This window comes from Microbacterium meiriae, from assembly GCF_040685015.1.
In the GTDB taxonomy this organism is placed as follows: Bacteria; Actinomycetota; Actinomycetes; order Actinomycetales; family Microbacteriaceae; genus Microbacterium; species Microbacterium meiriae.
The window spans coordinates 333,020-388,607 of sequence record NZ_JBFBHD010000001.1 but is presented as its reverse complement, the minus strand read 5'-3'; the positions used below and the strand labels follow the sequence as shown (position 1 = coordinate 388,607).

At 70.8% G+C, this 55,588-nt stretch carries 55 protein-coding genes and 2 tRNA genes (2 of these 57 cut by a window edge); 46 read left to right on the top strand and 11 right to left on the bottom strand.

Going from position 1 to position 55,588, the window contains the following annotated elements:
• Window positions 1-174, bottom strand: partial view of an amino acid deaminase gene (locus AB0N68_RS01945; RefSeq protein ID WP_292797539.1) — the start only. The gene continues 477 nt to the left of window position 1, outside the view; only the first 174 of its 651 coding nucleotides appear in the window; the start codon lies at window positions 172-174; the stop codon falls past the left edge of the window.
• Between the two features lie 118 nt (window positions 175-292).
• Between AB0N68_RS01945 and AB0N68_RS01940 the strand changes: the two genes are divergently transcribed.
• The 6 genes from AB0N68_RS01940 to AB0N68_RS01915 are packed head-to-tail and all read left to right on the top strand — an operon-like array spanning window position 293 to window position 5,277.
• Window positions 293-985, top strand: coding sequence for an HAD family hydrolase (locus AB0N68_RS01940; RefSeq protein WP_187662206.1), 693 nt, complete (start codon window positions 293-295; stop codon window positions 983-985).
• 2 nt (window positions 986-987) lie between these two features.
• On the top strand, window positions 988-1,977 hold the full coding sequence (gene phnD / locus AB0N68_RS01935) for a phosphate/phosphite/phosphonate ABC transporter substrate-binding protein (RefSeq protein ID WP_280564663.1): 990 nt from the start codon (window positions 988-990) through the stop codon (window positions 1,975-1,977).
• A 1-nt stretch (window position 1,978) separates the two neighbouring features.
• Window positions 1,979-2,803, top strand: coding sequence for a phosphonate ABC transporter ATP-binding protein (gene phnC / locus AB0N68_RS01930; protein WP_232089084.1), 825 nt, complete (start codon window positions 1,979-1,981; stop codon window positions 2,801-2,803).
• A 26-nt stretch (window positions 2,804-2,829) separates the two neighbouring features.
• Window positions 2,830-3,624, top strand: a complete 795-nt coding sequence (phnE, locus tag AB0N68_RS01925; protein WP_363590150.1) for a phosphonate ABC transporter, permease protein PhnE — start codon at window positions 2,830-2,832, stop codon at window positions 3,622-3,624.
• Entirely contained in the window at window positions 3,621-4,436 is an 816-nt protein-coding gene (gene phnE / locus AB0N68_RS01920) for a phosphonate ABC transporter, permease protein PhnE (RefSeq protein WP_280564668.1), read from the top strand. Before phnE (AB0N68_RS01925) ends, phnE (AB0N68_RS01920) begins: the two co-directional genes overlap by 4 nt.
• On the top strand, window positions 4,423-5,277 hold the full coding sequence (locus AB0N68_RS01915; protein WP_280564670.1) for a MurR/RpiR family transcriptional regulator: 855 nt from the start codon (window positions 4,423-4,425) through the stop codon (window positions 5,275-5,277). Before phnE (AB0N68_RS01920) ends, AB0N68_RS01915 begins: the two co-directional genes overlap by 14 nt.
• Window positions 5,278-5,407: 130 nt before the next feature.
• Here AB0N68_RS01915 and AB0N68_RS01910 read toward each other — a convergent pair whose 3' ends face one another.
• Window positions 5,408-6,916, bottom strand: coding sequence for a PucR family transcriptional regulator (locus AB0N68_RS01910; RefSeq protein WP_280564672.1), 1,509 nt, complete (start codon window positions 6,914-6,916; stop codon window positions 5,408-5,410).
• A 93-nt stretch (window positions 6,917-7,009) separates the two neighbouring features.
• Between AB0N68_RS01910 and gabT the strand changes: the two genes are divergently transcribed.
• From gabT to poxB, 8 genes are all read left to right on the top strand, one after another.
• Window positions 7,010-8,371 (top strand): 4-aminobutyrate--2-oxoglutarate transaminase, encoded by a 1,362-nt coding sequence (gene gabT / locus AB0N68_RS01905; RefSeq protein WP_268776686.1) that lies wholly within the window; start codon window positions 7,010-7,012, stop codon window positions 8,369-8,371.
• A 91-nt stretch (window positions 8,372-8,462) separates the two neighbouring features.
• Window positions 8,463-9,845 (top strand): flavin monoamine oxidase family protein, encoded by a 1,383-nt coding sequence (locus AB0N68_RS01900; RefSeq protein ID WP_280564674.1) that lies wholly within the window; start codon window positions 8,463-8,465, stop codon window positions 9,843-9,845.
• Window positions 9,845-10,729: a universal stress protein gene (locus AB0N68_RS01895; protein WP_280564676.1), complete on the top strand. Its 885-nt coding sequence runs from the start codon at window positions 9,845-9,847 to the stop codon at window positions 10,727-10,729. Before AB0N68_RS01900 ends, AB0N68_RS01895 begins: the two co-directional genes overlap by 1 nt.
• Window positions 10,729-12,285, top strand: a complete 1,557-nt coding sequence (locus AB0N68_RS01890; protein ID WP_025102346.1) for an APC family permease — start codon at window positions 10,729-10,731, stop codon at window positions 12,283-12,285. The genes AB0N68_RS01895 and AB0N68_RS01890 overlap by 1 nt, the downstream gene beginning before the upstream one ends.
• Before the next feature lie 14 nt (window positions 12,286-12,299).
• Window positions 12,300-13,766 carry an NAD-dependent succinate-semialdehyde dehydrogenase gene (locus AB0N68_RS01885; protein ID WP_187662198.1) on the top strand — a complete coding sequence of 489 codons (1,467 nt, stop codon included), beginning with the start codon at window positions 12,300-12,302 and terminating at the stop codon, window positions 13,764-13,766.
• Window positions 13,767-13,791: 25 nt separating this feature from the next.
• Complete coding sequence (locus AB0N68_RS01880; RefSeq protein WP_280564703.1) at window positions 13,792-15,156, top strand: NAD-dependent succinate-semialdehyde dehydrogenase; 1,365 nt, start codon at window positions 13,792-13,794, stop codon at window positions 15,154-15,156.
• Window positions 15,157-15,279: 123 nt separating this feature from the next.
• Window positions 15,280-15,717, top strand: coding sequence for a pyridoxamine 5'-phosphate oxidase family protein (locus tag AB0N68_RS01875; RefSeq protein ID WP_187662196.1), 438 nt, complete (start codon window positions 15,280-15,282; stop codon window positions 15,715-15,717).
• A gap of 40 nt (window positions 15,718-15,757) precedes the next feature.
• Window positions 15,758-17,482: a ubiquinone-dependent pyruvate dehydrogenase gene (gene poxB, locus AB0N68_RS01870; RefSeq protein ID WP_280564706.1), complete on the top strand. Its 1,725-nt coding sequence runs from the start codon at window positions 15,758-15,760 to the stop codon at window positions 17,480-17,482.
• 63 nt (window positions 17,483-17,545) lie between these two features.
• Here the strand turns inward: poxB and AB0N68_RS01865 are convergent, their stop codons facing one another.
• Window positions 17,546-20,338 carry a hypothetical protein gene (locus tag AB0N68_RS01865; protein WP_280564708.1) on the bottom strand — a complete coding sequence of 931 codons (2,793 nt, stop codon included), beginning with the start codon at window positions 20,336-20,338 and terminating at the stop codon, window positions 17,546-17,548.
• Window positions 20,339-20,366: 28 nt separating this feature from the next.
• Window positions 20,367-22,187, bottom strand: coding sequence for an HSP90 family protein (locus tag AB0N68_RS01860; protein WP_280564710.1), 1,821 nt, complete (start codon window positions 22,185-22,187; stop codon window positions 20,367-20,369).
• Between the two features lie 192 nt (window positions 22,188-22,379).
• On the opposite strand from AB0N68_RS01860, the gene AB0N68_RS01855 reads away from it, so the two are divergent.
• From AB0N68_RS01855 to AB0N68_RS01815, 9 genes are all read left to right on the top strand, one after another.
• A tRNA-Trp gene (locus tag AB0N68_RS01855) sits at window positions 22,380-22,452 on the top strand.
• A 39-nt stretch (window positions 22,453-22,491) separates the two neighbouring features.
• Window positions 22,492-22,764, top strand: coding sequence for a preprotein translocase subunit SecE (gene secE / locus AB0N68_RS01850; RefSeq protein ID WP_025102339.1), 273 nt, complete (start codon window positions 22,492-22,494; stop codon window positions 22,762-22,764).
• Between the two features lie 42 nt (window positions 22,765-22,806).
• Window positions 22,807-23,841: a transcription termination/antitermination protein NusG gene (gene nusG / locus AB0N68_RS01845; RefSeq protein WP_280564712.1), complete on the top strand. Its 1,035-nt coding sequence runs from the start codon at window positions 22,807-22,809 to the stop codon at window positions 23,839-23,841.
• A 302-nt stretch (window positions 23,842-24,143) separates the two neighbouring features.
• A complete protein-coding gene (rplK, locus tag AB0N68_RS01840) occupies window positions 24,144-24,575 on the top strand; it encodes a 50S ribosomal protein L11 (protein WP_025102337.1) in 432 nt (143 codons plus the stop codon).
• Between the two features lie 11 nt (window positions 24,576-24,586).
• Entirely contained in the window at window positions 24,587-25,276 is a 690-nt protein-coding gene (gene rplA / locus AB0N68_RS01835) for a 50S ribosomal protein L1 (RefSeq protein WP_025102336.1), read from the top strand.
• A gap of 190 nt (window positions 25,277-25,466) precedes the next feature.
• Entirely contained in the window at window positions 25,467-26,282 is an 816-nt protein-coding gene (locus AB0N68_RS01830) for an amino acid ABC transporter substrate-binding protein (protein WP_280564715.1), read from the top strand.
• A gap of 3 nt (window positions 26,283-26,285) precedes the next feature.
• A complete protein-coding gene (locus tag AB0N68_RS01825) occupies window positions 26,286-26,951 on the top strand; it encodes an amino acid ABC transporter permease (RefSeq protein ID WP_280564717.1) in 666 nt (221 codons plus the stop codon).
• Window positions 26,938-27,741 (top strand): amino acid ABC transporter ATP-binding protein, encoded by an 804-nt coding sequence (locus AB0N68_RS01820; protein ID WP_269474804.1) that lies wholly within the window; start codon window positions 26,938-26,940, stop codon window positions 27,739-27,741. Before AB0N68_RS01825 ends, AB0N68_RS01820 begins: the two co-directional genes overlap by 14 nt.
• A gap of 40 nt (window positions 27,742-27,781) precedes the next feature.
• Window positions 27,782-28,138: an iron chaperone gene (locus tag AB0N68_RS01815; protein WP_280564719.1), complete on the top strand. Its 357-nt coding sequence runs from the start codon at window positions 27,782-27,784 to the stop codon at window positions 28,136-28,138.
• Window positions 28,139-28,142: 4 nt separating this feature from the next.
• On the opposite strand, the gene lysE is transcribed toward AB0N68_RS01815, so the two are convergent.
• Window positions 28,143-28,796, bottom strand: a complete 654-nt coding sequence (gene lysE, locus AB0N68_RS01810; protein ID WP_280564720.1) for an L-lysine exporter — start codon at window positions 28,794-28,796, stop codon at window positions 28,143-28,145.
• Window positions 28,797-28,865: 69 nt separating this feature from the next.
• On the opposite strand from lysE, the gene AB0N68_RS01805 reads away from it, so the two are divergent.
• The gene (locus AB0N68_RS01805) at window positions 28,866-29,750 is read left to right on the top strand and encodes a LysR family transcriptional regulator ArgP (RefSeq protein ID WP_280564722.1); all 885 of its coding nucleotides are present in this window, start codon (window positions 28,866-28,868) and stop codon (window positions 29,748-29,750) included.
• Between the two features lie 34 nt (window positions 29,751-29,784).
• Here the strand turns inward: AB0N68_RS01805 and AB0N68_RS01800 are convergent, their stop codons facing one another.
• Window positions 29,785-30,465: a YqaJ viral recombinase family protein gene (locus tag AB0N68_RS01800; RefSeq protein ID WP_187662188.1), complete on the bottom strand. Its 681-nt coding sequence runs from the start codon at window positions 30,463-30,465 to the stop codon at window positions 29,785-29,787.
• Window positions 30,466-30,712: 247 nt separating this feature from the next.
• Between AB0N68_RS01800 and AB0N68_RS01795 the strand changes: the two genes are divergently transcribed.
• From AB0N68_RS01795 to rplL, 3 genes are all read left to right on the top strand, one after another.
• A complete protein-coding gene (locus AB0N68_RS01795; RefSeq protein ID WP_292797560.1) occupies window positions 30,713-31,687 on the top strand; it encodes a hypothetical protein in 975 nt (324 codons plus the stop codon).
• 338 nt (window positions 31,688-32,025) lie between these two features.
• Window positions 32,026-32,514: a 50S ribosomal protein L10 gene (gene rplJ, locus AB0N68_RS01790; RefSeq protein WP_025104226.1), complete on the top strand. Its 489-nt coding sequence runs from the start codon at window positions 32,026-32,028 to the stop codon at window positions 32,512-32,514.
• Window positions 32,515-32,562: 48 nt separating this feature from the next.
• Window positions 32,563-32,946 carry a 50S ribosomal protein L7/L12 gene (gene rplL / locus AB0N68_RS01785; RefSeq protein WP_025104227.1) on the top strand — a complete coding sequence of 128 codons (384 nt, stop codon included), beginning with the start codon at window positions 32,563-32,565 and terminating at the stop codon, window positions 32,944-32,946.
• A 67-nt stretch (window positions 32,947-33,013) separates the two neighbouring features.
• Here rplL and AB0N68_RS01780 read toward each other — a convergent pair whose 3' ends face one another.
• A complete protein-coding gene (locus AB0N68_RS01780) occupies window positions 33,014-34,018 on the bottom strand; it encodes a LacI family DNA-binding transcriptional regulator (RefSeq protein ID WP_280568622.1) in 1,005 nt (334 codons plus the stop codon).
• Window positions 34,019-34,301: 283 nt separating this feature from the next.
• Here AB0N68_RS01780 and AB0N68_RS01775 point away from each other — a divergent pair, with 283 nt between their 5' ends.
• The 7 genes from AB0N68_RS01775 to AB0N68_RS01745 all read left to right on the top strand — a co-directional run bounded on the left by AB0N68_RS01775 (window position 34,302) and on the right by AB0N68_RS01745 (window position 42,058).
• Window positions 34,302-35,624, top strand: a complete 1,323-nt coding sequence (locus AB0N68_RS01775; protein ID WP_187662185.1) for an ABC transporter substrate-binding protein — start codon at window positions 34,302-34,304, stop codon at window positions 35,622-35,624.
• 110 nt (window positions 35,625-35,734) lie between these two features.
• Window positions 35,735-37,072 carry a carbohydrate ABC transporter permease gene (locus AB0N68_RS01770; RefSeq protein ID WP_187662184.1) on the top strand — a complete coding sequence of 446 codons (1,338 nt, stop codon included), beginning with the start codon at window positions 35,735-35,737 and terminating at the stop codon, window positions 37,070-37,072.
• Window positions 37,072-38,040 (top strand): carbohydrate ABC transporter permease, encoded by a 969-nt coding sequence (locus AB0N68_RS01765; protein ID WP_187662183.1) that lies wholly within the window; start codon window positions 37,072-37,074, stop codon window positions 38,038-38,040. The genes AB0N68_RS01770 and AB0N68_RS01765 overlap by 1 nt, the downstream gene beginning before the upstream one ends.
• Window positions 38,041-38,162: 122 nt before the next feature.
• Window positions 38,163-39,533, top strand: a complete 1,371-nt coding sequence (locus tag AB0N68_RS01760) for a cystathionine beta-synthase (protein WP_280568618.1) — start codon at window positions 38,163-38,165, stop codon at window positions 39,531-39,533.
• Window positions 39,534-39,587: 54 nt separating this feature from the next.
• Window positions 39,588-40,748, top strand: coding sequence for a cystathionine gamma-synthase (locus tag AB0N68_RS01755; protein WP_280568614.1), 1,161 nt, complete (start codon window positions 39,588-39,590; stop codon window positions 40,746-40,748).
• Between the two features lie 47 nt (window positions 40,749-40,795).
• The gene (locus AB0N68_RS01750) at window positions 40,796-41,437 is read left to right on the top strand and encodes a phosphatase PAP2 family protein (RefSeq protein WP_232089083.1); all 642 of its coding nucleotides are present in this window, start codon (window positions 40,796-40,798) and stop codon (window positions 41,435-41,437) included.
• 18 nt (window positions 41,438-41,455) lie between these two features.
• Window positions 41,456-42,058, top strand: coding sequence for a GNAT family N-acetyltransferase (locus AB0N68_RS01745; protein WP_187662180.1), 603 nt, complete (start codon window positions 41,456-41,458; stop codon window positions 42,056-42,058).
• Between the two features lie 52 nt (window positions 42,059-42,110).
• Here the strand turns inward: AB0N68_RS01745 and AB0N68_RS01740 are convergent.
• Window positions 42,111-42,198 (bottom strand) — tRNA-Ser (locus AB0N68_RS01740).
• 165 nt (window positions 42,199-42,363) lie between these two features.
• On the opposite strand from AB0N68_RS01740, the gene mpaB reads away from it, so the two are divergent.
• From mpaB to trhO, 12 genes are all read left to right on the top strand, one after another.
• Window positions 42,364-43,431, top strand: a complete 1,068-nt coding sequence (mpaB, locus tag AB0N68_RS01735) for a daptide biosynthesis RiPP recognition protein (protein WP_280568608.1) — start codon at window positions 42,364-42,366, stop codon at window positions 43,429-43,431.
• Window positions 43,428-44,687 carry a daptide-type RiPP biosynthesis aminotransferase gene (mpaD, locus tag AB0N68_RS01730; protein WP_280568605.1) on the top strand — a complete coding sequence of 420 codons (1,260 nt, stop codon included), beginning with the start codon at window positions 43,428-43,430 and terminating at the stop codon, window positions 44,685-44,687. The genes mpaB and mpaD overlap by 4 nt, the downstream gene beginning before the upstream one ends.
• A complete protein-coding gene (mpaC, locus tag AB0N68_RS01725; RefSeq protein ID WP_280568602.1) occupies window positions 44,684-45,856 on the top strand; it encodes a daptide-type RiPP biosynthesis dehydogenase in 1,173 nt (390 codons plus the stop codon). The genes mpaD and mpaC overlap by 4 nt, the downstream gene beginning before the upstream one ends.
• A 5-nt stretch (window positions 45,857-45,861) precedes the next feature.
• Complete coding sequence (gene mpaA1, locus AB0N68_RS01720; protein ID WP_259951368.1) at window positions 45,862-45,996, top strand: MpaA1 family daptide-type RiPP; 135 nt, start codon at window positions 45,862-45,864, stop codon at window positions 45,994-45,996.
• Window positions 45,997-46,040: 44 nt separating this feature from the next.
• Window positions 46,041-46,166, top strand: coding sequence for an MpaA2 family daptide-type RiPP (gene mpaA2 / locus AB0N68_RS01715; protein ID WP_257721411.1), 126 nt, complete (start codon window positions 46,041-46,043; stop codon window positions 46,164-46,166).
• A 10-nt stretch (window positions 46,167-46,176) separates the two neighbouring features.
• Window positions 46,177-46,296: an MpaA3 family daptide-type RiPP gene (mpaA3, locus tag AB0N68_RS01710; protein ID WP_292788270.1), complete on the top strand. Its 120-nt coding sequence runs from the start codon at window positions 46,177-46,179 to the stop codon at window positions 46,294-46,296.
• A gap of 68 nt (window positions 46,297-46,364) precedes the next feature.
• On the top strand, window positions 46,365-47,177 hold the full coding sequence (gene mpaM, locus AB0N68_RS01705; protein WP_292797574.1) for a daptide-type RiPP biosynthesis methyltransferase: 813 nt from the start codon (window positions 46,365-46,367) through the stop codon (window positions 47,175-47,177).
• Complete coding sequence (gene mpaP / locus AB0N68_RS01700) at window positions 47,174-48,859, top strand: daptide biosynthesis intramembrane metalloprotease (RefSeq protein ID WP_292797577.1); 1,686 nt, start codon at window positions 47,174-47,176, stop codon at window positions 48,857-48,859. The genes mpaM and mpaP overlap by 4 nt, the downstream gene beginning before the upstream one ends.
• Window positions 48,856-49,578: an ATP-binding cassette domain-containing protein gene (locus AB0N68_RS01695; protein ID WP_259951371.1), complete on the top strand. Its 723-nt coding sequence runs from the start codon at window positions 48,856-48,858 to the stop codon at window positions 49,576-49,578. The genes mpaP and AB0N68_RS01695 overlap by 4 nt, the downstream gene beginning before the upstream one ends.
• Entirely contained in the window at window positions 49,575-50,303 is a 729-nt protein-coding gene (locus AB0N68_RS01690) for an ABC transporter permease (protein ID WP_259951372.1), read from the top strand. The genes AB0N68_RS01695 and AB0N68_RS01690 overlap by 4 nt, the downstream gene beginning before the upstream one ends.
• The gene (locus tag AB0N68_RS01685; protein ID WP_187662174.1) at window positions 50,300-51,031 is read left to right on the top strand and encodes a hypothetical protein; all 732 of its coding nucleotides are present in this window, start codon (window positions 50,300-50,302) and stop codon (window positions 51,029-51,031) included. Before AB0N68_RS01690 ends, AB0N68_RS01685 begins: the two co-directional genes overlap by 4 nt.
• Before the next feature lie 29 nt (window positions 51,032-51,060).
• A complete protein-coding gene (gene trhO, locus AB0N68_RS01680) occupies window positions 51,061-51,969 on the top strand; it encodes an oxygen-dependent tRNA uridine(34) hydroxylase TrhO (protein ID WP_292797584.1) in 909 nt (302 codons plus the stop codon).
• Window positions 51,970-51,987: 18 nt separating this feature from the next.
• Here trhO and AB0N68_RS01675 read toward each other — a convergent pair whose 3' ends face one another.
• The 3 genes in view from AB0N68_RS01675 to AB0N68_RS01665 are tightly spaced (at most 10 nt apart) and all read right to left on the bottom strand, a layout consistent with a single transcriptional unit that may run on beyond the window.
• Complete coding sequence (locus AB0N68_RS01675) at window positions 51,988-54,255, bottom strand: transglutaminase TgpA family protein (protein WP_292797587.1); 2,268 nt, start codon at window positions 54,253-54,255, stop codon at window positions 51,988-51,990.
• Window positions 54,242-55,432: a DUF58 domain-containing protein gene (locus AB0N68_RS01670; RefSeq protein WP_259951376.1), complete on the bottom strand. Its 1,191-nt coding sequence runs from the start codon at window positions 55,430-55,432 to the stop codon at window positions 54,242-54,244. The genes AB0N68_RS01675 and AB0N68_RS01670 overlap by 14 nt, the downstream gene beginning before the upstream one ends.
• A gap of 10 nt (window positions 55,433-55,442) precedes the next feature.
• Window positions 55,443-55,588: the 3' end of an AAA family ATPase gene (locus AB0N68_RS01665; RefSeq protein WP_187662170.1), read on the bottom strand. Its footprint extends 844 nt past the window's final position; only the last 146 of its 990 coding nucleotides appear in the window; its start codon lies beyond the right edge, outside the window; the stop codon is at window positions 55,443-55,445.

The window sequence follows — 55,588 nt, the reverse complement described above, 5'->3', positions numbered from 1 at the left end:
GGTGTTCTCGTCGACGGCGGTCGACCGGCCCCACGCGGCGAAGCGCCTCGCATCGCGATCAGCCCGGAGTGAGGCATCGAGCCAGGGCAACGCGTCGATCGCGCTCTGCGCGGCGGCCGGGGTGCTGGTCGCGGCGCGGTCGGCGGCGTGCATGAGGGAAGCGAGTTCGGACACGGCGTTCACCATACGGGAACGACGTGGACGGAGTGTTCACGCGGCGTTCATGCGCTGTGGGCGTTCCGTCCATGTCGTTTGCCCATGCTGGACGGAGCGTCCGCACGGAAGGAACCCCGTGACCACCATCCTCCTCTTCGACTTCGACGGCACGATCGCGCTCGGCGACGGCCCTGTCCTCGCCTACGCCCGACATGTGGCCACCGCGCTGGGCGCGTCGGAGCGGTTCGTCGACGACGTCCGCGTCGCGCTCGCCGTCGCGGGCCCCGACGCCGTCGACGGGTACGACGTCGTCCGCCGCGCGGCGGACAGCTTCGGCGCCGACGGTGCCGTGCTCAGCGCGGCCTACCTGGCGAGCCGCGCCCAGCTCGCCACGGCTGCGGCTCCGGTCACGGTCCCGAGCGGCCTGGTCGAGTTCCTTCGGACCGCCGGCCCCGTAGCGGAGCGCGTGCTGGTGACCAACGCCCCCGCCCTGCGTCTTCCGGAGGCTCTGGAGCACCTCGGGCTCGCGGGACTGTTCGACCGCATCGTGACCGATGCCCGCAAGCCCGCCGGGATGGAGAAGGTCCTCGATGCGCTGCCGCCCGATGCCCGCATCCTGAGCATCGGCGACATGTGGCGAAACGATCTCGCTCCCGCACACGCCCGCGGCCACGCCACCGCGCTGATCGGGGGCTTCGCCGACCCGGCAGCGACCCCGACCTTCCGCGCGGCCGACTTCGCCACTCTCGCACCGCAGCTCGAGGCTTGGCTGCGGGCCACCGACTCCTCCGTTCCGTCCACTTCACACACCCTCACCACCGAAGGATGATCATGCGTACCTCCCCCTTCCGCCGCCCGGTTCTCGGTCTCGCCGCCGCCGGTGCCCTGCTGACCGTCGCGCTCGCCGGGTGCTCCGGCACCACTGCCGGGTCCGACCCGTCCGCCGCCCCCGCCGAGGATCCGGACTCCCTCGTCCTCGCCCTCGTCCCGTCGCAGGACCAGGACGGCCTCGTGGAGACAGCCGCCCCGCTGACCGACTACCTCACGGAAGAGCTCGGGATCGAGGTGACCGGTGTCGTCTCGAAGGACTACCAGGCCGCGGTCGAGGCGATGGGCGCGGGGCAGGCGCAGATCGGCTTCCTGCCGTCGCTGCAGCTCTGGCAGGCGAACGACATGTACGACGCGTCCGTCGTGTTGCAGACCGAGCGCAACGGCAACATCACCTACCCGGCGCAGTTCATGACGAACAACCCCGACAAGTACTGCGAGGACGAGCCGGTCGCGCGTGACGGGATGCTCTTCTGCAACGGCGCCGACGCCATGACCGGACCCGCCGGTCTCGACAGCATCGACAAGGTGGAGGGCGCGAAGGTCGCCGTCCTCGGCCCGGGGTCCCCCGCCGGTTACATCTACCCGATCCTCGCGCTCCAGGAGGCGGGCCTGGACACGGACGCGGACATCGAGCAGATCCCGGTGACTGCGAACGACGCGTCCGTGCTGGCCGTCTACAACGGCGACGCGGAGGTGGGCTTCAGCTTCTGGGACGCCCGCACGATCGTGCAGAAGGACACCCCGGACGTGGGGGAGAAGGTCGTCGTCTTCGCCATGACCGAGGAGATCCCGAACGACGGCGTCGCTCTGTCTGCCGACCTGTCCCCGGAGCTGCAGGAGCGCATCACGACCGCGCTCGAGGAGTTCTCGAACACGGAGGAGGGCTCGACGATCCTGGAGAGCATCTACTCGATCACCAAGCTCGCACCGGCCGACCCCGCGTCGCTCGACGTCGTCGCCCGGGCCGCCGAGGCCCTGGGGCTGCAGTAAATTGTCCGCTCCGCATCACCCGGTGGACGCCGCGGCTCCGGCCGCGGCGTCCACGCCGTGGAACATCCGTCTCGACGATGTGACGGTGCGCTATCCGAACGGCACGATCGGGTTGAACCGCGTCTCACTGGAGATCGCCGCGGGCGAGATGGTCGCCGTCGTCGGGCTCTCCGGCTCGGGGAAGTCGACTCTCATCCGCACGATCAACGGCCTGGTGCCGGTCACGTCCGGCACCCTCGACGTCGGCGGGCATCGCGTCAGCGGCGCCTCCCCGCGCACGCTGCGCCGGCTCCGGGGGGACATCGGCATGGTCTTCCAGGGCTTCAACCTCGCCGGTCGCGCCAGCGTGCTGCACAACGTGCTCGTCGGGCGTCTCGCCCACACGCCGCTGTGGCGCACACTCCTCGGTGCCTATCCTGAGGTTGACCGGCAGCGCGCGTACCACGCGCTCGACCGGGTCGGGATCCTGCCCAAGCTGCACGCGCGGGCCTCCGATCTCTCCGGCGGCCAGCAGCAGCGCGTCGCGATCGCCCGCGCTCTGGCGCAGGAGCCTCGCGTCGTCCTGGCGGACGAGCCGGTGGCGAGCCTCGACCCGCCCACGGCGCACGGCGTGATGAACGACCTGCGGCGCATCAACCGCGATCTCGGCATCACGGTGCTCGTCAACCTCCACCTGCTCGACCTCGCCCGTGAATACGGCGCCCGGATGATCGGCATGCGCGCGGGCGAGATCGTCTACGACGGCCCCGCCGCCGGTGCCTCGGACGCGGACTTCGAGGGCATCTACGGCCGGTCGCTCACCTCGGACGATCGGCTGGACGCGTGACCCCCGTCGTCGACCAGGACACCGCGGTGGCACCGCTCGACGTGCCCGCGCGCCCACCCGGTGCCTGGAAGGGAGCCGCTGTCCTGGCGGGTGTGGTCGCCGTGACGGTCGTGATGTGTCTGCCCGGTGTCGGCATCGGAGTCGACCTCGACGCGATCGCGCGCAACTGGCAGAACGGCGCCGACAAGGTGCTGAAGCTGCTGGTGCCCGACTGGTCGTTCTTCCCGCGCACGGTCCCGCCGCTGATCGAGACCTTGCAGATGGCGGTCATCGCCACCGCCCTGGGCGCCGCCGTGTCCTTGCCCCTGAGCTTCTGGGCGGCGCGGGCGACTAACCCGAACACGGGCGCGAGACTGGTCGTGCGCGGGGTCCTCAACGTCGTGCGCAGTGTTCCCGACCTGCTGTACGCCGCCATCCTCGTGGCGATGGTGGGCGTCGGCGCCCTTCCCGGGATCCTGGCGCTGGTCCTGTTCAACATCGGCATCATCGTCAAGCTCGTCTCCGAGGCGATCGACACGAACGACCGCGGGCCCCTCGAGGCCGGCCGGGCCGTGGGCGCGACGCAGATGCAGATCAACCGGACGCTCGCCCTTCCGGACGCCTGGCCCGCCTTCGCGAACCAGACCCTCTACGTCTTCGAGCTCAACGTGCGCGCATCGACCGTGCTCGGACTCGTCGGCGCGGGCGGGATGGGGCTGCTCATCGACGCCGTCCGCACGTTCTACCGCTACGACCAGCTCTCGCTCATCATCCTCGAGATCCTCATCGTGGTGATCGTGATCGACGTGGTCTCCGACGCCGTCCGACGGAGGCTCGTATGACCGCGCCCCTCACCGCCGTCCCCGCCCGGCCTCGGCGCCCCTGGCTCCTCGTCGGATGGGGCCTCGTGACCGCCGTGATCGTGCTGGCCTTCTGGTCGATCGACATCTCCTGGGCGCGCCTCGCCGATCTCCCGGCGGAGATCGTCCGCTACACCGTGCTCATGTTCGGCGACCCGAACTGGGAGAAGCTCCCCGAGGCCCTGTGGCAGACCTGGCGGAGCATCGAGATGGCCTGGGTCGGCACGGTGCTCGGCATCCTCCTCGCGACACCCCTGAGCCTGCTGGCCGCTCGCGGCTTCGGACCGGTCTGGCTGCGCAATCTGCTTCGCGGGCTGTTCTCGCTCATCCGCGCGGTCCCGGAGATCATCATCGCGATCGTGATCCTCTCGGTGACAGGGCTCACGCCCTTCACGGGAGCCCTGGCGCTCGCACTCAACGGCATCGGCACCCTCGGCAAATGGGGCTATGAGGCCGTCGAAGCCGTGCCCCGTGGCCCCATCGAGGCGGCACACGCGGCCGGCGGCAGCACTCTCCAGGTGCTGCGATGGGGAGTGTGGCCACAGGCGGAACCGGCGTTCTGGTCGTTCTGGCTCTACCGCTTCGAGATCAACGTGCGCTCGTCGGCCGTCCTCGGCCTCATCGGCGTCGGCGGCATCGGTGACATGCTCACCTCCTACACCCAGTACCGTGAGTGGTCGACGGTGGGTGTCCTGCTCATCGTGGTTGTCACGGTGACGATGCTGATCGACGCGGTATCCGGCGCGATCCGCCGCCGGATCATGGAGGGAGCCCGAGCCCGTGTTCGCCCCTAGCTCTCCGCCGACCGTGCGCATCGCCGCGGTCCGCAACACCTTGCAGCCCGCGGAGCGGCGGGTGGCCGAGCTCATCCTGGACTCCGCCGACGCCGTCGTGGAGTGGACAGCGCAGGAGCTCGCCGACCGGGCGGGTGTCGGCCGCGCCACCGTCGTCCGTGCGTGCCAGGGCTTCGGCTACCGCGGCTACCCGCAGCTCCGGGTCGCGCTGGCCGCCGAGCTCGGCGGGGGGAGCGGTGACGCTGCGGTCGATCACGGGCCGGGTGTGCTGGGGCGGATGCGCGGTGATATCGACCGTGTCGCGGCGTCCCTCCCCATGCTGGCGAGTCTCCTGGACCCGGCGACCGTCGACGCGGCAGTCGCCGCGACCGCTTCCGCGCGACGTGTGCTGGTCCTGGCGAACGGTCTCTCGTCGCCGATCGCGAGCGATCTGGCGATGCGGCTCACGGCGGCAGGGCGACCGGCGGAGTTCATCGCCGACGCCATCGCCCAGCAGATCGCGGCTCGGCATCTCACGGAGCAGGACGTGTGCGTCATCGTCAGTGGTTCCGGAGCCAATGAGGCGAGCCTGCGTGTCGCGACCGCCGCCGCCCGCGGCGGTGCGACGGTGATCGCACTCACCTCGTTCGCGTCCTCCGCGCTGACCGACGCGGCCTCCCTGTCGCTCGTCATCACCCCGGCCGGGGTGAGCTTCCGCGAAGAGCTGCAGCACGCCTCCCGCGTCGCCTTCCTCGTGTTCGCCGAGGTCTTCGCGGCCGCGGTCACCTCCGCCCGCGGCGACGCCGCCGTCCAGGCTCGGGCACACGCCCTCGAAGTGGTCTCCGACAACCTCGACGGCTGAGGGACCGCGGTTCCGGCTGCACGACCTCGGTCCGCGGGCATGACCTGGCGGGCCGATCCGTCGTGCAGGTGTCGCGCGGTCGTGCAGGTGTCGCGGGGGAAGGGGGGAGGCGGGGACGGAAGGGGCCGGGTCAGTCGCGGGCGGTCTGCAGGAGGGCCCACACCTCGGCCCGGGCGGGGAAGGTCGTGAGGTCGACCCCGAGGAGGGCGCCGGCATGGGAGACCCGGGAGCGGAGGGTGTGCCGGTGGATGCCGAGGGCGGCCGCGGCCTGCTCGGCCCGCGTGTCGTGGTCGAGCCAGGTCCGCAGCGCGTGTTCGAGCGCGGTGCCGTGGGCGGCGTCGTGTTCCCGGAGCGGAGCGAGCCGCGACTCCGCGACGAGCCGGGCCTCATCCGTCGCCAGCGCCGTGAGCAGGCTGGATCCGACCGTGTCGGCGTACCGGACGGCGCCGCTCGTGCCCGGCTGTCGGAGAGCGATGAGCGCCTGGGCGTGCGCGCGGGAGAAGGCGTCGTACCCCTCCGGGGCCGAGACGCCGACGCGGGCGCTGAAGCGCGAGGCCGCATCGTCGAGAAGAGCCTCGTCGGCCGCGGACACGCAGATGACCACGCCGTCCTCGGAGTCCGCGAGGAAGGCGGGCGTCCCGTGCTCGACCCGTCGGCGCTCCCACCAGTCGAGGAGAGGCTCGGCCGGGGCATCCCCGGTCACCGCCACCACCACGGGGGCGGGCGGAAGGCTGCCGAGGACACGGCGCGCGAGGCCGGGGTCGTCGCCCAGGAGCGAGCGCAGCAGCTGCGTGTGCAGCCGGCGTCGGCCGCGGGCGAGCTGCTCGCTCTGCTCCCGCGCCAGTCCCGCCATCGCGATGACCGAGGTGACGACGGCCCTGGCCTCCTGGTCGAGGGCGTCCGCCGCCACGGCGAGGACGCCGCGCAGGTGCCCGCCCCGCCCCACCGTGAAGAGCATGAAGGTGTGCGCATCGAGGGTGAGGGACTGCCCCGCCTCGAGTCCGCGGTCGAGGATCTCCTGGACCCGGGTCCCGAGCCCTTCCCGGACAGTCGCCGAGAGGGCGTCGCGGGGGTGGGCGACGATCAGGTCGCCCGCCGCGTCGAACATGCCCGCCCAGGCGCCGAGTCGACGGCCGAGTTCGGTGATGATCGCCTCGAGCCCGCGCGGCCGGAGGGCGGCGAGGGCGAGGGCGCGCTGGGTGTCCAGCGCCCAGGTGCGCCGGGCGTAGGCCTGCGCCGCGATCGCCTCGGAGTGCGCGCGGGCCACGGCGATGAACGGCGTGCGGTACGGCACCTCGAACAGCGGAATGCCCTGGTCGGCGCACGCCGCGATCAACTCTTCCGGTGTTCCCGAGCGATGCACGTCGGTCCCGAATCCGAGCCCCAGCACGCCGCGCTCGGCGAGCCGGACGACGTAGGGGGCGATGGCCTCCGCGTCGTCGAACTGCGTGCCGGTGGTGAGGAGGACGAGGTCTTCCGCGAGGAAGGGCGTCGGGTCCGCGAGGTCGGAGCTGTGCACCCAGCGCAGCGGCCGGTCGAGCGCGCCGTCCGGCAGATCCGTTGCGGTGGAGACGAGGCGCAGATCAAGGTCCCGGCGGCGCAGCAGGGCGGACAGCGTAGAGGGATCGGCGGGGGCCATACGATCTCCGGTTGTACGAGACGGCGAAATCAATTCTCCGATTATACGACCCGGCGAATGCGGGCGTCTCCGCTGCCGCCGTACGCTCGCGACATGGCTCTCCTCGACACCGCAGCACCCGCAGTCCCCCTCGGCGGCCCCGACCTCCCGCAGGAGCGTCGCCTCGTCACGGAACTCCCCGGCCCGCGGTCGGCCGAGGTCCTCGCCCGCAAGGCGGACGCGGTCGCCGCCGGTGTCGGTCACACGGTGCCGGTCGCCGCCGTCGCAGCCGGGGGAGGAGTGGTCGTCGACGCCGACGGCAACTCGCTCATCGACCTCGGCTCCGGCATCGCCGTGACCACGGTCGGCAACGCGCACCCGAAGGTGGCCGCCGCCGTGGCCGCGCAGGCGGCGCAGTTCACGCACACCTGCTTCATGATCTCGCCGTACGAGTCGTACGTCGGCGTCGCCGAGGCGCTCAACCGCGTCACCCCCGGCGACTTCGCCAAGAAGAGCGCCCTGTTCAACTCCGGCGCCGAGGCTGTCGAGAACGCGATCAAGATCGCCCGCAAGCACACCGGTCGTCAGGCCGTCGTCGCGTTCGACCACGGCTACCACGGCCGCACGAACCTCACCATGGCGCTGACCGCGAAGTCGATGCCGTACAAGAGCGGCTTCGGTCCGTTCGCCCCCGAGGTGTACCGCGCGCCGATGTCGTACCCGTTCCGCGACGGGCTCGAGGGCGGCGAGGCCGCGGCCCGCGTGATCCTCCAGCTCGAGAAGCAGATCGGCGCCGACAACCTCGCCGCCGTCATCATCGAGCCGATCCAGGGCGAGGGGGGCTTCATCGTCCCCGCCGACGGCTTCCTCCCCGCGATCGTCGACTGGTGCCGCGCGAACGGCGTCGTCTTCATCGCCGACGAGGTGCAGACCGGGTTCGCCCGCACCGGACACATGTTCGCGAGCGAGATCTTCGGCATCGAGCCCGACCTCATCACCACCGCCAAGGGCATCGCGGGCGGGCTGCCGCTCGCCGCCGTGACCGGCCGCGCCGAGATCATGGACGCGTCGCACTCCGGCGGCCTCGGCGGAACCTACGGCGGCAACCCCATCGCGTGCGCCGCGGCGCTCGCGGCCATCGACGTGTTCGAGAACGACGGCGTCATCGAGCGTGCCCGCGAGATCGGCGAGATCCTCCTCGGCCGGCTCACCGCCCTCCAGGCCGAGGACGCCCGCATCGGCGACGTCCGCGGTCACGGCGCGATGGTCGCCGCCGAGTTCGTCGACCCGGAGACCAACGCTCCGGACGCCGCGCTCACGGCTGCTGTGGCCAAGGCGTGCATCGCCCAGGGCGTCATCGTCCTCACCTGCGGCACGTACGGCAACGTCATCCGCTTCCTCCCGCCGCTGTCCATCGGCGACGAGCTGCTGAACGAGGGCCTCGACGTCGTGGCCGAGGCGCTCGCCGGCGCCTGACACCCTGTCCGGTCGCGTCCCCGGATCGGGGGATTTCGGGACGCGACCGGTACTTCATCCCCCGCATCCCCCGACGACGAAGGAGTTGCAGATGGCTGAGATCACCCGCGACGTGCTGATCGTGGGCGCCGGAGCCGCAGGGCTCACGGCGGCCAACGACCTGCGGAAGGCCGGGCTGTCGGTCGCCGTGCTGGAGGCCCGCGACCGCGTGGGTGGCCGCCTGTGGACCGACGTGATCGACGGCGCCATGCTGGAGATCGGCGGCCAGTGGGTCTCGCCCGACCAGGACGCGCTCAAGGACACGATCGAGGAGCTGGGCCTCGAGACCTACAGCCGGTACCGCGAGGGCGACAGCGTCTACGTCGGCCCCGACGGGCAGGCCCACCGCTTCACGGGCGAGATGTTCCCGGTGTCGGCGGAGACCGAGGCCGTGATCGCGCGCATCACCGGCATCCTCGACGCCCTCGTCGCCGAGATCGACCCGGACAAGCCGTGGGAGCACCCGAACGCGGCCGAGTGGGACTCGATCTCCTGGGACGCCTGGCTGCGCTCGCAGACCGACGACGACGAAGCCGTGCGCAACCTCGCCTTCGCCACCGGCTCGGCGATGCTGACCAAGCCGACCCACGCCTTCTCGCTGCTGCAGTCGCTGCTCATGGCTGCCTCGGCCGGCTCGTACTCGAACCTCGTCGACGCCGACTTCATCCTCGACAAGCGCGTCGTGGGAGGGCTCCAGCAGGTGCCGCTGCGCCTCGCCGAGCGCCTGGGCGAGGACGTGCTGCTGAACCAGCCCGTCCGCAGCCTGGAGTGGTCGGATGACGGGGTCGTGGCGACCACCGACGACCTCACGGTGCGGGCGCGGTACGCGATCCTCGCGCACGCCCCCATCCTCTACAACCGCATCTCCTTCGTCCCGCCGCTGCCGCGTCGCCAGCACCAGCTGCACCAGCACCTCTCGATGGGCTTCGTCATCAAGGTGCACGCCGTCTACGACCGCCCGTTCTGGCGCGAGCAGGGCCTGAGCGGCACGGCGTTCAGCCCCTACGAGCTCTCGCACGAGGCCTACGACAACAGCAACCACGGCGACGAGCGCGGCACTCTGGTCGGCTTCGTGTCCGATGCGAACGCCGACGACGTGTTCGAGCTGTCCGCCGAGGAGCGCAAGGAGCGCATCCTCGAGTCGCTGTCGCACTACTACGGTCCCGAGGCGAAGAACCCGGTCGTGTACTACGAGAGCGACTGGGGCAGCGAGGAGTGGACGCGTGGCGCGTACGCCGCGAGCTTCGACCTGGGCGGCCTGCACCGCTACGGCGCCGACCTGCGCACGCCCGTCGGACCGATCCACTTCGCCTGCAGCGACATGGCAGGGGCGGGTTACCAGCACGTCGACGGGGCGATCCGCATGGGCCACTTCGTCGCGGCGAACATCGTCGACGCCCGCCGCGAGGCCGGCGCTCCCGAGAGCATCGGCTGATGACCGGCTCGGTCGTCGTCGGCTACACGGCCACGGATGCGGGGGCGGACGCGGCGGCGCTGGGCGCACGTCTGGCGCGCAGCATCGGTGCGACCCTCCACCTCGTGATCGTGCTGCCGACCGAGGGCACCCGGAGCGCCGCCGTGCCACCGGAGCGCGCCTATGAGGACGTCATCCGGAAGCAGGCGCGGAGCTGGCTGCAGGACGCGGTCGTGCGTCTCCCGCAGGAGCTGGTGCGCAGCGGCCATGTGCGCTTCTCCGAGTCGTTCGCCGAGGGCCTCATCGCCGCCGGTGAGGAGTTCGACGCCAGCGTCATCGTGATCGGCACGGCCGGCGGCGGCCTCTTCGGCCGACATCGCCTGGGCAGCGTCGCATCGGAGCTGCTGCACTCCTCGCCGATCCCGGTGGCCCTCGCACCCTCCGGGCTCGCCCAGCAGGACGACCACGTGCTTCCGCGCGTCACGGTCGCCGTCGGCACGCGTCCCAGCGCGGAGGGCGTGCTCGACCAGGCCGTCGCCCTCGCCGGCGCGGCCGAGGTGAGCCTCCGGCTGGTGTCGCTCGTGCCGTTCGACGTGCCGCCGGGACTCGACACCGGCGCGATCCGCCTCGCCGGCAGCGAGCACGCGCACCAGGTGCTGGCCGTGGCGGCCGAGCGCCTGCCGGACGGCCTGGGCGCCGTCGTCGAGGAGGCGCCCGGTGAGACGGTGGAGGACGCCGTGGCCGGGCTCTCCTGGCTTCCCGGGGAGGTCGTGCTCGTCGGCTCCAGCCGTCTGGCGCAGCCACGCCGTCTCTTCCTGGGCTCCACGGCGGCGAAGATGCTGCACGAGCTGCCCGTCCCCATGATCGTCGTCCCGCGCACCCGCATCGAAGCAGGAGACCGCTGATGAGCAGCACCAACCGGGCGACGGAGCCCGCATCCGGCGTCACGACCGGAATCTCGACGAAGGGCCTGAGCGCCGGCACCGTCGGCCTGATCGGCGCCGTCGTGATCGGCATCTCGTGCATCGCCCCCGCCTACACGTTCACGGCCGCCGTCGGCCCCACCGCGTCCGAGGTGGGCGCGCAGATCCCGGCGATCATCCTCGTCGGCTTCATCCCGATGCTCCTCGTGGCCTTCGGCTATCGCGAGCTCAACAACCGCATGCCCGACTCCGGCACTTCCTTCACCTGGGCCGCCAGGGCGTTCGGGCCGTGGGTGGGCTGGATGGCCGGATGGGGCCTCGTGGTCGCCACGATCCTCGTGCTGTCCAACCTCGCCGGGGTCGCGGTCGACTTCCTGTTCCTGCTGCTGTCGCAGATCACGGGCAACGCCGAGATCGCCGATCTCGCCGGCGTCACCTGGATCAACATCGGCGTGTGCCTGCTCTTCATGCTCGGCGCGACGTGGGTGTCGTACCGGGACATGCAGACCACGCAGAAGCTGCAGTACTGGCTGGTCGGATTCCAGATCCTCGTGCTCGTGTTCTTCGCGGTCGCCGCGATCGTGCAGGCCGTGGGCGGCAACGGCTTCGACTACCAGCCGTTCGACCTCAACTGGTTCAACCCGTTCGCGATCTCGTCGTTCAGCGCGGTCGCCGCCGGTCTGTCGCTGTCGATCTTCATCTTCTGGGGCTGGGACGTCACCCTCACCATGAACGAGGAGACGAAGGACCCGGAGAAGACCCCGGGTCGCGCGGCCACCGTCACGGTGCTCACGATCGTCTCGCTCTACCTGCTCCTCGCCGTGGCGATGATCATGTTCGCGGGCGTCGGTACGGGGGAGCTCGGCCTCGGCAACGGCGACATCCAGGAGAACGTGTTCTTCCACCTCTCCGGGCCGATCCTCGGGCCGCTCGCGTTCCTCGTCTCCCTCGCGGTGCTCACGAGCTCGGCGTCGTCGCTGCAGTCGACGTTCGTCGGTCCGGCGCGCACCCTGCTCGCGATGGGTCACTACGGCGCGCTGCCGAAGTCGTTCGCGAAGGTGAGCCCCCGGTTCTTCACCCCGGGCTACGCCACCATCGTGTCGGCCATCGTGGCCTCCGCGTTCTACGCCGTGATGCGCGTGGTCAGCGAGGACACGCTGTGGGACACGATCCTCACGCTCGGCATGATGATCTGCTTCTACTACGGGATCACCGCGTTCGCCTGCGTCTGGTACTTCCGCAAGCAGTGGTTCGACTCGGCGCGGAACGTCTTCTTCACCTTCCTGTTCCCGCTGGTGGGCGGCATCATCCTGGCGATCCTGTTCTTCACCACGCTGATCGACTCCATGGACCCGGCCTACGGCTCCGGGTCGGAGATCGGCGGCATCGGGATCGTCTTCATCCTCGGCATCCTCATCATCGTCGTCGGGATCGCCGTGATGATCTGGAACGCCATCCGCCGCCCCGCCTTCTTCCGCGGTGAGACGCTGGGTATGGACGCTCCGCCCAGCCGCCGTCGTCGTCCCACGTCCGTCTGAAAGAGAGAGAATCCATGAGCACTCAGAACGAGCAGGCGCTGCTCGACAGCATCCCCACCGGCCTCTTCATCGGCGGGGAGTGGATCGAGGGGGAGACCGGCGCGACCTTCGACGTCAAGGACCCCTCGACCAACCAGGTGATCCGCACGATCGCCGACGCCACCCCCGCGGACGGCATCCGGGCGCTCGACGCCGCCGTCGCCGCACAGGACGAGTGGGCCGCGACCGCGCCGCGCGTGCGCGGGGAGATCCTCCGCCGGGCGTTCGACCTCGTGCAGGAGCGCAAGGAGGACCTCGCGCTGCTGATGACGCTCGAGATGGGCAAACCCCTGGCCGAGGCCCGCGGCGAGGTCGCCTACGGCGGCGAGTTCCTCCGCTGGTTCAGCGAGGAGGCCGTGCGCATCAGCGGCCGCTACGGCCTGAACCCCGAGGGCACCGGTCACATGATCGTGTCGCAGCGCCCCGTCGGTCCGTCGTTCTTCGTCACGCCGTGGAACTTCCCGTTCGCGATGGCCACGCGCAAGATCGCCCCGGCCCTCGCCGCCGGCTGCACCGTGGTGATCAAGCCCCCGGCACTCACGCCGCTCACGACCATCTTCTTCACGACGCTGCTCGAAGAGGCCGGTCTGCCCAAGGGTGTCGTCAACGTCGTGCAGACCTCGAAGTCGAGCGCCCTGTCGGCGCCGATCATCGCCGACCCGCGTCTGCGCAAGCTCTCCTTCACCGGATCGACCGAGGTCGGCCGCAAGCTCATCGCGCAGGCCGCCGAGGGCGTGCTCCGGGTGTCGATGGAGCTCGGCGGCAACGCCCCGTTCGTCGTGTTCGACGACGCGGACCTGGACAAGGCCGTGGAGGGCGCGCTGGCCGCGAAGTTCCGCAACATCGGTCAGGCCTGCACGGCGGCGAACCGCTTCATCGTGCACAAGGACGTCGCGGGCGAGTTCGCCAAGCGCGTCACCGAGCGCGTCAACGGCATGAAGATCGGTCGCGGCACGGAGGACGGCGTGGCGATCGGCCCGCTCATCGACGAGGACGCCGTGGCCAAGGCCGGCGAGCTCGTCGACGACGCCGTCGAGCGCGGCGCGACCCTGCTCGCGGGCGGCAAGGCGCTCGAGGGCACCGGCACGTTCTACGAGCCCACGGTCCTCACCGACGTCGTCCCCGGTTCCGCGATCCTCCGCGAGGAGATCTTCGGCCCGGTGCTCGCGATCGCGACCTTCGAGACGGAGGACGAGGCCGTGCGTCTCGCCAACGACACCGAGTACGGCCTGGTCTCCTACGTGTTCACCGAGAACCTGCAGCGCGGTCAGCGGATGATCGACGCGCTGGAGACGGGCATGATGGGTCTCAACGTGGGTGTCGTCTCGAATGCGGCGGCTCCCTTCGGCGGCGTCAAGCAGTCCGGCGTCGGCCGCGAGGGCGGCTTCGAGGGCATCCACGAATACCTGTCCACCAAGTACACGCTGATCCCGGTCTCCTGACCGGCACGGCAAGAGGAGGAGAGACATGACCGACTACGCCGTCGTCAACCCCGCCACCGGCGAGACCCTGGCGTCGTACGACACGTTCACCGACGCGCAGATCGAGGAGGCCGTCGCCGCCGCGGACGAGGCCCACCGCGAGTGGTCGCGCTCCACCACGGTCGCCGACCGTGCAGCGCTTCTGCGCCGTGCGGCCGAGCTGCACCGCGAACGCCGCGAGGAGCTGGCCGACATCTTCGTGCGCGAGATGGGCAAGCCCCGGGAGGCCGCACTCGGCGAGGTCGACTTCGCCGCCGACATCGCCGAGTACTACGCGGACCAGGCCGAGGACATCATGGCCGACCAGCCCATCAAGATCCTCGGGGAGGGGTCGGCGATCATCCGCCGCTCCTCGCTGGGACCGCTCGTGGGCATCATGCCGTGGAACTTCCCGGCCTACCAGATCGTGCGCTTCGCGGCGCCGAACCTGATCGTCGGCAACACGATCCTGCTGAAGCCCGCGCCGCAGTGCCCGGAGTCGTCGAGCGCGATCGAGGCGATCTACCACGACGCCGGCTTCCCGAAGGGCGCGTACCAGAACGTGCTCGCGACGAACGACCAGATCGCGGCCATGATCGCGGACCGGCGGGTGCAGGGGGTGTCGCTGACCGGCTCCGAGCGCGCCGGCGCCGCGGTCGCCGAGGTCGCGGGGCGCAACCTCAAGAAGGTCGCGCTGGAGCTGGGCGGGTCCGACCCGTTCATCGTGCTCTCCACCGACGACCTCGACGCCACCGTGCAGGCGGGTGTCGACGCGCGGCTCGACAACAACGGTCAGGCCTGCAACGGCGCCAAGCGCTTCATCATCGTCGACGACCTCTACGACGCGTTCGTGGAGAAGTTCACGGCGGCGATGGCGGCCGTCGAGGCGACCGACCCCACGCTCGACGACACGGTCCTCGGCCCGGTCTCGTCGGAGGCGGCCGCGGAGAACCTGCAGAAGCAGATCGACACGGCGGTCGCCCAGGGTGCGACGCTGCTCACGGGCGGTACGCGCGACGGGGCGTTCTTCGCACCGACGGTGCTCGCCGACGTGACCCCGGAGATGGACGTCTACCGCGAGGAGCTGTTCGGTCCCGCGGCGGTCGTGTACCGCGTCGCGGACGAGGACGCGGCGGTCGCGCTGGCCAACGACACCACGTTCGGCCTCGGCTCCTACGTCTTCACGACGGACGAGGCGCAGGCGGAGCGGGTGGCCGACAGGATCGAGGCGGGCATGGTCTACGTGAACCTCGTGCTCGCCGACAGCCCGGAGCTCCCGTTCGGCGGCATCAAGCGCAGCGGCACGGCACGCGAGCTGGGCCACCTCGCCGCCGACGAGTTCGTCAACAAGAAGCTGATCCGCATCGGCTGATCGTCGACCCACCCCCTTGCGGCCGAGCGGCCCCCTTGCGTGCGTACGCAAGGGGGCCGCTCGCACGAGAGGGGCCGGGTCGACGGGGGTGCGCGTCGAGGACGGACGAGGCACAATGGCGGCATGAGCGCGCACACGGATCCGGTCCAGACCCTCACCGCGGAGCAGAGCTGGGAGCACCTGCGCAGCCAGGAGCTCGGGCGGCTCGTGACCCGGGTCGGCGACACCATCGACATCTTCCCCGTGAACTATGCCGTGGACGGCGAAGGCCTGCTGTTCCGCACCGCCCCCGGGAGCAAGCTGTTCGAGCTGACGGTCACCGCCGACGTGCTCTTCGAGGTCGACGACCACACGGACACCGCGGCCTGGAGTGTCATCGTGCGCGGACGTGCGGAGGCTCTGGAGACCGACGCCGACATCGAGCGGGCGGAGGCGGCGGGTCTGCGCCCGTGGATCCCGACCGACAAGCGCGTGTACGTGCGCATCGCGCCGACATCGGTCTCCGGCCGTGCGTTCCGGCGCGATCCGGAGCCCGACCGGGACGGGCCGCAGGAGTACTGAGCCCGGCCCGGGGAGGCCTCGGCGGGCGTAGGGTCGGGGTATGGCCAACGTCGCTGAGAACATCGTCAAGACTCTGAACGCCAACGGAGTCGACCGGGTCTACGGCATCCCGGGCGACTCCCTGAACGGACTCACGGACGCCCTCCGCAAGGACGGCCGGATCCGCTGGGTGCACGTGCGCCACGAGGAGTCCGCCGCCTTCGCCGCCGCGGCCGACGCCGGCACCACCGGGGACCTCGCCGTCGTGGCGGGTTCATGCGGCCCCGGCAACCTGCACCTCATCAACGGCCTGTACGACGCGCAGCGCTCCCGGGTGCCGGTGCTGGCCATCGCCGCCCACATCCCCACCGTCGAGATCGGCACCGGATACTTCCAGGAGACGCATCCGCAGGAGCTGTTCCGCGAGTGCAGCGTGTACGTCGAATACGTCGCGGACCCGTCGCAGATGCCGCGGCTGATGGAGATCGCCATGCGCGCGGCCATCGAGCAGCGCGGCGTCGCGGTCCTCGTGATCCCCGGTGATGTGGCGCTGTCCGAGATCGCGGACGACCGCGCCGTGGTGATCGAGCGCACCCGCCCGCTGATCCAGCCCAGCGGTCCGGAGCTGGAGAAGGCCGCGACCATGCTGAACGCGGCCAAGAAGGTCACCATCCTCGCCGGGGCCGGCGTGGAGGGCGCGCACGACGAGGTGATCGCGCTCGCCGACGCACTCGGTGCCCCCATCGTCCACGCGCTGCGCGGCAAGGAGTTCATCGAGTACGACAACCCGTTCGACGTCGGCATGACGGGGCTGCTCGGATTCGCGTCGGGCTTTCGGGCGATGGAGGCGGCGGACACGCTCCTCGTCCTCGGCAGCGACTTCCCGTACGAGCAGTTCTACCCGGAGCACGCGACCACCATCCAGGTCGACATCCGCGGCTCGCAGCTCGGCAAGCGGCACCCGCTCGACCTCGGGCTCGTCGGCGACGTGAAGGCGACCGCCGAGGCCCTGCTGCCCCGTCTCGCCCGGAAGGACGACCGCGGCCACCTCGACGACGCCGTGGCCCACTACCGGAAGACGCGGAAGAAGCTCGACGAGCTCGCGGTGCCGGCGAAGGGCGCACGCCCCATCCACCCGCAGTACCTGGCACGCCTGCTGGACGAGTACGCCGCCGACGACGCGATCTTCACCGCCGACGTGGGCTCGCCGACGGTCTGGGCCGCGCGCTACCTGTCCATGACCGAGGGACGCCGGCTGATCGGGTCGTTCACGCACGGCTCGATGGCGAACGCCCTGATGCACGGTATCGGCGCGCAGGTCGCCCATCCGGATCGTCAGGTCGTGGCGCTCGCCGGCGACGGCGGCCTCGCGATGATGCTCGGCGAGCTGCTCACGCTCACCCAGAACGGTCTCCCGGTCAAGACGATCGTGGTGAACAATTCATCGCTGAACTTCGTGGAGCTGGAGATGAAGGCCGCCGGCTTCGTCACCTACGGCACGGGGCTCGACAACCCGAGCTTCGCGGCGATCGCCGAGGCCATGGGCATCTTCGCCCGTCGGGTGGAGCGCAGCGAGGATCTGCCGGACGCCGTCCGGGAGGTCCTCGCGCACGACGGTCCCGCGCTGCTCGACGTCGTGACCGAGCGCCAGGAGCTGTCCATGCCACCGGCGATCGAGGCCGCGCAGGTCAAGGGCTTCGCGCTCTACGCGATCCGCACGGTCATGTCGGGCCGCGGGGACGAGCTGCTCGACCTCGCACGGGCGAACTGGCGTCAGCTGTTCTGACGCGGCTCACCACCGCGACGACGCCGGCTCGGGACCCCCTGTGGATCCCGAGCCGGCGGCGTGTCAGCTCTCGACGAGGGCCCTGACCTCTGCGGCCTCGGCGTGCCGTCCCAGTGCCTCCAGCACATCGCCGAGCTCCAGTGCCGCGACCTGACGCAGCGGCGGGAAGCTCTCGGCATGGTCCAGGGCGCTCCGGTAGACGGGTACGGCGTCGGCCGGACGGTCATTCCCCGCGAGGACGCGCCCCGCGAACAGTTCCGAGCTCCCGGCGGCGCCCTGATCCCCGAGCGCGGCGAAACCATCGGCGGCAGTGAGGGCGGCGGCGACGGACTCGTCGATCCGGCCGAGCTGGGCCAGGGCGCGGCCGCGGGAGTCGGTCACGTCGGCGAGCAGCCAGCCGGCTTCATGCTCCTGGGCGAGCGCGGCGACCTCGTCGAAGAGCGGGAAGGCGCGCTCGTCGCCGCGACCGCCGTAGGCCTGGCCGAGGCTGTGCAGCACCTCGGACAGCGCGCCGACGGCCTCGGGGGCGCGACGAGCGATCTCCGCTGCGCCCTCCAGCAGCCGCACGGCGTCGTCGTGCTCCTCGAAGCGGGCGAGGATCTTCGCCTGCTCCGTCATGGCCATGGCCTGGTCCGCGTGCGCCTCCGCCTGTCCGAACAACTCGGCGGCGTAGCCGTGTGCGCCGACCGCCTGGCCGAACTCTCCGGACTCGGCGAGAGACCGGGCGAGGAGAGAGGCGGTCATGGCACGGGAGCCGGCGGGCGTCTCGGCGTCCTCCTCGCGCTGGAGCACGTCGCCGAAGAGCTCCGCGGCCTCCTCGGCGTCTCCCGCGCGGAGCATCGCCCTGGCCAACCGGAAGTCCACGCCGGTGCGATCGCCGTCATCGTGCAGCCGAGCAGCCAGACGGTAGCGGGCGACGGCCTTCTCGGGCTCCTCGGCGTCCTCCCAGAGCGCGCCCGCGAGCACATGGGCGTCGGCGAGAGCCCGCGTGGCGCCGAGCTCGGCGAGCAGCCGGCACACCTCGTCGGCGTCCGTCGCTCCATCCTGGTACGCGCCCGTGCCGCCCCGCACGCGGGCCCGAGTCTGCAGCGCGTGGGCCCGATGACCGGCGGACAGGTCGTCCTGGGCGAGGAAGCGGTCGAGGAGCGTGCGGCCGGCGTCGAGGTCGCCCTTGCTCAGCACGGCGCCGATCGCCACGAGGGTGGTCGTGTTGGACAGCCGGGTGTCCTCCGCCTCCGCGAACGAGCGGGCCGCGAGCTCGGCGAGGTCGAGGGCCGCGTCCGGCTCCTCGGCCCTGAGGTGCAGCGACGCGCGGCTGATGGCCAGGTCGCCGCGCGACCAGGCCGGCAGACGGTCGGCCGCGGCCAACTCCTCTTCGAGTGCCGCCATGGTCTCGTCGGTGTGCAGCCCGAAGGTCGCGAGCTTCAGACGCTCCTCGAGGTCGGCCTGCGCGTCGTTCCCTGCGGCCCGCAGGGCGGCGATCCGCTCGGGGAGGAGGCGCTCGGCCTCGTCCACGCGATCGAGCGCCACGAGGATGCCGAGGTGCATCGACAGGAGCTGCGCGCGCTGGGCGGGGTCGTCGACCTCCAGGGCGTGCGGCAGCGCGGCGAGGGTCTCCTGCTCGGCGCCGAACTGCGCGAGCTGCATCGCCCGCTCGTACCAGGCCTCCGGATCCGCCGGAGTGGTGGCCGGGGTCGGGGCGACGAACGCATCGGAGCGGATCGGGACGTCATAGCGCTCGTCGGCGAGAGCGCGCATCCGGGCGAGGCTGCGGGCGTGGCCGTCGGTGCCGTCCCGCTCGTCGAACTGCGCCCCGATGCGCTCGGCCGTGGACCAGGCGGCCGCGGCGAGGTCGGCGGCGCTCCACGGGCCGTCGTGGGCCCCGAGCAGCGGCACGAGTGCAGGGGCGTCGGCACCGCGGACCGGGGTGTCGCCGTGGCCGGCGGCGGTGACGCGGTCGAGAGCGACCGCGAACGCCGTGAGGGCGGCGAAGTGCGCGTCGACGTTGAGGCCGTCGTGGGCGAGCCACGCGACGTGCTTCTCGATCAGGGCCAGCGCCCGCGCCTCGTTGCCGGTGATCGCGGCGAACACGATGTTGTTCGCCACGATGCGCAGGTTGTCGGGGTTGTCCTTGGCCAGTCGGTAGCTGCGCAGGTGCGCGGTCTTCGCATCTTCCGTGCGTCCGGCGCGGAGGTACGGGAGGAGGACGCGGGAGAGCGCGTGCTCCGGCTCCTCGCCGCAGGAGAAACCGCCCTCGATCATCTCCTCGACGAGCCGGATGGCGTCGGCGTCGCGATCGGTCTCCGCGAAGAATCCCGCGAACTGGCTGCGGCTGCACGCGTCGCAGTGGCTGTGCTCGTCGCGCGGCGTGGCCTCGAGCTGCACGCGGAGGGCTTCGGCGGCGTCGAACCGGCCGGCGTCCCAGGCGTCCTCGAAGCGGGCGGTCAGCACGCCGCTGAGGCCGAGTCCTGCGGCACGGTAGTGCGACTCCATGTCGTCGAGCACCGCGGCGATCTGCTCCTGCGAGAAGGCGGGGGAGGAGCGCAGCGAGGACGCCATCCACTTGAACTGCCACATCAGGTCGGCGCCGCCGTTGTCGAGGTCGGCGGGGAACCGCTGCGGGTCGGCGTCGTGATGCGCGAGGCACCACGCGAAGGAGTTCAGCATGACGTCGGTGGCACCGACCATGTTCGCCGACGCGGTCTGCCGCATCCGGGCTTCGTATTCCAGCCGTTCGTCGCCGATCTCGATGGCCAGCGCGACCGCCTCCGCCACGAGGGCCTGCTCCGCCGGGCCCCACGGGGTGCGATCGATCTCCTCGATGAGCTGCTGGAAGCGCTTCTTCGGACGTGCCATGGAGGGCCCTTCGGGTAGTCGGGGGGTGTCAGCGCGCGTCGAAGGGGAGAGTGTCCCCCTCGATACCGGCGGAGAGTGAGACGAGGTCGGAGAGGGCGCTGGTCATGAGCGCCCGATCGGCGTCCGAGAGGGGGTGGTGCCCCGCGAGAAGCGCCTGGATGTAGAGCAGCTGGACGGTGCGTGCGAAGACGGCGTCGTCCTCGACGCGGACGAGGGCCCGGACGACGCGGTTCGACCAGTTCAGGCACAGTCGCGCCGTGAGGTCGTCGTCCCGCGACGAGGAGAGCGTCTGGTCGATGCGGTCGAGCACCCCGCCCCAGAGCGTGCTCGCGATGCCCTTGGTGCGCCCGCGGTCGATCGTCCGCAGCACCTCGGGGTCCGCCACGTACAGTCCGGTCAGCTCCGGGCGGTCGATCGCCCGGACGACCACGGCGCAGTCCGAGGACTGCAGGACGGCGCCGGCGCGGGACTCCAGCGCCATCGCGATGTCCCGGTCGTCCAGCGGCGGCGGGTCGAGGCGATCGAGCTCCCCGGTCACGTCGACCTTCTCGACCGTGACCTGCGGGTAGAGGTCGGGGAGCAGCCGGATCAGGTCGGCGTCGTAGAGGTAGCCGCCGTTGACGAGGACCTCGTCGGACGGCGAGATCCCGGCCACCTGGCGGAACTCGTCGACCGTCTGGGTGTAGCGCACGTGCGGGTACCGCTCCACGAGCTCGCCGATCCGCAGCGTGCCGTGCGTGGTCTCCACCGTGAGCCAGCGGGTGATGAAGCGCGCGAGCTCCTCGTCGTGTCGCACCAGGGACTTGAGGCCGACCTCGTGCACGGCGACGAACTGGGCGAGGCGATGCGGTTCACGCAGTCCGAGTTCGAGCACCCAGCGGCGGATCCCGGCGCCGAGCTGTTCGCGGACGTGCTCCAGCGCCGTGTCCTCGACGAGGGATTCGCGGCTCGCGGTCGGTGCGAGGCCGGTGGAGTCGATGACGGCGCGCACGAAGAACGCCCAGTCGGGCAGCACGTCGTCGACGCGTTCCGACAGCAGCATGCGGCCCAGATACATGCGGGTCGCCTGCCGGGCGCCGGGCGGAGGAGCGAAGGGCAGGACGTATGCCAGGCCCTGCGTCCCGGTCGCCGGCTCGGTCAGCGGGATCACGTCCAGCGGCGCCGCACCGAGCAGGTCGCGGCCGTACTGCACGGCCGCTTCGACGTCGGCGGCGGGGTCGAGGAAGGGCGCCTCGCGGGTCACGTCGATGTCCCCGCCGGTCGCATCGATGGTCACCTGCACGGGCAGGAACTCGCCGAACGTGGTCGCGAGCTCGTGCACGGCGGCCGGTCGCAGCAGCTCGTCGGCGTCGAAGCGCGGCACGAGGTGCACGCTGGTGCCGATCGGCAGGTCGTCATCGATCTCCGCGACCCGGAAGGTGCCGTCGGCGCTGCCCGTCCACTCCACCGCGGAGCCGCCTCTGGCGCTGCGGGAGCGGATGACGATGGTGTCGGCGACCATGAAGCAGCTCAGCAGCCCGATGCCGAACTGGCCGAGGAAGTCGCTCCGGGGGAGGTCGAAGATGTCCCGCTTGGAGCTGCGCCCGACGGTCGCGAGGAGATCGGCGACCTCGGCCGCGGTCAGCCCCACCCCGTCATCGCGGAGCACGAACTCGCCCGTCTGCGCGGTGAGCGGCGTGATGCGGATGCGGCCTCCGCCCCCGTCGACCTCGCCGCGCGCCGCGATCGCGTCCCGCGCGTTCTGGAGCAGTTCCCGCAGATAGACCCGGGGACTGGAGTAGATGTGCCTGCTGAGCAGGTCGACGACTCCGCGCAGATCCACCTGGAACTGCTGCACATCCCCACTCACATGCGTCCCTTCCTGCTTCGTCCGCCCGCCGAGCCTAGCAACAACGCGGGTTCCGCTTCCTGTTCGGCACCACGGGATCGATGCCGTATGCTTGGTGAGCAGTTGTTCTCTGCATTCTTTCGCCGTGCCTGGCGTCTTCGACATCGGCCGGTGGCAGGGTGGGGAGGGCATCCCCGAGATCTCCGGGTCTCTAGGGCGGTAGCTCAATTGGCAGAGCAGCGGTCTCCAAAACCGCAGGTTGCAGGTTCGATTCCTGTCCGCCCTGCGCGTCAGCGCACGCTGACACACGAAAGGTACATTCAGGATGGATCAGGACGAACCGCGCGGCGACGTCGTCGCGGCCGGCGCCACGCGCCAGAAGAAGGGCAACCCCTTCTCCCGGTTCTTCGGGGGCATCGCCCTGTTCATCCGCCAGGTCATCGCCGAACTGCGCAAGGTCGTCACCCCGACCCGCAAGGAGCTTTTCAAGTTCACGGGTGTGGTGCTCGTCTTCGTCCTGATCGTCATGGGCATCGTCTACGGTCTCGACTACGTCTTCGGGCTCCTGACGCACTACGTGTTCGGAATCCCTGGCTGATGACCCCCGCGGCATCGGCCGCAGCTATGGAGAAGAAGCAACGTGTCTGAACGATATTCCGACGACGCCGACTGGGCGACCGCCGCAGAGCAGTCCAGCGAGGAGGACGAGGCCCAGGAGGGCAACGTGCTCGCCGCCGAGGAGCTCTCGGTCACCTCTGCCGAGCACGTCGCGGTCCACGTCGAGGACGAGGACGGCGAGCAGGAGACGGAAGACATCGACATCGACATCGACGACCCGGAGGCGGACGCCATCGTGAACGACGCTCTGAACCTGGACGAAGCCGCGGAGTCCGAAGCCGCCGCCGAGGTCCTCAACGATTCCGTGGCCGAAGAGGTCGCGGAGCAGGAGGCCGAGGCCGCCGACGAGGTCACTCCCTACGAGGGGCCCGACGTGAACGGCGAGGACGACCGTCCGGCCGCCGAGTCCGACGACGACGAGTCGGCTTCCGAGGAAGACCCGTACGAGGCCTTCCGCATGGACCTGCGCATGCTCCCCGGCAAGTGGTACGTCATCCACTCGTACGCCGGCTTCGAGCGCAAGGTCAAGGCGAACATCGAGCAGCGCAAGTCGACGCTCGAGGTCGAGGACGAGATCTACCAGGTCGAGGTCCCGATGGAGGACGTCGTCGAGATCAAGAACGGCCAGCGCAAGATGGTCACCCGCGTGCGCATCCCCGGCTACGTCCTGGTGCGCATGGAGCTCACGGAGGACACCTGGTCGGTCGTGCGGCACACCCCCGGCGTCACCGGCTTCGTGGGCAACGCCCACAACCCGACGCCGCTGCGCTTCGAAGAGGCCTTCAACATGCTGAAGTCCCTCGTCGAGGTCAAGGACGTCCCGACCGCCAAGAACATCGCGGCCAAGGGCGGCGTCGCCGTCGCCCGTCCGCTTCCCGCCGAGGTCGACTTCGAGGTCGGCGAGACCATCACGATCAAGGAGGGCTCGTTCGCGGGTCTTCCCGGTTCGATCAGCGAGATCAAGCCGGAGAGCGGCAAGCTCACGGTCCTCGTCTCGCTCTTCGAGCGTGAGACCCCGGTCGAGCTGTCGTTCGACCAGGTCACCAAGATGATCTGACACTGTCACGAGAACGGCCGCCTCTTCCGGGGCGGCCGTTTTCTTTTCCCCCGACCCACCCCCTTTCGTGTCTCCCGGCCCGTTGCGGACGCACGCAGAGGGCCGGCTCGCGCCCAAGGGGCCGGCTCGCGCCCAAGGGGCCGGCTCGCGCCCAAGGGGCCGCCTCGCGAGTGGGGGAGTGATCGGGTAGACTTGTGTGGTTTGTGCGACGCTTCGGCGTGAGTAGAGACGACCACGGGCCGGAGAGGCCGGAGCCGTGGGAGAAGCGGATGCTCGCATCCGCCTCGAGGAAAGGAAAGAGAATGGCACCGAAGAAGAAGGTGACCGGCCTGATCAAGCTTCAGATCAACGCCGGTGCCGCCAACCCGGCGCCGCCGATCGGCCCCGCGCTCGGTCAGCATGGCGTCAACATCATGGAGTTCTGCAAGGCGTACAACGCCGCGACCGAGTCGCAGCGCGGCAACGTCATCCCCGTCGAGATCACCGTCTACGAGGACCGCAGCTTCACCTTCGTCCTGAAGACCCCGCCCGCGGCGGAGCTCATCAAGAAGGCCGCCGGTGTGCAGAAGGCTTCGGCCACCCCGCACACCGTCAAGGTCGGCAAGATCACCAAGGACCAGGTCCGTCAGATCGCTGAGCAGAAGCAGGCCGACCTGAACGCGAACGACATCGAGGCCGCCTCGAAGATCATCGCCGGCACCGCCCGTTCCATGGGCATCACGGTCGAGGGCTGAGGAGAATAATCATGGCTACCAAGTCCAAGGCTTACAAGGCTGCCGCCGAGAAGATCGAGGCAGACCGTTTCTACACGCCGTCCGAGGCCGTCGCGCTCGCGAAGGAGACCGGTTCGGCGAAGTTCGACTCGACCGTCGAGGTCGCGCTGAAGCTCGCCGTCGACCCGCGCAAGGCGGACCAGATGGTGCGCGGCACCGTCATCCTGCCCCACGGCACCGGTAAGACCGCCCGCGTCATCGTGTTCGCCACCGGCCCCGCGGCCGAGGCGGCGATCGCTGCCGGCGCCGATGAGGTCGGCGGCGCCGAGCTCATCCAGAAGGTCGCCGACGGCTGGACCAACTTCGACTCCGCGGTCTCGACCCCGGAGCTCATGGGCCAGGTCGGCCGTCTCGGCAAGGTGCTCGGTCCCCGTGGCCTGATGCCGAACCCGAAGACCGGCACCGTGACTCCGAACCCGGCCAAGGCCGTCGAGGAGATCAAGGGCGGAAAGATCGAGTTCCGCGTCGACAAGCACGCCAACGTGCACTTCGTCATCGGCAAGGCCTCGTTCTCGGCCGAGCAGCTGAACGAGAACATCGACGCCGCTCTCGAGGAGATCGTCCGCCTCAAGCCGTCCAGCGCCAAGGGCCGTTACATCCAGAAGGGTGCGGTGTCGACCACGTTCGGCCCCGGCATCCCGCTGGACGTCAACGCCATCTGACGCGTCGACGGGTTCGCACCTGTCGCACCGAACGCCCCCGGGTCCGCCCGGGGGCGTTCCGCGTTCCCGGACCGCCCGCGACATCCGGCGTCATCCGATGCGGGGAACGCCCGGAGCGACGCGTACTGTGGGGGAGTTCCCGCGGTCGTCGCGTAAACTCGCACCCGCGCTTCTCACCCCAGGAGGGTCCATGTCCCGTCGTCTCATCGCCGTCACCGCACTCGTCGTCGCCGCTGCCGCCCTGACCGCGTGCAGCGGTTCGAGCACGCCCGCGAGCACGGACGGCGAGAGCGCCGCGGGCTCCGACTTCGGCCTGGTGAAGGACGGCACGCTGACGGTCGCGACCGAGGGCACCTACCGTCCGTTCAGCTTCCACGGCGACGGCGGCTCCGGCGACCTCACGGGCTACGACGTCGAGATCATCCAGGCCGTCGCCGACGAGCTCGGTCTGAAGGTCGAGTTCCAGGAGACCCAGTGGGACGCGATCTTCGCGGGGCTCGACGCGGGCCGCTTCGACGTGATCGCGAACCAGGTGTCGATCAACGACGAACGCGAGGCCAAGTACCTCTTCAGCACCCCGTACACGGTGTCGCCCGGCGTGATCGTGGTCAAGGAGGACGACGATTCCATCTCGTCGTTCGACGACCTCGAGGGCAAGACGACGGCGCAGTCCCTCACGAGCAACTGGTACGAGCTGGCCACCGAGTCCGGCGCCAAGGTCGAGGGCGTCGAGGGCTGGGCGCAGGCCGTGGAGCTCCTCCGCCAGGGCCGGGTGGACGCCACCGTCAACGACAAGCTGACCTTCCTCGACTACGAGACGACCAACAGCCCGACCGGCCTGAAGATCGCCGCGGAGACCGACGACGCCGGCGAGCAGGCCTTCGTGTTCACGAAGGGCAAGGAGGCGCTCGTCGATGCGGTCGACGAGGCGCTCGACACGCTCCGTGCCGACGGCACACTGGCCGAGATCAGCGAGAAGTACTTCGGCGAGGACGTCTCGCAGTAGGCGATGCAGAATCCCTGGGAGCTCTTCTTCACCTCGCTCGGGCCGATCGCCTGGGCGGGGCTGACGGCGACGATCCCGCTCGCCCTTGTGTCGTTCGTCCTGGGGCTCGTGATCGCGATCGGCATGGCGCTGATGCGGATCTCGGTGCACCCGGTGGTGTCCGGCATCGCGCGGTTCTACATCTCGGTGATCCGCGGCACGCCGATGCTCGTGCAGCTCTTCGTGATCTTCTTCGGCCTGCCGTCCATCGGGGTGACGCTCGACCCCTGGCCCAGCGCCATCATCGCCCTCTCGCTCAATGTCGGCGGGTACGGAGCCGAGGTCGTGCGGGCGGCGATCCTGTCGGTGCCGAAGGGGCAGTGGGAGGCGGCATACACGGTCGGGATGAACCGCACCCGCACGCTGACCCGCATCATCCTGCCGCAGGCCGCGCGGGTGTCGGTGCCGCCGCTGTCCAACACGTTCATCTCGCTCGTGAAGGACACCTCCCTCACCTCGCTGATCCTCGTGACCGAGCTCTTCAAGGTCGCCCAGCAGATCGCCGCGACGACTCTCGAGTTCATGGTGGTCTACCTGGCCGCGGCCCTGGTGTACTGGGTGATCTGCCTGCTGCTCTCCTTCGGGCAGAGCGCCCTGGAGAGGAGGCTGGACAGTCGTGTCGCGCACTGACCCCACGGCGGAGCCGTTGCTCACCGCACGCGGCCTGCACAAGAGTTTCGGCACCACCGAGGTGCTCCGCGGCTTCGACCTCACGTTGCATCGGGGCGAGGTCGTGGTGCTCATCGGGCCCAGCGGCTCGGGTAAGACGACCGTCCTGCGCGCCCTGAACGGGTTGGAGACGCCGGACGCGGGGACCATCGTGATGGCCGGGGGACCGGAGATCGACTTCGCACCGGAGGTGCGCCCGAAACCGCGCGTGGAGAAGCAGCAGCGGCTGGCGCTGCGTGACCGGTCGGCGATGGTGTTCCAGCACCACAACCTGTTCCCGCACCTGACCGTGCTGGAGAACGTCATCGAAGGGCCGTGGCGGGTGCAGGGCCGTCCGAAGACCGAGGTCGTCGCCGAGGCCCAGGCGCTGCTCGCCCGGGTCGGCCTCGCCGACAAGGCGGACGCGCGGCCGCATCAGCTCTCCGGAGGGCAGCAGCAGCGGGTCGGCATCGTGCGGGCGCTGGCCCTGCAACCGGACCTGCTGCTGTTCGACGAGCCGACGAGCGCGCTCGACCCGGAGCTCGTCGGCGAGGTGCTTCTCGTCATCAAGGAGCTCGCCGATGAGGGATGGACGATGGCCGTCGTCACCCACGAGCTGAGCTTCGCCCGCGAAGCCGCAGATCACGTGCTCTTCCTGGACGGCGGCGTCGTCGTGGAGCAGGGCCCGCCTGCTCAGCTGTTCAGCGCCCCGCAGCACGAACGCACGCAACGGTTCCTCACGCGCATCCTCCGTCCGCTCGACGGCGCCTGAGCCCTCGACCCCGAGGGCGATCGGTGGCAGGATGCGGTGCGTGGGCATCATCGACGACTACCTGACCGACCTCGACGCGGCGGACCGCGCAGTGATCGATCGTGTGTACGCAATCGCCACGGAGGAGGTGCCGGATGCGGAGCAGGGCAAGGGGTATGGGATGCCGGCGCTCGTGCTCGCCGGAAAGCCTCTGCTCTCGGTGATGCGTGCGAAGAAGCACATCGGCGTCTACCCGTTCAGCCCCGAGGCGGTCGCTGCCGTGGCGGGCCTCCTCGACGGTCATCCCGAGATCAGCGTCGACAAGGGGACGATCCGGTTCCAGCCGGAGCACCCGCTGCCGGAGGACGCGGTCCGGGCCCTCGTCCGGGCGCGGGTGGCGCAGATCGACGCGGCGTGAGTGGCTAGGCGTCCAGCACCGGGAGCACCAGGCTCACCGCCAACGTGATCATCACGACCGCGATCACCGCGTCGAGGAGACGCCAGGAGCGCGGGGTGCGCAGCCACCGTCCGAGGTAGCGGGCACCGAAGCCGAGGGCGGTGAACCAGAGGAGGCTCGCGATGACCGCCCCTGCCGCGAACAGCCATCGCTCGTCGCCGTGCGTCGCGGCGATCGAGCCGAGCATCAGCACCGTGTCGAGGTACACGTGCGGGTTCAGCCAGGTCAACGCCAGTGTCGTGAGGATCACCGGGGCGAGGCGGGTGCGGGTGAGGGTCCCGGTGCCACCGGACGCCTCGAGGACCGGAGCGTCGCCCCCGTCGACCACCAGCTCCTCGCCGCCACGCCAGGCCCGTCGCGCCGCGAGCAGCCCGTAGCCGAGGAGGAACAGCGCCCCTGCCCAGCGGGCAACGACGACGAGCCAGGGAGCGGCGGACAGCACGAAGCCGAGCCCGGCGACGCCGGCGATGATCAGCACGGCGTCGGAGAGGGCGCAGACGATCACGACGGCGAGGACGTGCTCGCGCCGGATGCCCTGTCGCAGCACGAACACGTTCTGCGCGCCGATCGCGACGATGAGCGACAGGCCGAGGCCGAGGCCGACGAGAACGGTGAGCATGCATCGAGCCTAGGGATGCTGGCCATGAGGTGCAGCGAAGATTCCTTTCTCACCATTAGCATCGCTGATGTGAGGATCGACCCGGAGCTCGCCGCCACGCTCGCCGCCGTCGCGGACGAGGGAACCCTCGACGCCGCCTCCCGCCGCCTGCGCGTCACCCCGTCCGCCGTCAGCCAGCGGCTCAAGGCGCTCGAGGAGCAACTCGGGCGGATCCTCCTCGTGCGCAGCAAGCCGGTCCGCCTCACCGAGGCCGGGGAGTCCGTCGTGCGCCTCGCGCGGCAGATCGCGCTCCTGGAGCAGGATGCGCTCGCCGGGGTCGGCATCGAGGAGGGCGGTGGGGGACACCGCATCACGGTGCCCCTGGCCGTCAACGCGGATTCCCTGGCGACCTGGTTCCTCCCGCCGATGGCGCGCCTCTCGGCCGCGCACGACATCGACCTGGACCTGCACCGCGACGATCAGAACTTCACCGCCCGACTGCTCGAATCGGGAACGGTCATGGCCGCGGTGACGAGCGAGGCCACGGCGGTCGCGGGGTGCACGGTCACGCCCCTCGGCGTGCTCGAGTACCGCGCCATGGCCGAGCCTGCCTATGCCCGTCGATGGTTCCCTGACGGCGTGACGCCCGCCGCGCTGGCGCACGCGCCGTTCGTCGACTTCGACCGCCGGGACACCCTGCAGCACGAGTGGCTGGCGGCACGGGGAATGCCGGCGGCGGGCGTTCCGCGACACTACGTCCCGGCGTCGCACGACTACGCGCTCGCGGTCGGCCTCGGCCTGGGCTGGGGGATGGTGCCGCGACTGCAGGAGGTCCCCGGGCTCGTCGCGCTCGGCGGTCCGACCCTGCGCGTCGCCCTGTACTGGCAGCAGTGGAACCTGCGCTCCGCGCTGCTGGACACGATCGCGGCCGAGGTCGCGGGAGAAGCACGTCGCGTACTCGCTCGCGACCCCTGACGGGGCGGGTCGTCCCGAGGCCCTCGGCGTTCGCTCAGTCGGCGAGGGCGAGGGCGCGGAAGGCGTCGCGCTCGCGGAGCTGCTCGCGGCGGCTGTCGACCGGGGCGACGGAGCGCGTCGGCACCGCGCGTCCCGTCGTGCGACGGTACAGCTCGTCGATGAGGTCGGTCGCGAGACCGACGAGTTTGGCGATCTCGCGGTCGTCCCGGTCGATCCACACGCAGCGGGGCTCGTCGTGGATGGGGGAGAAGTCGACGTGCTCCTCCCAGACGAACAGGGTGCGCTCGGCGCCCAGCACGTGCTGCTGCCACCAGACCTGGCGCAGGTACGTGCGTGGGATGCCGCGGAAGGCCTTGTTGGTGGTCTTGATCTCCGCGAGGCTGACGCGACCGTCCGCGTCCACCGAGATGCCATCGGGGGTGGCCAGGTGGCGGTGCTCGACCTCGGCGCGGAACAACGCGGAGGAGGGGAAGATGCCGTGCGTCGCGGCGACCCAGGCGGCGATCTCGGGCTCGCGGCGTCGACCGTGGTCCGTGTAGGCGTTGCCGCCGAACCGCGGCCCCCCGCCGAGCTTGGCGTCGGCGGCACGGGCGATCGAGCGTTCGCTGGTGAGTCCGGCGACGTCGGTGGCCGTGATGCCCCGGGACCGTGCCCTCATCCACGCCACGCGGTCGCGCGAGTCCGCGACGATGCGAGCTTGGAGTTCCGGGGTCACCAGAAGACTCTAACTCTCCCCCACCCCCGTTCCCGCCGTACACGCCGCCCCTCCCGCCCTCCCGCCGAGCCACCCCCTTCCGTGCGTCCCGGCCCCCTGCGTGCGCGCACAAGGGGGTGGCTCGAACGCAAAGGGGTGGGTCGAGGACGAGGGGTGTCTTCCTGCACAGGGCGCGGGAGGGAGAGAAAGGGTGTGGGGAACTGCGGGAAGGCGGGGGATCGGCGAGAGGAGAGGGAGAGTCGGGGGGATGAGACAGGTGAGTGTGGACGAGATCCGGGCGATGCTCCTCGGTCGTCGGCGGCTGGAGGAGGAGGGGTGGGGGTCTCGGACGCTCCACGCCGCGGTGGAAGGGCGGCAGCTGCATCATGTGCGTCGCGGGTGGTACCTCGCGCAACGGGACTGGAGCGATCTCGCCCCGGAGTCCCGGCACCGTGCGGAGGTGGTGGCCGCCGACCTCGCGGCCTCGGGGACGCGGCCCGTGTTCTCGCACGCCTCGGCTGCGGTGCTGTGGGGTCTGCCGCTGTACCGGGTGCGGCCGACGAGGGTCCATGTGACGGCGCCCCCCGACCGTCGCCACAGCACCTCGGGGATCCTGCGGCACGAGGGCGCGGTTGCCGCCGGCGACATCGTGGAGCGCGACGGCATCCGCTGCACCTCCCTCGCCCGGACGGTCGTCGACCTCGCCCGCACGGCCGCTCCGGAGGCGGCTCTCGCCGTCGCGGATGCCGCCCTCGCTCTGGTCGGCGGCGACCCGTGGGAGTTCGACGACACCGCGGCGCAGGCTCTCCTGACGGACCTCGCGGATCGAGTGCGTCGTCCCCGGCTCCGCGGCATCGTGCAGGCCCGTCGGATCGTGGTCCTGGCCGACGGGCGCGCGCAGCTTCCGCTGGAGAGCGTGACGCGGTACCGGCTCCATCAGCTCGGCTTCGGCAGGCCGCGTCTGCAGGTGCCGGTGGACGGACCGCGCGGCGGTCGGTTCTGGATGGACATCGCCGTCGACCAGTCCCGCACCTTCGTGGAGTGCGACGGCCGGGACAAGTACCTGGACGAGGGCCTCCGCGGCGGCCGGCCCGTGTCACAGGTCGTGCTCGACGAGAAGATCCGCGAGGACTGGGTGCGCGGGACCACCGGCTGGCGGGTGGTCCGGGTGACCAGCGCGGAGGTCGCCTCGCTCGGCGCGGCCGACGCGCACTTCCGTGCCCTCGGCCTCTTCGCCCGCTGAGTCGCTGACCCACCCCCTTCCGTGCCCTCCGGCCCGTTGCGTGCAGGCGTAAGGGGCCGGGGTGCACCGAAAGGGGTGGGGCGGCTGAGGAGGGGGGACGGAGGAGGAGGGGGATTTGGGGGGAGAGGGAGCGTGGGGTACAGTGGTCATAGCCGAAGACCGCTGGTCATCGTGTGCGCGTGAGTGCACAGGATCGAAGCTCTGCATCGCAGGGGCCCGCGCAGGTGTCACGAACTTCCGAGCTCCGTGCGCTTGCGCCGGAGCTCTTCTCTTTTGCAGGGGGTCGGAGGCCGGCGCCCCACCACCGTGCGGCGCCTCGTACACACCAAGGAGTGACCATGGCGCAGAAGGATGCATCGGTCAACGAGCTCACGAAGTCATTCGAGAACTCGAACGCCGTCCTGCTGACCGAGTACCGCGGTCTGACGGTTGCCCAGCTCAAGCAGCTGCGCAACAGCATCCGTCAGGACGCTGAGTACGCCGTGGTGAAGAACACGCTGACCAAGATCGCCGCCAACAAGGCCGGCATCTCCGCGCTGGACGACGACCTCAAGGGGCCGTCGGCTGTCGCGTTCGTGCACGGTGACTTCGTCGCCACCGCCAAGGCTCTGCGTGACTTCGCCAAGGCCAACCCGCTTCTCGTGATCAAGTCGGGCATCTTCGAGGGCAAGGCCCTCACCGCCGACGAGGTCAACACGTACGCCTCGCTCGAGAGCCGCGAGGTTCTGCTGGCGAAGGCCGCGGGCATGATGAAGGCGACGATGGGCAAGGCTGCGGCCACCATCGACGCGCTTCGCGAAAAGCTGGAGACCGCCGAGGCCGCGTAAGCGACCGGCGATCTCGTCTACAAACCCCATCTATCTAGGAGATACATCATGGCGAAGCTTTCCACCGAGGAGCTGCTCGAGCAGTTCGCCGGCCTGACCCTCATCGAGCTCAACGAGTTCGTGAAGGCGTTCGAGGAGAAGTTCGAGGTCACCGCTGCTGCCCCCGTCGCCGTCGCCGGTGCCGCTGGCGGCGCAGGCGAGGCCGCGGCCGAGGAGGAGAAGGACTCCTTCGACGTCATCCTCGAGGCTGCCGGCGACAAGAAGATCCAGGTCATCAAGGCTGTCCGCGAGCTCACCTCGCTCGGCCTCGGCGAGGCCAAGGCCGTCGTCGACGGTGCTCCGAAGGCCGTCCTCGAGGGCGCCAACAAGGAGACGGCCGAGAAGGCCAAGGCTGCTCTGGAAGAGGCCGGCGCGACCGTCACCCTCAAGTAATTCCAGCGCACCAGCGCTTCTGCGAAGGCCCCGGGTTCCGCCCGGGGCCTTCGTGCGTCCGCGGGGGTCAGCGCGGCGCCGCGGTCGAGCTGCGGACGACGAGCGCCGAGGCGGCTTCGACGCGCTCGACCGGAGCATCCGGCTCGCTGATCCGCCGCATCAGCAGGCGCACGGCTTCCCGTCCCTGATCCCGCGGCGACTGTCCGATCGTGGTGAGCGCGAACATCTCCGCATGCTCGTGGTCGTCGATCCCGACGACGCTGAGCTCGGTCGGCACCGCGATGCCCAGGCGGCGAGCCGCGATCACGGCGCCGATGGCCGCCTCGTCGCACACGCCGACGATGGCGGTCGGACGGTGCCGCCGGTCGCCGAGGAGTCCCGCCGCCGCCGCGTAGCCGCCCGGCATCGTGGGAGCCGAACCGGCGATCCGCGCCCGCGGCGTGAGTCCCGCCGCGTGCAGCGCCTCCCGGTAGCCGGCCAGGCGGCGGGCGTCGCCGTAGCTGAGGTCGGTGTCATCCGTGGCACCGCCCACGAACGCGATGTCGGTGTGCCCGAGGTCGATGAGGTGTTCGGTGGCGATCCGGGCGGCGGCCGCGTCGTCGATCGACACGGCGCTCGATCCCGCGCTGTAGGGGCCCACGCTCACGAGCGGTCGCCCCGTATGGTGCAGCCGTTCCAGCTCGCGGGCGCTGGGCTGGATGCCGACGGCGATGATGCCGTCGAACCTCCGGCCGGGCAGCACGCTCTCGAACAGCCGCTCCCTGGTCTCCGAGCGCTCGGGGACGCCGTAGAGCGAGAGGTCGTAGTCGAGCGCGAGCAGCGATTCCTGCACGCCCGCCAGCAGCTCGGCGAAGAACCACCGATCGACCGGCGGCATCACCAGGCCGATGGTGCCGGTGCGCCCCGTGGCCAGGCTCGTGGCGGAGGAGTGCGCGACGTACGCGAGGTCCTGCGCCGCCTCCTCCACCCGCTGCCTGGTCTCCTCCGAGACATAGCCGCGGCCGCTGAGCGCACGGCTCGCGGTCGCTTTGGAGACACCGGCGCGCATCGCGACGTCGGCGATCGTGCTCATCGTGTCCTCCTCGACCCGGTTCCACGACGGCGAGCGATCGGGCACTCGCCGGGAGCCATCGTAGCCGTTCCGCACCGGGGGAGGAACCGGTTCCAGGCGCGCCGGACTGGGAGCGCTCCCACCTTGTCGTCCACTCGGATGTCAAAGGGTTGTGATCTTGTAACCTTCCCCAGTTGTACGGCGCGAAGGAACCCGAGTAGGTTGGCCTGGAATCGGTTCCCCAATGGTTGCGGCGATTGCTCTCCTTGGGCGGACTGAAGATCCACCTGAAGAGGAGAAGTACATGGCTTTGTCACAGCGATACCGCCTGCTCGCCCCCATCGCACTCGTCGGCGTCGCGTCTCTCGCGCTCGCCGGCTGCGCCGAGGGCGGGGGCGACGAGGGCGGAGAGACCAAGGACACCGTCCGGATCTCCGGCGGCATCACGGGCGTCGAGGCCGACGACCTGAACGCGTCCTTCGAGCAGTTCACGAAGGACACCGGTATCAAGGTCGAGTACACCGGCGACAAGGGCTTCGAGGGCAACATCGTCACCAAGGTGACGGGTGGAGACGCCCCGGACATCGCGATCGTCCCGCAGCCCGGTCTGCTCAAGACCCTCGTCGACACGGGCAAGGTCATGCCGGCCCCCGAGGCCGTCGAGTCCGCCGTCGACGAGAACTGGTCCGAGGACTGGAAGAAGTACGGCACGTTCGACGACACCTTCTACGCGGCGCCGATGCTGGCGAACCTCAAGGGCTACGTCTGGTACTCGCCGAAGCAGTTCGCCGAGTGGGGCGTCGAGGTCCCGGAGACCTGGGACGACATGATCGCCCTCACCGACACGATCGTCGAGAAGACCGGCGGTCCGGCCTGGTGCGCGGGCTTCTCCTCCGAGGCGGCATCCGGCTGGCCGGGAACGGACTGGATCGAGGACCTCGTCCTGCGCCAGTCGGGCCCCGAGGTCTACGACGACTGGGTGGCCGGCGACGTGAAGTTCACCGACCCCGAGATCAAGCAGGCCTTCGACGCCGTGGGTGAGATCCTGCTCAACCCGGAGTACGTCAACGCCGGCTACGGCGACGTCAAGAGCATCAACTCGACCGCGTTCGGTGACGTCGCCAACGCGGTGGCCAAGGGCGACTGCGCACTGACCCACCAGGCCTCGTTCCTGTCGGCGAACTTCCTCGACACGGAGACCGCGGACGGCAACGTCCCCGAGGTCGCACCGGACGGCGACGTCTACGCGTTCATCATGCCGGGCGAGACCGCGGGCGAGCTCCAGGTCGAGGGCGGCGGCGAGTTCGTCGCGGCGTTCTCGGACGACGAGGCCACCCAGAAGGTGCTCGAGTTCATGGCATCGCCCGAGTTCGCCGACGCGCGTGTCGAGCTCGGCGGCGTCATCTCCGCCAACAAGAACGCCGACCCGAGCCTCGCTTCGAGCGAGTTCCTCCAGGAGGCGATGACCATCATGCAGGACGACGCGACGACCTTCCGGTTCGACGCTTCCGACCTGATGCCGTCGACCGTCGGCTCGGGCTCGTTCTGGAAGGGGATGGTCGACTGGATCGACGGCAAGGACACCGAGACGGTGCTCTCCGACATCCAGGCCGGCTACGAGAACTGATCGCCTCGACGCGATCTTCGTAGGCAGAGCGGGGCCGGGCTGCACAGCCCGGCCCCGCTCCACCGATCCGTACTGCGCGGGAACCCAGCATGATCCAGAAGGGGACGTTCATGTCGCACGCGACCATCGAGAAACCCGTCGAGGCTGACGCGCCGCCGACGACGCATGGCACCGACGAGAAGGGGAGGAAGGCCACGCGGACGGTCCTCGCGATCGGCTTCGTGGTCGTCGCCGCCCTCGCTCTCCTCCTCGTCTTCACCGCCCCGACCGAGGAGTCCTCGCGGATAACGATCGGGTTCTCGCTCAACAGCTTCTTCCTGTGGCTGGGCGGTCTGAATCCGTTGGTGCAGATCCCCGCCGTGCTGCTCGTGTTCGGCGTGGTCGTGGCGATCATCCTCGTGCTGATCGAGTTCGCGCCCCGCCCCGGTCGCGGCTACTCGATCATGCGGCTGGTCGCGTGCCTCGTCATCCCGGTGCTCGCCCTGCTGCTGCTTCGTCCCTACGCGAACGCCGTGGTGTACGTCGTCGCGATCGCACTGCTCGTCGGTGCGCTCCTCTTCTTCGCCGACTTCCGCGCCCGACAGGGAGCCGGTTACCTGTTCCAGCTCGTGCTGTTCATGGCTCCCGCGGCGATCATGCTGCTGCTGGGCCTCATCTACCCGGCGATCTCGACGATCTTCAAGTCCTTCTTCGACAAGTCGGGGAACCAGTTCGTCGGACTCGAGAACTACATCTGGGTCTTCACGAACCCGGTCGGTACGTCGTCGGTGATCAACACCATCATCTGGGCGCTGCTCGCTCCGGTGATCTCGGTGGTCATCGGTCTCGCGTACGCCGTCTTCATCGACCGCGCGCGCGGTGAGAAGTTCCTGAAGGTGCTCGTGTTCATGCCGGTGGCGATCTCGTTCGTCGGCGCCGGCATCATCTGGAAGTTCATGTACGACGCCCGCCAGGGCGACCAGATCGGTCTCCTCAACGCCATCGTCACCGCTTTCGGCGGCGACCCCGTGCAGTGGCTGGCCATCAAGCCCATCCTCAACACGCTCATGCTGCTCATCGTGTTCATCTGGACCCAGACCGGCTTCGCGATGGTCATCCTCTCCGCCGCGATCAAGGCCGTGCCGATCGAGCAGATGGAGGCGGCCGAGCTCGACGGCACGAACGCCTGGCAGCGCTTCCGCAACGTGACGGTGCCCGGCATCCGGTCGTCGCTGATCGTCGTCCTCACGACCATCACGATCGCCTCGCTGAAGGTGTACGACATCGTCGCCGTGATGACCGGCGGCCGGGACGAGACCAGCGTCCTCGGTTTCGAGATGGTCAACCAGCAGCAGCGGTTCCAGAGCTACGGGCACTCGTCGGCGCTCGCCGTCGTGCTGTTCCTGTTCGTGTTGCCGCTGATCGTCTACAACGCCCGATCGATGGCCAAGCAGAGGGAGATCCGCTGATGAGTGCAACCCAGGCCACCGTCGTGGACAACCGCACCAAGCGCCAGGTGGCGCGCGACACGCGTCGTAATGAGGCGACCGCCCACAAGAAGCTGACCTCGAAGGGGGCGACGATCGCGGCCGCGGTCATCGCGCTCTTCTGGACGATCCCGACCTTCGGCCTCTTCGTGACGTCGTTCCGTCCGGGCGCCGACACGCAGAACAGCGGCTGGTGGACGGTCTTCTCCAACCCGGAGTTCACGTTCGACAACTACGTGCAGGCGTGGAACTCGGGCGGGACCTCGACGACCCTCGCGACCGCGTTCATCAACTCGCTGGCCATCACGATCCCGGCCACCGTGTTCCCGATCGTGATGGCGGCGCTGGCCGCGTACGCGTTCGCATGGATCGACTTCAAGGGTCGGAACATGCTCTTCATCTTCGTGTTCGCGCTGCAGATCGTGCCGCTGCAGATGGCCCTCGTACCGCTGCTGAGCCTGTTCTCGGACGGGCTGACGATCAACGACGTGCCGATCTTCCCGGGGTTCGGGCTGAACGAGGTGCAGTACAGCTTCGCCCGCGTCTGGATCGCGCACGCGATCTTCGCGCTGCCGCTGGCGACGTTCATGCTCCACAACTTCATCTCCGAGATCCCGGGCGAGATCATCGAGGCGGCCCGCGTCGACGGTGCCGGACACGGACAGGTGTTCTTCCGGATCATCCTGCCGCTGGCGGCTCCGGCGATCGCGTCCTTCGCGATCTTCCAGTTCCTCTGGGTGTGGAACGACCTGCTGGTCGCGACGATCTTCGCCTCGCCCGGCGCCCTGCCGATCACCCAGGCGCTGAACTCGCTCTCCGGGACCTGGGGGAACAAGTGGTTCCTGCAGTCCGCGGGAACGTTCATCTCGATCATCGTCCCGCTGATCGTGTTCTTCGCCCTGCAGCGCTTCTTCGTCCGCGGCCTGCTGGCCGGCGCGACGAAGGGCTGACCCTTCGACGGGCTCAGGGCCCTTCGACGGGCTCAGGGACCCAGGTTCTGGGTCGCTGAGCCTGTCGAAGCGGCGGTGAAACACATCCCCGGCGGCGGGAGCCCGCGCCGTACCCTGAACAGATGAAGTACGCAGACTCCATTGTCGACCTCGTCGGCGACACGCCCCTGGTGAAGCTCCAGCACGTCACCGAGGGCATCGCGTGCACGGTGCTCGTGAAGCTCGAGTACCTGAACCCGGGCGGGTCGGCGAAGGATCGGATCGCGGCCCGGATCATCGACGCCGCCGAGGCCGCGGGGGACCTGCAGCCCGGCGGGACGATCGTCGAGCCCACGAGCGGCAACACCGGCGTCGGGCTCGCCCTCGTCGCCCAGCAGCGCGGCTACCGCTGCGTCTTCGTGCTCCCGGACAAGGTGGGCGAGGACAAGATCGACGTGCTCCGCGCGTACGGCGCGGAGGTCGTCGTGACCCCGACCTCGGTCCCGGCTGACAGCCCGGAGTCGTACTACAGCGTGAGTGACCGGCTGGCACGGGAGATCCCCGGGGCTTTCAAGCCGAACCAGTACGAGAACCCGAACGGGCCGCGCAGCCACTACGAGACGACGGGACCGGAGATCTGGCGGGACACCGACGGCCGGGTCACCCATTTCGTCGCCGGCGTGGGGACGGGCGGCACGATCACCGGCACCGGCCGCTATCTGCGCGAGGTGTCCGACGACGCGGTGCGCATCATCGGCGTCGACCCCGAGGGCAGCGTCTACAGCGGCGGCACCGGTCGGCCCTACCTCGTCGAGGGCGTGGGCGAGGACATCTGGCCGGGGGCGTACGACCCCGCGGTCCCGCACGAGATCGTCGCGGTCGGCGACGCGGAGTCCTTCGCGATGACGCGGCGCCTCGCCCGCGAGGAGGGCATCCTCGTCGGCGGCTCCAGCGGCATGGCCGTGGTCGGCGCGCTGCGGGTGGCGAAGGGCCTCCCGGCGGACGCGGTCATGGTCGTGCTCCTCCCGGACGGCGGGCGCGGCTACCTGGGCAAGATCTTCAACGACGGGTGGATGCGTTCCTACGGTTTCAGCGAGGTGGAGGAGGGGGAGACGGTCGCCGACGTGCTCGCGGCCCGGTCCTCCCGCCACGGCCTTCCCGACCTCGTGCACGCACACCCCACCGACACGGTGCTCGAGGCGATCGGCATGATGACGGAGTACGAGGTGTCGCAGCTCGTCGTCCTCAGCGCTGAGCCGCCGGTGATGATGGGCGAGGTCGTCGGCACCGTCGACGAGAAGGGCCTGCTCGACCTGCTCTTCCGTGGCGACGCCGAGCCGAGCGACGCCGTCGGCGCGCACGTGGGGGAGCGGCTGCCGCTGATCGGCATCCATGCGCCGGTCGCGCAGGCACGGGCCGCGCTCGCCGACGCCGACGCCCTCCTCGTCACCGAGGACGGCAAGCCCCACACGGTGCTGACCCGGCAGGATCTGCTCGGCTACCTCTCGCGGTGACGCGGGACGTAACAGGCCGGGACCCGTCGGAGGACCCGGACGTAGGCTGAGAGCATGTCCGACCACGCCCACGCCTTCGCCACACGAGCCATCCACGCCGGACAGGCGCCCGACCCGATCACCGGGGCGATCATCCCGCCGATCTATCAGGCGTCGACGCACGTGCAGGACGGCATCGGAGGGTTCCGCGAGGGCTACGAGTACAACCGCGCGGGCAACCCGACGCGCTCCTCCTTGGAAACGCAGCTCGCCGCTCTCGAGGGCGGGGTCGGGGCCCTGTCGTTCGCCTCGGGGCTCGCGGCGGAGGACGGTCTGCTCCGCGGCATCCTCAAGCCCGGCGACCACGTGCTCCTCGGCAACGACGTCTACGGCGGCACATACCGTCTGCTCACGAAGGTGCTCGCGCCGTGGGGGATCGACACGACCACGGTCGAGCTCTCCGACGTCGACGTGATCCGGGCGGCCATCCGTCCCGAGACCCGCATCGTGTGGCTGGAGACGCCGAGCAACCCTCTGCTGAAGGTCATCGACATCGCACTCATCGCCGAGGTGGCGCACGCGGCCGGGGTGCTCGTCGTGGTCGACAACACGTTCGCCTCGCCGGCTCTGCAGCAGCCGCTCGCGCTCGGCGCGGACCTCGTCGTGCACTCGACGACGAAGTACCTCGGCGGGCACTCCGACGTGCTCGGCGGCGCCGTCGTCTTCGGCGACGACCGCTTCGTCGAGGCCGTGAAGTTCCAGCAGTTCGCGGTGGGCGCGGTCTCGGCGCCGCTGGATGCCTGGCTGACGACCCGAGGCATCAAGACCCTCGCCGTGCGGATGCGGCAGCACTCCGAGAACGCCCAGGCGATCGCCGAGTGGGCGCAGGCGCGGCCGGAGTTCGCGCAGGTCTTCTACCCGGGCCTCGCCTCGCACCCCGGTCACGAGATCGCCGCGCGGCAGATGAGCGGCTTCGGCGGGATGCTGTCGCTGGGCCTCGCCGCGGGTGCGGACGCTGCCCGGGCCTTCGCCGAGAGCACGACCGTGTTCCAGCTCGCCGAGTCCCTCGGCGGCGTGGAGTCGCTCATCGGCTACCCGCCGGAGATGACGCACGCGTCGGTCCGCGGAACCGAGCTCGCCGTCCCGGAGAACGTCGTGCGTCTCTCCGTCGGCATCGAGGACGTGGCCGACCTCATCGCGGATCTCGAGGAGGGGCTCGCCCGCATCGCCCGCTGACCGGCACGCCGACCCGCGATCGCGGGGGCGTCCGACACAATGGGACGATGAATCGACGGATGCTGCTGTGGTGGGGCGTCGCCTGCCTCCTCCTGGCCACTGCCCTCGGCGCTCTCGTCGTCTTCGTGTATCCGCAGACGCCGGGCCTCGACCAGTGGTGGAACGACACGATCGCCGCGGTCCGCGCGGACTGGATGCTGAGCTTCGCCCTCGCGCTGAACTGGATCGGCGGCGGCTGGGTCGCCATCCTCGCCGTGCCGCTGGGGACGATCCTCGTCCTGCTGCTCCTGCGGCGATGGCGGGGTGCGCTGTTCGCCGCGCTCTGCTTCCTCGTCAGCGCGGGCGCCGTGCAGCTCCTGAAGAACATCTTCGGCCGTGCCCGACCGCACGACATGCTCGTCGTGAGCGATTACGGCTCGTTCCCGTCCGGCCACACCGCGAACGCGGCGACCATCGCCCTCGTGCTGTGGGTGCTCTTCCCGCGGGTGTGGGTGGCGATCGTGGGGGCCGCATGGATCGTGCTCATGGCTCTGTCGCGCACCTTCCTGTCGGTGCACTGGGCGACGGACACGCTCGGGGGTGCGTTCGTCGGGGCCGGGGTCGTCCTCGTGCTGGCGGCCTGGCTGGTGCCGTGGGTGCGACGCGACGTCGAGGCGACCGCACGCGCCGATAGGCTGAGCGGAACCTGACCTGCCCGAGGAGCCTCCGTGTCGCGTATCCGTCCCTACCGTCCGACCGATCGCGCGGCGATGTTCGAGATCTGCCTGCGGACGGCCGACGCCGGGGGAGACGCCACCGGGGTGCTGTCCGATGACGAGCTCTGGGGGAACCTCTTCGCGGTGCCGTACGTCGAGCGGCACCCGGACCTCGCCTGGGTCGTGGAGGCGGAGGACGGGCGCACCATCGGCTACATCGTCGCCACCGACGACACCGACGCGTTCTACGCCTGGTTCCGTGATGAGTGGTGGCCCACCCTTCACGCGCGCTATCCGCGGTCGGCCGACCCGCAGACACGCGAGCAGAAGCTGATCGAGTACGGGTACACGAGGGAGCCGGGCGTCGAGCCGAACGCGGCGGAGTATCCGGCGCATCTGCACATCGACCTGCTGCCGGAGACCCAGGGGCAGGGGCTGGGGCGCGGTCTCATCGAGACGCTCTTCGCCGAGTTGCGCCGACGCGGTGTCCCGGCCCTGCATCTGGGGATGGACCCCGCGAACAGCGGCGCGGCCGCCTTCTACGAGCGGCTCGGCATGACCCGGCTGCCGTCCGGACCGGGTGGTCTGACGTACGGGGTGCGCTTCGACGGCTGACGGCACCCGAAACGAGAGAAGACCTCCGCGATGCGGAGGTCTTCTTCGTCTGTGGCGGTGACGGCGGGATTCGAACCCGCGGTTGCTTGCACAACACACGCTTTCCAAGCGTGCTCCTTCGGCCGCTCGGACACGTCACCAGGGAACAACCTGTCCATCCTATCCGATGTCCCGCCGACCTCGTGACATACCGGCGATCACCGGGCGTGGCGGTGAAAGCTGTTATATTGCACGTCATCAGAGGTCCAGATATCTTCATGTGAGGACGCAAAGGCGTCAAGCGGATCCGGTTCTCTGGGGGGATCATGGGGACGAGTGCGACGACGGCACGACGTGACGAGGGACCGACGGGCGAAGACCCGCTCCTCGGCCCGCACGCCCTGCGGGCGTGGGTCACGGGAGCGCGGGAGGCCCGCACCCGCGTGTTCCTGCGGGAGACCGAGGCGGGGGCGGAGGCTGTCGCTGCGGCGGCAGGGCCCGAGGATGTGATCTTCCAGCCCCTCGAAACGACGTCGCGGCCGGGGACGGCGAGGATCGTCGGTTACAGCGGAACGCTCGCCGACCTCGGCGACGAGTTCTTCCTGGGGGAGCGCGGCGTCGAGCTCCAGGACTACATCGCGGCCTCGTTCGTCCAGATCATCGGACCGACGGCCGTGCGCTTCTTCGACGAGGCGAGCTGGCGCGCCTTCCTCGACGACGCCGATCTCGCCCGCAGCACCGGGGTCTTCGCAGCCGCGATGCTCGACCCCCGGGTGCTGCTCGCGGGTCGCCACGTTCTCGCGCGGCCGCACGAGGTGGAGACTCCGAGCGCCCTGCGCATCGACGCGGACGGTGGCGTGCACCTCGGGCTGCAGGGGCAGGAGATCGGTCACGTGCGCGACCTCCCCGCCGTCCTCGGGCAGGCCCTGCCCGAGGCATCGGCGCTGGGCGGCGTGCCCGGCTCGGCCGACCTCATCACCGAACTCGACGCCCGGCTGTGGATCGGCCGGTACCTCGATGCGGCCGATCTCCGGAAGATGCTCCGCCTGCCGAACGGCACCGGCCGGATCGCGGGCTTCGGGTGGACGCTCCTCGACGACGGCCTGGCGGATGCGGAGCCCGAGGCCACCGATCCGTTCCTGCTCGACACCGCCGAGGGGTTCCTGCTCGCCGATGTCGGGACGCGGCGCCGGCACCTGCTGTCCCCGCTGACCGCCACCGTGGTCGACGCGATCCAGACCTCGCGGACGCGCGGGCTGGCGGCGGCTCGCGTGGCACGGGCGTGCGGAGTGCCCGACGCGCATGCGCGGCGACTCTGCCTCGAGGCGCTGGAGGTGCTCGGCCTCCATCTCGGCCGTCCGGTCGAGAGCGGCCAGAGCGGCGGCACCCGATGAGCGTGCCGCACGCGCTGTGGACATCCATGCTCCCCGCCGACACCGCCTTCCCGACGGATCGCGTGGCGGTGGGCGCCTCCGGGCATCGGATCTCCTACGCCGACGGCTCCCACCGTCTGTGCGCGACGAGCGGGCTGTGGAACGTCCCCCTCGGCTTCGGCAACCCCCGGGTCGCCGAAGCAGTGAACAGGGCCGCGCACGACGCCTCGTATCTGTCGCTGTTCCGCGCACCGCACCGGTACGCCGAGGATGCCGCCGACGCCCTCATCGCCCTCGCGGGTTCCGAGCGCTACCGCCGCGTGATCTTCTCCACGTCGGGCGGGGCGGCCAACGATGCCGCGATGAAGCTCGCGCGGCAGTACTGGGCGCAGCAGGGCGCGGGCTCTCGATCCCTCGTCGTCGGTCTCCGCGGCAGCTATCACGGCACGATGTACGGCAGTCACGTGCTGAGCGGCGACGACCTGCTGCAGTCCGTCTACGGCGTCGACCGGCGGACGGTGCGGCACGTGTCGCACTCCGACGACGGGGAGGAACTCGCGGCGCTGCTGGAGCGCGAGGGGTCCCGCGTCGCCTCGGTCGTGGTGGAGCCGGTCCTGGGCAGCGGCGCCCACGCCCTGTCCGACGCCTTCGTCCACCGTCTCCTGGAGCTGCGGGAGCGGCACGGGTTCCTGCTGGTCGCGGACGAGGTCGCGACCGGCTTCGGCCGCACCGGCTCGCTGTTCGCCACCGACCGCTGGGCGTCCGCTCCGGACGTCCTCATCCTGTCGAAGGCGCTGACGAACGGCGCGATGGGGGCCGCCGCGCTCCTCGTCGGACACCGCATCGCGATGGCCTACGCGCGCGGCGGGTGGACCTTCGTCCACGGGGAGACGCAGGCGGGCACGCCGGCCTGCGCCGCGGCGATCCTCGCCGTGATCGACGAGCTCCGCCGTGTCGACGTCGAGGCGACCGCCCAGGCACTGGCGACCGCGCTGCACCGCCTCGCCCGGAGCTGGCAGGACGAGGGCATCGTCACCGATGTCACCGGCTCCGGCTGCTTCGTCGGCCTGGGGCTCCGCCGGCCCGACGACTCCCCGCTCTCCGGCACCGAGGTCCTGGAGGTGGTGTCCGCCATCTCCGACAGCGGCGTCGTGGTCCACCCCGGTCCGAGCTCCTTCCAGCTCATCCCCGCCTACGGCTTCTCGCCGGCGGAACTGGCCGAGACCGATCGTGCCGTGCGGGCCGGTCTGGCGCGCGTGCGGGAGGCGGCGGCATGAGCGCGCCCTTCGCCGGCCGCGTCCCCACACTGTGGCACGGGCCCCGCGCCCGAGAGACGACGGGGCGTCTGACGGCGGGGCGGCACACGCTCGTGATCGCCGACGCGGCCGTCGCGCACACCTTTCCGACCGCACAGCAGGTGCGGAGGATGACGGTGGACGCCTCCGCGGTGGACGAGGTCGGGGTCCTCCTGATCGCCGACGAGATCATCCGGCGCCCGCCCGAGGTCATCGTGGCCGTCGGAGGCGGAAGCGTCCTCGATGCGAGCAAGATCGCGGCCCTGGCGCTCAGCCCCGGACGCCTCTTCGACTTCGCCCTCCGGCACGCGGCGACGGCAGCGCTCACGGTCCTGCCCGACGCGCCTCCGCCCGTCGACATCATCGCGATGCCGTCGACACTCGGCACGTCCTCGGAGACGAACAGCGTCGCCATCCTCCGGAACAGGTACGGGTCCCGGCTCCTCATCGGTCGACCGCTGCGCCCGCGTCACGCCGTCCTCGATCCCGAACGGCTCGCCACGCTCAGCCCCGCTGCCGTGCGGGAAGGGGCGCTGGAGGCCTTCCTCCGGGTGGCCGGAGCGTCGACGAGCCCGCGGACGGAGCGAGCGGAGCGCGACGCGAGGCTGCTCGGCCGCGCTCTCCTCGAGGTCGCAGCCGGCGAAGCGATATCGGCGGCGGGGCGCCTGCGTCTCGCGCGCCTGAGCGCCGCCACCCAGCGCACGGCAGCGCTCCGCGGACCCGATCCGTACAGCGCCCGACACTGGTACCTCGCGAACGAGGTCGCCTTCCATCTCGGCGTCCGCAAGATGACGGCCACCGTGGCGGTCATCGCCGCGGTCTGGCGTCGGATCGGCGCGGGCGATCTCCGCTGGGGCGACGGCGCCAGCCTCGACGCCTTCTGGACAGGCGTCGTGGACGCGACCGGACTGCCGCGTGACCCGGCCGCCGGCATCGCCACGCTCGTCGATCAGGCAGACCTCCCGTCACCGCCGCGCCCGAGCGCACGGGAGATCGATCGGATCGCCGCCGCGGTCGAGACCGCATGGGGAGACCACCGACCCATGCTGCGTGGAATCCGCGCCGCGGACATCCGCGCCGTGCTCCACGACTCCCGGTGGAGCACGCCCCCGGTCGGCGATCGCCGGCCCCGAACGGACGAGAGGAGGTGATGTGAATGAACGACAGCACGGAGATGAGCATCCGATTCCAGGAGCTCGACCCGATGGAGGCGCCCAGCTGGGACAGCTTCTACCAGGGCGTGATCGGCGCGCTGGTCCTCATCGGGATCGGCGCGGCAGCCGCCACCTGATGCCGCCTGGCCGCATCCGGATCAGACAGAGGAAGGAGGGACGCATGACCGCAGCACTGCCGGCGCTCGAGTTCACCGAACTCGAGGCCATGGATGCGCCGGGCGATGCCGACGACTACATCCGCGGCTTCGCCGTGGGCGTGATCATCGGAATTCTCGCTCTGACCTAGGAGGTGCACGTTGCAGACCACGTCGCTGGAGTTCCTGGAACTCGAACAGATCGACACCCCGCTCGAGTGGTGGGAGCACGCGAGCTACATCATCGCGATCATCGGCGGAGCCGCCGCCATCGCGACCTGACAGAGGGTGCGGGCGGGATCGTCCGCCCGCACCCCCCGACCATCCCTGCGAGGAGAGGCGATGCACGGATGACATCCCTGATCACCGAGACCGTGGCGGCACGGCTCGACCTGGTCGGCGCGACCGCCCGCGGGCAGGATCTGTACGCCGGGGTCGGCACAGACTTCTACGACCGGCTCGTCGGCCCGGACCGGGCGGAGGTCCGGGAGGTCCTGGTGCTCGCGCGCGCGGTCCCCGGTCCCGTCCTCGACCTCGCCGCCGGGAGCGGACGGCTGACGGTGCCGCTCGTGCGCTCCGGGCATCACGTCACGGCGGTCGATCTCTCGGCGGACATGCTCGCGCGCCTCCGCGGAGCCGTTCCGCACGGCGGGACGGTCGAGTGCGTCGTCGCGGACATGCGCGACCTCGCGCTCGACGGGCCGTACGGTCTGGTCATCCTCGGGGCGACCTCCATCACAGTGCTCGACCGGGAAGGCCGGGCGCGTCTCTACGCGGGTGTCCGACGTCATCTCGACTCCACCGGTGTCTTCGCCCTCACCGTCGCGGGCAGAGCGTCGGCGGACCGCCTCGCGGTGACGGCCGACCGCGAGATCGTGGTTCCCGGAAGCGCCGGAGACGAGCCCTACCTGTTCGCGCAGCAGATCGAGGACGACGGCGCCGTACGGGTGGTCAACTGGGTCCGTCTCGCCGACATCGCCCCGGGCGCGGAGGTGCCGGTGCTCACGAGCCGGCTGCACGTGCTGAGCCCCGAGATCCTGGCCGACGAACTCGTCGCGGCCGGCTTCACGGCGCCCCGGATCTCTCCGGTGCGGACTCCTTTCCCCGGGGAGATCCTGCTCCTCACGACGTCTCTCTCCGGGGATCGAGGGGGTGCGCGATGACCGCCGCGGATTCCCGGTCCCTGTGGCGACAGCGCGGACGAGGGCGGGACCCCCTCACCGCGGAGACGTGTCCCGCTCTGGCGACCGGCGTGGATTTCGAGCCCACCGGCGAGGGCTCCGTGTGGCTCGCCACGGTGCAGGGTGTCCCGTCCGCGCGGCTGTCCCGGGCGGTGGTCGACCTGCTGACGGCGATGGACGGCCGGACCCCGGTCTCCGCGCTGCGGGTACGCTTCGCGCCGGAGGCGACCGACGAGAGCGTGCTGCGACTGGTGGAGCGCTTCCGCGACAACGGTCTCCTGGACGGGGGCACGTCCCGCCCACCCGGCCGCGTCGCCTACCGACCGCCGTTCACCCTGCAGTTCGCGACGCTCCGTGCGCCCGCCCTCTTCGCGCGCCTGGACCGGCTGGTCGTCCCCGTCCCGCGCCGAGCAGCCCTCGCGGCCGTCGCCGCGGTGCTCGTTGCCGGGGCCGTCGCCGCGATCCTGCAGGCCGGCGATCTCAGGAACGTGCTCACGCGCCCCCTACCGCTCACCGGCTTCGTCGTCGTCGTCGTGGCGCTGGGACTCGCGACGCTGTTCCACGAGGCCGCGCACGGGCTCACCCTCACCCGGCTGGGCGGTCGGCCCCGACGCGCCGGGTTCATGCTCTTCTACCTCACGCCCGCGTTCTTCGTCGATGTGACGGACGGATGGCGGCTCGCCGACCGTCGGCATCGTGTGGCGATCGCGCTCGCCGGTCCGGCCGTCCACGCCACCGCGGCGGCGGTGGCGATGCTCGCGGCTCTCGGCCTGCCGGCGTCGACGGCCCGCGAGACGCTGCTGCTCCTCGCGATCTCCTGCACTGTCGTCGTCCTCGTGAACCTGATCCCGTTCGTGCGGTTCGACGGGTACATCGCGTTGATGAGTGCGCTGGACGAACCGAATCTCCGGGGGAGGACGGTCCGCGACGGCGCGGGCTTCCTCGCCCGCGTCCTGTTCGGCGGTCCGCGGCAGCCTCGGGCGCTGGAGCGGTGGTGGAGTGTGCCGTTCGGCCTGTGCTGTCTGATCGCGCCGGTCGTGATGGTGCTGTTCGCGGTCGTGCGGACCGCACAGCTGCTCGCCGGAGGCGGGCCGGGGGCGAGCCTCGTCGTGCTCGCCCTGGAGAGCGTCGTGGTCGTGGTGGGCGTCGCCCTCCTGGTGCGCGCACTGATCCGTGTGCGGCGATCCGGTGTCTCCCGGACTCGTCTCGTCGCGGTGACCGCCGCGCTCGCCGTCGGCACGGTGGCCGCCGGCATCCTCATCCCCGTCCCGACGGCCGCGACACTCGGGTACTGGGTGGACGACGACCGCGTGGTCCTGGTCCGCGGAGGAGCGGACGCCGGTGCAGACATCCCGGACGGTGCACGCGTCATCCTGTCGACGCGGGGGATCCTCGCGAACGAGGACCGGGGCGAGGGGAGGACCGCGGTCCGCCCTGCGGCGGAGGCCGAGGTTCCGATCGAGGCGCTGTACCCGGTCAGGGTGCCCGGGGTGACTGTCGCGGCGACGGCCGTTGCGGAGGTCGAGGTGACCGGGGAGAGGAGCGCCCTGCCGGCAGCCGGACAGGCGCGGGTCGAGCTGGGCACGACCCCGCTGTGGCATGCGCTCTGGGCGGCGGCCGTGTCGCCGCTGGCGACCCCCACGAGCGAGGAGGAGAGAGGATGACCATGAATCAGCACGCCATCGAGGTGCGCGGCCTGACAAAGAGGTTCGGACACCGCACCGCCGTCGAGGACCTGTCGTTCGCCGTGCCCCGCGGAGCGATCGTCGGGCTGCTCGGACCGAACGGCGCAGGGAAGTCGACGACGCTGCGCGCGATCGTCGGCCTCGTGCGCCCGACCGGAGGAGAGACCCTCATCGACGGGGCCCCGTTCGGTGCGCTCGACAACCCCGCCGTGCACGTCGGCGTCCACATGGACGGGTTCGGCTTCGAGCCGGGCATCTCGGGGCGACGGCATCTGGAGATCTGCCGCCTCGCCGCCGGGGCGCCCCGCGACCGCGTCGACGAGGTCCTCGGCGAGGTCGGGCTGGCCGCCGATGCGCGTCGCCGCGTGAAGACGTACTCGACGGGCATGGCCCAGCGGCTCGGGCTGGCCGCCGCATTGATCGGCGCGCCGCGGACGCTCATCCTCGACGAACCGGCCAACGGGCTGGATCCCGACGGCATCCGCTGGCTGCGCCGGTTCCTCCGCGGTTTCGCCGAACGCGGCGGCACGGTCCTCGTCTCCAGTCATCAGCTCCCCGAACTCGAGCAGGTCGTGGACGAGGTCGTCGTGATCAAGCGTCGGGCGCTCTTCGCCGGACGGCTGGACGATCTGGTCACCGGCGGGGCCGACTCGCTCGAGAGCCGGTACTTCGACCTCGTCGAGGGAGCCCCGGCGTGAGCGGCGTGATCCGCAGCGAGCTGCTGCGCGCGGTGAGCGGGCTGTCGATCCTCGCCGTGTACCTCGTCGCCGTCCTCATGCCGACGTTCGTGCTCTTCTCCGACGGCTCGCGTTTCGCTCTGGACGGCCTCGACGCCGGCGCGGCGACGGCGCGACTGCTGGAGCCGCTCGCGTGGTCGGTCGTCTCGGCGGCGTTCGTCGGTGCCTACCCCGTGACGCGGGAGTACTACTACGGCTCCATGGACCGCACGCTCACGGCGGTCGGCTTCCGTCGCGCCTTCCGAGGGAAACTGGTCGCCGGTGTCCTCATCGCCCTGGCGCTGGCCGGCGTCGTCTTCCTGCTGTGGACGCTCGCGATCTCCCTCCTGCTCGCGCGCCACGGGCTCGCGCTCGTCTTCACCGCCGAGGCATGGCGGATCATCGCCGGGGCCGTGGCCGGGGTCGTCCTCGGTGCTCTCATCGGCGGGGCGATCGGCTGGATCACCCGGAACTACTACGCGACGGCGATCATCGTCCTCGTCTTCCCGATGGCGCTGGAGTTCGCGCTGCTGCGGACGGCACCGGAGGTCGCGCGGTTCTCACCCGGGATGGCCATCGCCGCGCTGAGCGTGCCGGAGTACCAGGGACGGCTGCTCGCCTTCGCGCCTGCCCTCGGCATCGGGGTGGCGTGGGCGATCGGTCTCGTCGCGCTCGCCGCCGTCCGAGGACGCCGGAGCGTCGCGTGATCGGTCGGGCGCTGCGGGCGCAGGCGCGCGGCGCGGCCGGGGATGTCGTCCTCCTCGGGATGGCACTGGCGGCCTTCGTGCTGTCCCTGTCCCTGGCGACCAGCATCCCGGCGGAGCTCGGCGATGCGCCACGGGAGGCGCGGGAAGGACTGGTGGCCCCGTTCGACGCCGTGCTCGCGACCTACGCCGGCATCCTCGCCGCCGTCTACGGTTCATTCCGCTACACGATCGACCGACGGGACGGTGTCGTCGCGCAGCGACTGATGCTGGAGTCCCGGTGGGCGATGCTCGTCGTCCGTATGCCTGCCTCGGCGCTGGGCGGCGCGGTCGTCGCGGTCGCGGCCGTCCTCGGCGGCCGCGCGGCGCTGTTCGTCACGATGGGCGGGATCCCCGTGCATCCGTCCGCCGTCATGGCCGCCCTCGCCCTCGGCGCGGCCGCCGCCCTCTGGGGCCTGGGGGTCGGCATCGTCGTGCAGGCGCATCTCGCGGCGCTGTTCGTCACCGCGTTCTCGATGGGGGTCGGGCTGCTCGTGGCGATGTTCTGGAGCGCCGGCGCCGTCTACCTGCCTCTTCCTGCTCTGCTCGACGCCTTCCGGTTCGACGGGTCCGCCATCGGCATCCCGGCGGGCGGAGGACTCGGGCTGCTGGCGGCGCCGATCGCGGCGGGCTGGATCCTCCTCGCCGTGGGGGCGGGATCGGCCGTGTTCCTGCGGCGGGACGTGACCTAGGCCCGCGGGAGGCGACGTAGGATTCCTGGGTGGCCACCCCCAAGATCCTCCTCTTCTACGCGTTCACCCCGCTCGCCGACCCGGAGGCCATCCGCGTCTGGCAGCGCGATCTCGGCGAGGCGTTGGGGCTGCGCGGTCGGCTGCTGATCTCGTCGCAGGGCATCAACGGCACTCTCGGCGGCGACCTCCCGGTGCTGAAGAAATGGGTGCGGTCATTCCGCTCCTATGCGCCCTTCCGCGACGCCGACATCAAGTGGAGCGAGGGCACCGGGCTCGACGCGTCGGGTCGCAGCCTCGACTTCCCGAAGTTGAGTGTGAAGGTGCGCGACGAGATCGTGTCGTTCGGCGCCCCGGATGAGCTGCGGGTCGACGCGGACGGCGTCGTCGGCGGGGGCGCGCGGCTCACCCCCGAACAGCTGCACGCCCTGGTCGCCGAGCGCGGGGACGAGGTCGTGTTCTTCGACGGACGGAACGCGCTGGAGGCCGAGATCGGACGCTTCCGTGGCGCCGTCGTGCCGGATACGGAGACCACCAGGGACTTCGTGCGCCTGCTCGACTCCGGCACCTACGACGACCTGAAGGGCAAGCCCGTCGTCACGTACTGCACCGGCGGCATCCGCTGCGAGGTGCTGTCGAGTCTCATGGTCGCCCGCGGCTTCGGCGAGGTGTATCAGCTGGAGGGCGGCATCGTCCGCTACGGGGAGACCTTCGGCGACGACGGCCTCTGGGACGGATCGCTCTACGTCTTCGACGGGCGTGGATCCGTCGACTTCTCGGACCACGCGCGGGTCATCGGTGTGTGCGTGGGATGCGGCGCGGCGACCAAGCGCACCGCCAACTGCCCTGACCCGTCGTGCCGCGTGCAGTCCGTCGTCTGCGCGGACTGCGAGGCCGTCGCGTGCCCGGCGCATGAGGCCACCGTGCCGACGCGGGCCTGAGCGGCGCGACGACGACGGTCACACCAGGAGCCGGGTGTCTGATCCGCGCGGGGCGTAGAGCGACCGCGGCAGCAGCAGTGCGCGTGCCCGCGTCGACCCGTCGACATGCGCGCGGAGACTGGCGAGCACGGACTGCAAGGGCGCGCCGAGGTCGTCCTCCGCCGCGGACGCGCGGGCGTAGTTGGCGCGCTCCACTGCCGCGATGAGCCGCCCCAGCGCAGCCTCGTGGGCTCCCGCATCCCTGACGAGACCGGCGGCCCGCATCCGCGGACTGTCCGCATCCGAGACCGCGATCCGGAGATCGATCAGGGTGTCGCGCAGTTCCGCCCAGGCCGCGGCAGCGTCTCCGCGAGCGGCACGGCGCATCCGGAGGCGCCGCTCGACGAGCCGGACGAGCGCGGGAAGGAGGAGGAGCGCCACGACGCCGAGAACGGTGAGGACCACCGGCGTCGGGTCCAGCCGGCGCAGCTCTCCGGAGTCCGTCGAGCCGGCATCGGCATCCCGCCGATCGACCTCGGGGCCGGAGGTCTCCTCCGTCTGGGGTGCGGTCGTCGGCGCAGGAGTGGCGGGGCCTCCGCCGGTCCCGCCTGCGGTCGTGCCCGCCCGGAAGGCCGTGGGGACGCCGAGCGAGGCGGTCGGCTCGAACGGCACCCAGCCGATCCCGGGGAACAGCACCTCGGGCCAGGAATGCAGCTGATCGCTCGACACCGAGAAGATCGACTCGTCTCCGCGCTTCTCGTCCGTGAGGGACCCGGGGAGGTAGCCCACCACGATGCGCACCTGCATGCCCAGGCTCTCGGCCATGAGGGCGAAGGAGCCGGCGAAGTGCACGCAGTATCCGGACCGCTCTTCGAGGAATCGTGCCACCGCGTCCGCGCCGGTCCCGTCGAACCCCTCGTCGACCGGCGTCTCCAGCGAGTACTCGAACTGCGACCGGAACCAGTTCTGCAGGGCGACGAGGCGGTCGTAGTCGGTCTCCTCGTCCGCGGTGACCTCCGTCGCCAGCCGGGAGATGATCCCCGGAAGCTCGACGTCCTCGTCCTCCGCGTCCGCGAGGGGCGGGGCGGCCTCCGCGGCGCGGATCTGCTCCAAGGTCGGCGTCACGCGGAGCGAGGTGACCGTGTAGTCGTTGCCGACCGCATCGGCGCGGCGGGAGAAGAGGGTGCGGTTCTCGGGCGACACGCGCCACGCGGCGCTCAGACCCTGCACTTCCGTGGCCGGATACGGCAGCGGGAGCCAGGAGCTCGACATGCGCAGCACCCGGATCGAGGTCGTCTGCTCCGCGGTGGTGATGTCGTCCCCCCACTCCGGATCCCCGAAGCCGTCGACCTGAGACTGCAGGTCCCCGCGATCCGGCTGCCAGACGCGGCCGTCGAACCGGGAGAGCGTCGTGAGGCGGAGATACGGGGCGGTGTCGGTCTTCGCGGCCACGGTCAGCACCTCGACCGGACTCGGCTGCCGCAGATCGTCGCCCAGCCGTAGCGAGGCATCGACAGTCACGCCGACCCCGGTGCCGGTGATGGTCGAGCCGACCGGGAGCAGCGGCGTCACGACGAGGGTGGTCGCGACGGCGGCGGCACCGACGGCGACCGCGACGCCGGCCGACGCGCGGCGCGGTGACTCCGGATGCCGACGTGCGGTGAAGCGGAACACGAGGAGCGCCACGACCGCCGCGAGGGCGAACCAGGCCACATTCGGGGCACCCAGGGTGATGATCATGGGCACCGCACCGGTGACGCCCAGAAACACGGTCGTGAGCACGGCGGAGCGACTCGCGATCAGGAGATCGAGCAGGATCGCGACGACCGCGAAGCCCGCTCCGAGGGCGGCCGCAAGCCCCGGAGAGGCCTCCAGCGGGGCCGAACCGAAGACGATCTCCTCTGCCGCGGCGGATGCGAGGGCCTGGAACAGGCCGAAGGTGCGGGGCGTCGGCACGACCCCCGCGATCGCGGTGTCTCCGGCGAGGAGCAGCGTGAGGACGCCGACCGCCACGATGACCTGCGCCAAAAGGGCGAGCAGCCCGGCGATACCCTCCGAACGCCCGCGTAGGAGATGACGCACGAGCGCGCCGATCCCCACGACCGCGATGATGACGACGGTCGCGACGAACGACCAGGTCCCCGGAGCGATGACGGCGGTGAACGGCCACAGCGCCGTGAGGGCCGCGAGGCCGGCGAGGGCCGCCGGAGCGAGGACACCGGACGGCGGCTCCTCCCGGTCACGGTGCCAGCGTGCGCGGGTGTCGGCGGGCACGGGGGCGGGTCGCGTGCGCTCAGCGCGGAACATCGGCGGCTCCCGTCCGCGCCGACAGCGCGTCGTCCCAGGCATCCGCGACGTCGACGCCGAGCCGGGTCACGGTCCAACCGTGCTGGCGGGCGGCGTCCTCCGTTCCCGGGAGCGGATCGGTACTGAACAGCAGCGGCGCTGCCGCCCCCGCCGGACGCAGGAGCGCGGCGTCCTCCTCGTCCAGCCGACCGGTCACGTAGACGAGCGGCCCCGGCGGTGTCCCGCCCAGGAGCGCGGCGAGGTCGCGCCTCTCGCCGCGCGGCGTCACCATCGCCAGGGAGACCAGCAGGCCGTCCCTGTCGTCCTCGTGTCCGCGGAGCACGCCGAGGAGCGTGCCGGCGCTGTCCAGCACGTCGACGCTGTACCCCTCCGCAGCGAGGTGCACGGCGGCGGACGCGCACAGGGAGACCGCGGCCTCGAACGCCGGGTCGACGGCATCGGTCCCCGTGGTCCAGCCGCCGGCGGCGCGGTCGAGCACGACGACCGCGTCGGGGCTCGACTCCTCCTCCTCCTGCCGGACCATGAGTTCGCCGCGGTGCGCCGTCGCCCTCCAGTGGATGCGTCGCATCGAGTCACCCGGTGCGTAGCCGCGGGGGGAGAGGTTGTCGCTGCCCTGGCCCAGGCGGGTGGACGAGGTGTGCGCGGTCCCGCCCGCGGCGCCGATCCGCACGGCGAGCGGGGTGAGCGCGAAGACCTCCGGCACGACCGTGATGGTGCGCGTGTCGCCGAAGGCCTGCTCGCGCTGGGCGAGACCGAACGGGTCGACGGTGCGCAGCAGGAGGGGGCCCAGCGGCCAGACACCCCGGCGGACACCGGTGATGAGGTAGTTCAGCTGGGGTGTGTCCCCGGGATACTCGCCCCCCGAGTCGCCGGCGACCGCGGTGGGGAGGACGTCGTGCCAGAGCCCGTGCGGGACCCGGAGGGCGCGCAGCGTGAAGCGGACCGTCACCCGCGAGGTCTCCGAGACCGTGAGCAGGTCGGTCGAGATCTGTCGGCTGACCGTTCCGGAGCGTCGCGGGAGACGCACGGCGAGGGCGGCGAACAGCGTGAGCGCAGCCAGCAGGATCCCGAGGTACAGGAGGATCCTGGCGCCGAGGACGTTGGCCGCGATCACGCACCCGAGCGCGGCGACGAGCGCACCGGTGCCGCGCGGCGTGAGCAGTCGACGTCGGCGCATGATCGCGTCCTCAGGAGCGGGTCGCGACGGGGACGCGGACGCGCTCGGCGATCTGGGTGAGTGCGGCCTCGACCGGCTGCGCGCCGGCACGGTGGGCCCCGCGGGCGGGGAGCAGCCGGTGCGCGAACACGGGGATCAGCAGGTCGGTGATGTCGT

What these genes read in the sequence shown, in the direction of transcription:
- AB0N68_RS01895 (WP_280564676.1), top strand. Translation starts at nt 9,845, where the DNA reads ATGACCGGCTCGGTCGTCGTCGGCTACACGGCCACGGATGCGGGGGCG.
- AB0N68_RS01695 (WP_259951371.1), top strand. Translation starts at nt 48,856, where the DNA reads ATGACCATGAATCAGCACGCCATCGAGGTGCGCGGCCTGACAAAGAGG.
- AB0N68_RS01750 (WP_232089083.1), top strand. Translation starts at nt 40,796, where the DNA reads ATGAATCGACGGATGCTGCTGTGGTGGGGCGTCGCCTGCCTCCTCCTG.
- mpaB (WP_280568608.1), top strand. Translation starts at nt 42,364, where the DNA reads ATGGGGACGAGTGCGACGACGGCACGACGTGACGAGGGACCGACGGGC.
- AB0N68_RS01865 (WP_280564708.1), bottom strand. Translation starts at nt 20,338, where the DNA reads ATGGCACGTCCGAAGAAGCGCTTCCAGCAGCTCATCGAGGAGATCGAT.
- phnD (WP_280564663.1), top strand. Translation starts at nt 988, where the DNA reads ATGCGTACCTCCCCCTTCCGCCGCCCGGTTCTCGGTCTCGCCGCCGCC.
- poxB (WP_280564706.1), top strand. Translation starts at nt 15,758, where the DNA reads ATGGCCAACGTCGCTGAGAACATCGTCAAGACTCTGAACGCCAACGGA.
- AB0N68_RS01760 (WP_280568618.1), top strand. Translation starts at nt 38,163, where the DNA reads ATGAAGTACGCAGACTCCATTGTCGACCTCGTCGGCGACACGCCCCTG.
- mpaA1 (WP_259951368.1), top strand. Translation starts at nt 45,862, where the DNA reads ATGAACGACAGCACGGAGATGAGCATCCGATTCCAGGAGCTCGACCCG.
- AB0N68_RS01830 (WP_280564715.1), top strand. Translation starts at nt 25,467, where the DNA reads ATGTCCCGTCGTCTCATCGCCGTCACCGCACTCGTCGTCGCCGCTGCC.
- mpaP (WP_292797577.1), top strand. Translation starts at nt 47,174, where the DNA reads ATGACCGCCGCGGATTCCCGGTCCCTGTGGCGACAGCGCGGACGAGGG.
- AB0N68_RS01770 (WP_187662184.1), top strand. Translation starts at nt 35,735, where the DNA reads ATGTCGCACGCGACCATCGAGAAACCCGTCGAGGCTGACGCGCCGCCG.
- rplA (WP_025102336.1), top strand. Translation starts at nt 24,587, where the DNA reads ATGGCTACCAAGTCCAAGGCTTACAAGGCTGCCGCCGAGAAGATCGAG.
- mpaA2 (WP_257721411.1), top strand. Translation starts at nt 46,041, where the DNA reads ATGACCGCAGCACTGCCGGCGCTCGAGTTCACCGAACTCGAGGCCATG.
- AB0N68_RS01765 (WP_187662183.1), top strand. Translation starts at nt 37,072, where the DNA reads ATGAGTGCAACCCAGGCCACCGTCGTGGACAACCGCACCAAGCGCCAG.
- secE (WP_025102339.1), top strand. Translation starts at nt 22,492, where the DNA reads ATGGATCAGGACGAACCGCGCGGCGACGTCGTCGCGGCCGGCGCCACG.
- AB0N68_RS01900 (WP_280564674.1), top strand. Translation starts at nt 8,463, where the DNA reads ATGGCTGAGATCACCCGCGACGTGCTGATCGTGGGCGCCGGAGCCGCA.
- lysE (WP_280564720.1), bottom strand. Translation starts at nt 28,796, where the DNA reads ATGCTCACCGTTCTCGTCGGCCTCGGCCTCGGCCTGTCGCTCATCGTC.
- AB0N68_RS01825 (WP_280564717.1), top strand. Translation starts at nt 26,286, where the DNA reads ATGCAGAATCCCTGGGAGCTCTTCTTCACCTCGCTCGGGCCGATCGCC.
- AB0N68_RS01755 (WP_280568614.1), top strand. Translation starts at nt 39,588, where the DNA reads ATGTCCGACCACGCCCACGCCTTCGCCACACGAGCCATCCACGCCGGA.
- AB0N68_RS01780 (WP_280568622.1), bottom strand. Translation starts at nt 34,018, where the DNA reads ATGAGCACGATCGCCGACGTCGCGATGCGCGCCGGTGTCTCCAAAGCG.
- mpaC (WP_280568602.1), top strand. Translation starts at nt 44,684, where the DNA reads ATGAGCGCGCCCTTCGCCGGCCGCGTCCCCACACTGTGGCACGGGCCC.
- AB0N68_RS01885 (WP_187662198.1), top strand. Translation starts at nt 12,300, where the DNA reads ATGAGCACTCAGAACGAGCAGGCGCTGCTCGACAGCATCCCCACCGGC.
- rplL (WP_025104227.1), top strand. Translation starts at nt 32,563, where the DNA reads ATGGCGAAGCTTTCCACCGAGGAGCTGCTCGAGCAGTTCGCCGGCCTG.
- AB0N68_RS01890 (WP_025102346.1), top strand. Translation starts at nt 10,729, where the DNA reads ATGAGCAGCACCAACCGGGCGACGGAGCCCGCATCCGGCGTCACGACC.
- mpaD (WP_280568605.1), top strand. Translation starts at nt 43,428, where the DNA reads ATGAGCGTGCCGCACGCGCTGTGGACATCCATGCTCCCCGCCGACACC.
- AB0N68_RS01675 (WP_292797587.1), bottom strand. Translation starts at nt 54,255, where the DNA reads ATGTTCCGCGCTGAGCGCACGCGACCCGCCCCCGTGCCCGCCGACACC.
- AB0N68_RS01670 (WP_259951376.1), bottom strand. Translation starts at nt 55,432, where the DNA reads ATGCGCCGACGTCGACTGCTCACGCCGCGCGGCACCGGTGCGCTCGTC.
- AB0N68_RS01775 (WP_187662185.1), top strand. Translation starts at nt 34,302, where the DNA reads ATGGCTTTGTCACAGCGATACCGCCTGCTCGCCCCCATCGCACTCGTC.
- mpaM (WP_292797574.1), top strand. Translation starts at nt 46,365, where the DNA reads ATGACATCCCTGATCACCGAGACCGTGGCGGCACGGCTCGACCTGGTC.
- gabT (WP_268776686.1), top strand. Translation starts at nt 7,010, where the DNA reads ATGGCTCTCCTCGACACCGCAGCACCCGCAGTCCCCCTCGGCGGCCCC.
- AB0N68_RS01795 (WP_292797560.1), top strand. Translation starts at nt 30,713, where the DNA reads ATGAGACAGGTGAGTGTGGACGAGATCCGGGCGATGCTCCTCGGTCGT.
- rplK (WP_025102337.1), top strand. Translation starts at nt 24,144, where the DNA reads ATGGCACCGAAGAAGAAGGTGACCGGCCTGATCAAGCTTCAGATCAAC.
- AB0N68_RS01880 (WP_280564703.1), top strand. Translation starts at nt 13,792, where the DNA reads ATGACCGACTACGCCGTCGTCAACCCCGCCACCGGCGAGACCCTGGCG.
- AB0N68_RS01875 (WP_187662196.1), top strand. Translation starts at nt 15,280, where the DNA reads ATGAGCGCGCACACGGATCCGGTCCAGACCCTCACCGCGGAGCAGAGC.
- AB0N68_RS01910 (WP_280564672.1), bottom strand. Translation starts at nt 6,916, where the DNA reads ATGGCCCCCGCCGATCCCTCTACGCTGTCCGCCCTGCTGCGCCGCCGG.
- phnE (WP_280564668.1), top strand. Translation starts at nt 3,621, where the DNA reads ATGACCGCGCCCCTCACCGCCGTCCCCGCCCGGCCTCGGCGCCCCTGG.
- rplJ (WP_025104226.1), top strand. Translation starts at nt 32,026, where the DNA reads ATGGCGCAGAAGGATGCATCGGTCAACGAGCTCACGAAGTCATTCGAG.